This window comes from Streptomyces hydrogenans (genome assembly GCF_014656075.1).
Taxonomy (GTDB): domain Bacteria; phylum Actinomycetota; class Actinomycetes; order Streptomycetales; family Streptomycetaceae; genus Streptomyces; species Streptomyces hydrogenans.
Map to the genome: position 1 here is coordinate 1 of NZ_BNBS01000071.1, position 42,499 is coordinate 42,499.

Here is a 42,499-nt window from a genome sequence, read left to right on the forward strand (position 1 = left end):
GCGTTCGGCGCCGTCGCCGCGTGCCCCACGACCGTCCAGCCGATTCCCGAGTACACGAGGGATCGGCCCTCGCGCCGGCCGGACAGGCGGCCGGGAGTCCGTCCTCGCCCCTGTCGTACCGGGCGCGTGACATCGTGGGGGCGACGGTCAGGCGCCGTCACCGGCACCGCCCGGTGCCGGTGCGGAGCGGATGGAGGTTCGGCATGGACCATCGGACGTCGACGCCGCGTGGGCGGAGTGCCTGCGCGTCCTCGGCCCTCTGACGGACGAGGACCGGACCGTACGGGCCGGGTCCCTCACCTGGACGTGCGCGGAGCCGGCGGCCCACATCGGGCACGACCTCCTCGCCTACGCGGGCCGGCCGGCGGCCCGGCCCGCGGACGCGTACCTGCCCATGGACCTGAGCGTCCACCCCACCGCCACGCCCGCCGAGGTCCTCCGGGTCGTCACCGCCTGCGCCGGGCTGCTGGGCCACGCCCTGGCCGCGGCCGACCCGGGCGTGCGCGCCCGGCACTGGGGTCCCTGCGATCCCGGGGGATTCGCGGCCACGGGCGTGGCGGAGATCCTGCTGCACACGCACGACATCACGCGGGGACTGTCCGTGGATCGGCGCCCGCCGCCGACGGCGGGCGCGGCCGTGACCGGCCGGCTCTTCCCCGACGCCCCGCCCGGGGACGCCGTCGACGCCCTGCTCCGGTGCACCGGCCGCGGAGACCTCGACGGCTTCCCGCACCGGGACTCCTGGACCTGGGAGGCGGCGCGAGCGGACTGAACCCCGATGCGCCGCGTCGGCCGGGTCAGCGCGGACGGCCCGCGACGGCGGCGGGCATGCGCTCCACCACGTCGTCCCCGAGTCGTTCGAAGGCGTTCCTCAGGAACGGCGCCGCCAGCCTCGCCAGGCCCTTGAAGCGGAACGACGCCCGGTAGGTCAGCGCGGTCGCCTGCGCCCCCCGCGCCGCGAAGACCATCTCGTCCGTCGCGACCACGGTCCCGTTCTCTCCCACGAAGACCAGGCGCGCGGGCTCCCTGACGTCGAGACGGTAGACCAGCTCGGTGGTGCGCCCCCGGAAGCGCGAGGTGTTGTGCCAGGTGCTGCCCGGCCGGACGGCCCCCTCGTCCACCCGGGCGCAGCGCACCGTGCCGGGGTCCCATTCCTCGGTCCGCTCGAACTCCTCCAGGTAGGAGACCGCGTCGTCGAGGGGGACGGGGAGCAGGATGTTCCGTTCCACTGTGATCATTGCGGCCTCCTCGACCGGTTGCGGCGGTGCGCGTGTGTGTCCGCCTTCCCTTCGCCCGGAGGGCTGCGCGCGGATGCGGGCGCGCGGTGCGGATGCTCGGGGCCGAGACGTGGACGTCGCCCGGGACAGTCGCGGTCGAGAGGATCGATGCGCAAGCGATGCACCTTGAGAGCGGCTTCGCCCCGGCCGGATCCTAAGGGCGAAGCGCTCATCCGGTGGGCGACCCGGCGCCCTCGGCCGCACGGGCCCCCGCCTTCCGGACGGCGGGATCGGGCAGGTGGAGTCACCGTCGTCGCGGTGCTCTGCCTGACCTTTCGCAGCCGCGATCAGGGAGGCGCGGAAGACCTCGCAGCGGATCGTCGCACGTCCCTGGCCCGCGGACCAGTCCACGGGGGCGACCGCACCGAATCGTCAGAGCAGGAGGCCGGGGCCGCCGGCGGGTGCACGACCACTACACGAGGGGGCAGGCATGAACCGGCGCAGTGTCGCGGTGATCGGATCGGGGGTGGCGGGGCTGACCGCCGCGTACGTGCTCTCCCGCACCCGCGACGTGGTCCTGTACGAAGCCGACTCCCGGCTCGGGGGCCACGCGCACACCCACGAACTCCCGACCGCCTCGGGCGGCACCGTACGCGTGGACACCGGCTTCATCGTGCACAACGAGCGCACCTACCCGTACCTCCTGAGGCTCTTCCGCGAACTCGGGGTGGCCACCCAGGACTCCGAGATGAGCATGTCCGTACGGTGCGACGGCTGCGGCCTGGAGTACGCCGGCGCCCGCGGCCCCCGCGGACTGCTGAGCGGCGGGAACCTGCGCCGCCCCCGGCATCTGCGGATGCTCGCCGACGTACCCCGCTTCCACCGGGCCGCGCGACGGCTGCTCGCCTCCGGCGACGACACCGAGACGCTCGGGACGTTCCTGCGGCGCGGAGGGTTCTCCCCGTACTTCACCGGCCACTTCGCCGTCCCGCTCGTCTCCTCCGTCTGGTCCTGCGCACCGGACACGGCCCTGCTGTACCCGGCGGCCTACCTCTTCCGCTTCCTCGACCACCACGGACTGCTCTCCGTCACCGGATCGCCCCGGTGGAAGACCGTGACCGGCGGATCGTCGGCCTACGTGGACAAGGTGGCCAAGCACCTCGCCTCCGTCCGCACCGCCACGCCCGTCCGGGCGGTCGAGCGCGGCCCCGACCACGCGCGGGTGACCACCGAGGACGGCCGCTCCGAGGCGCACGCCGCCGTCGTCGTGGCCGTCCACCCCGACCAGGCCCTGCGGATGCTCACGGACGCCACACCCGACGAGCGGCGCGTCCTGGGAGCGTTCACCTACTCCCGCAACCCCACCGTGCTGCACCGGGACACCACCGTCCTGCCGCGCTCACCCCACGCCCGGGCCTCCTGGAACTACTGGCTCCCCTCCTGCGAGGCACGCCCCGGGGCCGTCCGGGTGAGCTACGACATGAACCGCCTCCAGCGCCTCGACGTGCCCGAGCCGCACCTCGTCACCCTCAACCCCGACGGGCGCGTCGACGACGACGCCGTACTCGCCCGCATGGTGTACGAGCACCCCGTCTACACCCCCCGCTCGGTCGCCGCCCAGCGCGAACTCCCCGGCCTCGCCACGTCCGTGACCGCGTTCGCCGGCGCCTACCACGGCTGGGGCTTCCACGAGGACGGCTGCCGCTCCGGCGTCGTCGCCGCCCGGGCCCTGGGGGTGGACTGGTGACGTACGCCGAAGCCGCTCCCGCGACACCCGCGCTGTACACCTGCGAGGTCGCCCACACACGTGTCCGGCCCGTCCACCACCGGCTGCGCCACCGCACCTACCTCTGGTTCGTCGACCTCGACGCCCTGCCCTCGCCGCCCCGCCTCCTGCGGCCCCTCGCCCGGTTCGACGCGCGCGACCACTTCGGCGGCCGCGCCCCCACCATCCGCGCCGGCCTCGACGCCTACCTGGCCTCCCACGGCGTCCGGGACGCCGACGGCCGCGTCCTGATGCTGACCCACGCCCGCGTCCTCGGCCACGTGTTCAACCCGCTCACGCTGTACTGGTGCCACGACCGCGCCGACCGCCCGGTCTGCGTCGTGGCCGAGGTGCACAACACGTACGGAGGCCGTCACTGCTACCTGCTCCGCCCCGACGCCGACGGACGCGCCGACGTCGCCAAGGAGTTCTACGTCTCCCCGTTCTTCGACGTCGAAGGCTCCTACCGGATGCGGCTGCCGCTCCCCGGAGAGCGCCTCGACCTCACCGTCCAACTGCGGCTCGGCGACGGGAGCCGGCCGTTCACCGCCACCGTGCGGGGCCGCCACCGTCCCGCCGGCACCCGCGGTCTGCTGACCGCGGCGCTCCGCCACCCCTGGTCCACCGCGGCCGTCAGCATCGGCATCCGCCTGCACGGAATCCGGCTGTACCTCAAGGGGCTTCCCGTCCGCCCGCGCCCCGCCGCGCCGACCCGCGAAGGCATGCTGTGACACTCTCCCTCCCGCCGGACACCACCGTCCGCACGACGGGTCCCCGCCTCCCCGCCGACCCGGAGCGCTGGCCCGACGTCGCGCGCCTGCCACGCGCCTCCGCCCTGCGCACGGCCGTCGCCCGACGCCTCGTCGAAAGCGCCCTGAACCGCCTGCCGCTGCGGATACGGCACGGAGACGGGCCCCGGTCCCTCCCCGCGCCCGGCACCCCCCGGGACGGCGTGCCCACCCTGACCCTGCACGACCCGGCCGCCTTCCACCGCCGGATCGGCGCCGACGGCCTCATCGGCTTCGGCGAGTCGTACATGGCCGGAGAGTGGGACAGCGACGACCTCGTCGGCCTGCTCACCGTGCTCGCCACCCACGTCGACGAGCTGGTACCCGCCCCGCTGCGCCGCCTCCGCGGACTCTGGGCCCACCGCAGGCCGTCCGGGGACCGCGGCACCGTCGAAGGCGCGCGCGACAACATCCACCGGCACTACGACCTCTCGAACGAGCTGTTCGCGCTCTTCCTGGACCCGAGCCTGATGTACTCCTCGGCCGTGTTCGACACGCTCCCCGCCACACCGGACGCGCTGACGGCGGCGCAGCACGCCAAGATCGACCGGCTGCTCGACCTCGCGGACGTCGGCCCCGGCACCCGGCTCCTGGAGATCGGCACCGGCTGGGGCGAACTCGCCGTCCGGGCCGCGGCCCGCGGCGCCGACGTCCTGACGATCACGCTCTCCGAGGAGCAGCGCGACCTCGCGCTGCGGCGGATCGCCGCGGCGGGCGCGTCCGGGCGGGTGACCGTCGAACTGCGCGACTACCGCGAGGTCGAGGGCCGGTACGACGCCGTCGTCAGCGTCGAGATGATCGAGGCGGTCGGCGCCGAGTTCTGGCCCGCGTACTTCACCGCCCTGCGCCGGCTCCTCGCGCCCGGCGGCCGGGTGGCCCTCCAGGCCATCACCATGCCGCACGACCGGATGCTCGCCACGGCCAGGACGCACACCTGGATCAGCAAGTACGTCTTCCCCGGCGGCCTCATCCCGTCACCGGACGCGATCTCGCGCGAGAGCGCCGCCGCCGGCCTGGACATCACTTATGACGAAGGGTTCGGCGACCACTACGCCGAAACGCTTCGCCTCTGGCGCGAACGCTTCCTCGGCGATCCGGACGCGGTCGACGCACTCGGCTTCGACGCGACCTTCCGCCGCATGTGGGAGCTCTACCTCGCCTACTCGGAAGCCGGGTTCCGGGCGCGCTACCTCGACGTCAGGCAGCTGCGGCTGGTCGCCGCCGGCCCGGACGGGGAGGACGCGCCGTGAACGGACCGGCCTTCGCCGTCAACCTGGCGGCCTCCGCGGGGGCCGCCCTCGCGGTCATGCTGGCCACCTTCGCCGTGGCCCTCGTGCGGGGCGTCCACCGGATCGTCGACGTCGCCTGGGGACTCGCCTTCACCGCGGTCGCCCTCGTCACCTGGACGCTCTCCGCCGGGTACGGGGACGACACCCGGCGCCTCGCCGTCGCCCTCGCGACCTGCCTCTGGGGCCTGCGGCTCGCGGTCCACATCGCCCGCAGGGGACGCGGACACGGCGAGGACCCCCGCTACGCGCGCATGCTCGCCCGGGCCCCGGGCCGCCCGGCCCTCTACGCGCTGCGCAAGGTGTACCTCCTCCAGGGCGCCCTGGTCTGGCTCGTCTCGCTCCCCGTCCAGGCCGCCGCCTACCTCCCCGAGGGCGTGGACGTCCTCCTGGTCGCGGGACTGGTCCTGTGGGCCGTCGGCCTGACCTTCGAGGCCGTCGGCGACCACCAGCTGGCCCGCTTCAAGGCCGACCCCGCCCACCGCGGACGCGTCATGGACCAGGGGCTCTGGAGCTGGACCCGGCACCCCAACTACTTCGGGGACTTCCTGGTCTGGTGGGGCCTCTACCTGACGGCGTGCGCCGACTGGACCGCAGCGGCGCTCACCCTCGTCTCCCCCCTGGTGATGAGCGGACTCCTCATCTGGGGGAGCGGCAAGCGGCTGCTGGACGCCCACATGGCCGACCGCCCCGGCTGGTCGGCCTACGCCGCCCGGACGAGCGGCTTCTTCCCCCGCCCGCCGCGCCGCGCGGCCGACCGGACGGAGCCGCTGTGACCTCCCCGTCCCGGCGTGTCCGCGCGCGTGAGGGGAGCCTGCTGGACGTCCGCAACGCCCCCGCCACCCCCGCCGCCGCGGTCCTCCTGCTGCACGGCGGGCGGTCCGAGGGCATGGAGCCGCCCCCGCCGGTCGACCTGGCCGCGCTGCGCATGCGCCCGTTCGCGGCCCGGCTCGTGCGGACGCTCGCCGGCCGGGACGTGCTCGTCGCGCTCCTCCGGTACCGCCACCGGGGCTGGAACGGCGCGCGCGCCGACGCCGCCCGGGACGCCGAGGCCGCGCTCGCCGAGGTGGTCCGGACGACGGGGGACGTCCCGGTGGTCCTCGTCGGCCATTCGATGGGCGCCAGGGCGGCGCTGCGCGCGGCGGGACACCCGGCGGTCCTCGGGGTGGTCGGCCTGGCCCCCTGGTGCCCGCCGCACGAGCCCGTCGCGCACCTCGCGGGACGCCGGATCCACCTGCTGCACGACGAGGCCGACCGGGTCACCTCCGCGCGGGAGACCTGGGCGTTCGTCCGCCGGGCGGGCGCGGCCGGCGCCCACGCCGAGGGGATCGCCATGCGTCGCGGAGGGCACGCGATGCTCCGCGGCGCCGCCGACTGGCAGCGCCGCACCACCGAACTCGTCGCCGCCCTGCTCTCCGCCCCGCCCCCGGACGGGGAACCCCGAGAGGACGGACGGGGGCCGCACCGATGACACGGCGCGCCGAGCACGGTTCGGCCCCTCGGGACGCGTCACTCCCCGGTGCGAGGGCGCGCGGACTCGATCCGTACGGTCCGGTCGCGTCTCCCTGTGACGATCCGGTCACCCGGCGTAACGTGACCGTCGGGCAGCAGCGGGCGGGACGGACCGAGGAGCGATGACGGCGATGCGCGGAACGGTCGGAGGAGGCGCGGACGTGGACGTGAACATGGACCTGGACGTGGTGGTCGTCGGAGCGGGAGCGTCCGGCCTCGCGTGCACCGCGGACCTGCTCGCCGCGGGACTGAGGGTGCGCCTGCTGGAGGCCGGCGACGCCGTGGGCGGGCGGATGCGGACCGACCGGATCGGCGGCTTCACCCTCGACCGGGGATTCCAGGTGTTCAACACCTCCTACCCCCAGGTCAAGCGGCGCCTCGACCTCAAGGCGCTCAGGCTGCGGCCGTTCACCGCGGGCCTGCTGGTGCACACCTCCGACGGGCCACGGCGCTTCACCGACCCCACCCGCCGCTCCGGTGGGCACGGCGGCGGGCCGCTCGCGGTCGGCGGCCTGTCGGCGCGCGACGTGGCGGCCCTGGGCCTGCTGTCCGCACGGGACGTGCTGGCGCCCGCCGCGTGGCTGCGTCGCCGGTCGGAGGCGACCACGGCGACCGCGCTGGCCGACGCCGGGCTCTCCGCCGACCTCGTCGAGAACGTGCTCCGGCCCTTCCTCTCCGGGGTCTTCCTCGAAGACGACCTGGAGACCTCGGCGCGCTTCTTCCACCTGGTCTGGCGCAGCATGCTGCGCGGCACCCTGTGTCTGCCGGCCGACGGCATCGGCGCGGTCCCGGCCCAGCTCGCCGCGCGCCTCCCCGACGGCGTCCTGCGCACCGGCGCGCGGGTCGCCTCCCTGACCTCCGGCGGAGTGGCCCTCGCCGACGGCGGCGAGCTGTCCGCCCGTACCGTCGTCGTCGCCACCGGTCAGAGCGCGGCGGCCGGACTGGTCCCGGGCCTCGACGTGCCGCGCGGTCGGACGGTGACCACCCTCTACCACGCGGCCGCGCGCTCCCCTCTGGCCGAACCCACGCTCGTGGTCGACGAGCGGCGCCGCTTCCTCAACTCCTGTGTACTCACCGAGGTCCACCCCGGCTTCGCCGACGACGGCCGGGCGCTCGTCTCGACGTCCGTCCTCGGCGCCCCGGGACCCGCCGAGGTGGCGGCCGTCGAGACGGCGCTCGGCGAGGCGTACGGCACGGACGTGTCCTCCTGGGAGGCGGTGCACCGCGTCACGGTGCGCGACGCCCTGCCGGCGATGCCCCCGCCGCTGGCCCTGAGCCGCACCACCCGCTTCGGTCCGGGTCGCTACGTGTGCGGCGACCACCGGGCGACGGGCTCGCTCCAGGGCGCCCTCGCCTCCGGGACCCGCGCCGCCCGGGAGGTCCTCGCCGATCTGAGGGCCGACGCCGGGTGAGCCTCCGCGGCCGTCACCGCCGGGACGGTCCGCCCTTTCGACGCAGGAACGACGCGGGAGGTGAGAGGGCCCGGTACGGGGGAGCGTGGAGGGGAACGGTGTTCACGGCATCGAGACCCGGGAGGCGTCATGCCCGACACGCCCGCATCCGCATCGGTACCGGGCCCGGTACGGCCCGGGGAGACACCCCCGGCCGAGGGTTCCACCTCATCGGCGCATCCGGAGCGACCTGACGGGGGCATCTGGGAGCACCCGAAGCTGTGGCTCTCCTTGATCGTCCTCGGTTCCGTGATGGTGGCGCTGCTGTTCGCCTTCCGCGTCGGCGGACTGTGACCCACCCGAGGTCCGGGGAAGCCCCGTCACGGACGCGACCGCGTCCGTGACGGGGCTACGGAGAATCGGCCAGGGGCTACGGAGACTCAATGAGGAAGAGTTCGTCCTCGAAACACCAGCCCCAGCCCTCCCGGGGATCCAGCGACAGCGCGACCGGGTGCCCCGACGCCGCGTGGTGGGCGTAGGCGTGGCGTCCCCGGGAGCTGTCGCAGCAGCCGACGTGTCCGCACGTCGCGCACCAGCGCAGCCTCGACCACGTCCAGCCCCGGGCGAGACACTCCTCGCAGCCGTCGCCCGGCGGTCGGAGGGGCCGCGCCACCTCCGGGAGATGCGAACAGGCACGGCCGTCGGGCCGCCCGGGGTCGGGAGCCACCTCCCACGACACCTCGGCGCTCCCTCGGTCCTCACCCACCGGCTCCGTGTCCACGGCCCCGTCACCTCGTCCCGCCGGACTCTTCCGGACACCTCTCCTTCCGGCGGGCGGACGCGCGCGGATGCGGCGCGAACCCGCCGTCGTCGAGGCCGTCCCCGCCACGGCGGAAGTCGAGCCGAGCCCCGCACAGCACGGCCGGAATCAGACCGCGACGAGCTCCTTCTCGCGGTCCGGCGTCGTGACCTTGGGCTTCTTGTTCGGCAGCGAGAGCCGGAAGACCTTGCGCCACGCGGAGAACACCTGCTTGGGCAGCGGCCCGGTGACGTACTCCAGCTCGTACTTCTCGAACAGCGCGCGCACCTTCACCGCGACCTCGGCGTACCGGTTGCTCGGCAGGTCCGGGAACAGGTGGTGCTCGATCTGGTGCGACAGGTTGCCGGTCATGAAGTGCATGGCCCTGCTGCCGCTGATGTTCGCCGAGCCCATCATCTGGCGCAGGTACCACTGGCCGCGCGTCTCGCCCTTGATCGACCGGCGCTCGAAGACCCGCACGCCCTCGGGGAAGTGCCCGCACATGATCACCGAGTGGGACCAGAGGTTGCGGACCAGGTTCGCGGTGAACGTGGCGGCGAGCGTGGTCAGGAACGACGGGCCCGACAGCAGCGGGTGGATCACGTAGTCCTTGAGCACCTGCTTGCGGATCTTGCGGCCCACGGCCCTGGCCCGCGCGCGGAACTCCGGGTTGTTGCGGCGGCGCTTGTGCAGGTTCTTGCCGAGCTCCAGGTCGTACGCCGCGATGCCGTACTCGAAGAAGCAGGCGTTGATGAAGTTCCACAGCGGCTGGCCGAGGTGGAAGGGGTGCCACTTCTGGTCCTCGTCGACGCGCATGATGCCGTAGCCGAGGTCGTTGTCCTTGCCGATCACGTTGGTGTACGTGTGGTGCAGCTCGTTGTGCGAGTGCTTCCACTGGTCGGACGGCGAGACGTGGTCCCACTCCCAGGTGGTGGAGTGGATCTTCGGGTCCCGCATCCAGTCCCACTGGCCGTGCAGGATGTTGTGGCCGATCTCCATGTTGTCCATGATCTTCGCCACGGACAGCCCGGCGGTGCCGATCAGCCACGCGGGCGGGAAGAAGGAGAACAGCAGCACGCCCCTGCTGACCAGTTCGAGCCTGCGCTGCGCCGAGATGACCTTGCGGATGTAGGCGGCGTCCTTCTCGCCGAGGTCGGCGATCACCTCATCGCGGATCGCGTCCAGCTCGCGGCCGAGCTCCTCGATCTGCTCCGCGGTCAGGTGGGCGGTGGGGTCGATGGCGGTCAAGGTGCTCCTACCGTTCGATGTCGCAGGGGCCCGCGGCGGCGGACACGCAGGTCTGGACGAGGACGCCCGGCGCGGCCTCGGTGATCTCGCCGGTGCGCAGGTCGCGGACGGCGCCCGCCTTGAGCGGCGTGACGCAGCCGAAGCAGATGCCCATCCGGCACCCGGAGGGCATGAGCACGCCGGCCTCCTCGCCGACGTCCAGCAGCGGCGTGGCGCCGTCCGCGTCGACGGTCCTGCCGGTGGCGCTGAACGTGACCTCGCCGCCGTCACCGGCGACGACGACTGCGGGGCGGAAGCGTTCGGTGTGCAGGCGCTCCCGGACGCCGTGTCCGCTCCAGAGCTCTTCGGCGGCGTCGAGCAGGCCCGCCGGCCCGCAGGCCCAGGTCTCGCGCTCGGCCCAGTCGGGCACCAGTTCGTCGAGACGGGCGAGGTCCAGCACGCCGTCCGTGTCGGTGTGGACCTCGGTGAGCCGCAGCTTCTCGCGCGCGACCAGGTCGTGCAGCTCCTCGCGGAAGATCACGTCCTGCGGCCGTGGCGCGCAGTGGACCATGACGGCGTCGTCGAACTCGCTGTCACGCAGCATGCCCATCACCGGCGTGATCCCGCTGCCGGCCGTCAGGTAGAGAACCTTGGCGGGCCTGGCCTCCGGCAGCACGAAGTCGCCGGTCGCCTGGTCGAGCTGGACCAGCGTGCCCGGCTTCACCCCGCGGACCAGGTGGTTGCTGACCTTGCCGCCCGGGATCGCCTTCACCGTGATCGTGACGCGGCCGTCCCGGCGGTTCGTCGGAGAGGTGAGGGAGTAGGCGCGCCACAGGCGCCGCCCGTCGACGTCGACCCCGATCCGCACGTACTGACCGGCGGTGTGACCGCGCCAGCCCCGTCCCGGCCTGATCACGACCGTCGCGGCGTCACCCGTCTCGGGGTGCACGGCCTCGACGCGCCCCCGCAGGTCGGCGCCCGCCCGCAGCGGGCTGACCAGGTCGAGGTAATCCGACGGCAGCAGCGGCGTCGTGACCATCTCCAGCAGTTTCCACGCCCCACTGCGGAGGGCTGCACTCGTCATGACTACAGCTTGATGCGCCGCACCGCGTAAAGTCCTGACCGAAGGACGTAAATCTGGCCGGCTGAATTGTTCGCAGGGAATAGAAAATGAGTCATCCCCTCCGAAGGGTCACCGATCTGTCCCTGGACGCGACGACGGTCACCGCACTGCGGTCCGCGCTGAGAGCCACCGCCGACGAGGTCGTCCAGGCGATCATCGACGAGGTCCCGCCCTACGCCAACGCGCTCTCGGGCCGCATGGGCGGCACCATCCGCCGCGCCGTCCGCACCGCCCTGGGGCACTACCTGGACCTCGCGAGCGGGAACGCCACGGGCGGCGACGGCGGTGACGCGGCCTACGAGCTGGGCCGCGGCGAGGTGCGCGCCGGCCGTTCGATGGACGCCCTGCTCGGCGCCTACCGCGTCGGTGCCCGCGTGGCCTGGCGATGCCTGGCCGCGGGTGCCGTACCCGCGGGTCTGCCCGCCACCGAGGTCGCCAAGTTCGCCGAGCTGACCTTCGCCTACATCGACGAGCTCTCCGCCGCGAGCGCCGCGGGCCACGCCGACGAACTGGCCGCCCGCGGCCGGGACCAGGAGCGCCACCTGGAACACCTGGCCCGCGACCTCCTCGCCGGCGCGACCCCGGACGTGCTGCTGGCCTCCGTTCAACGGGCCGGATGGCAGCCTCCCCATACGCTGACCGCCGTCCTGCTGCCCGCCGCCCAGGCCCGGCCCGCCTACCGCGCGCTCGACCCGGGCACCCTCGTCCTCGACGACCTGCCGGACGGGGTCGGAGTGCTGCTCGTCCCCGACGCCGACCGGCCCCGTCTCCTGCGGCAGCTGACCGACCGCACCGCCGTGGTCGGCCCGCCCCGGCCGTGGAAACGGGCCTCCGCCTCGTACGCGCGAGCCGTACGCGCGCGCTCCCTCTCCGCCGACATCCGCGACACCGAGGAACACCTGCCCGAGCTGGTGCTGAGCGCCGACGTGGACGCGTTCGCGGACCTGTGCGCGCGAGCCCTCGCGCCGTTGCGGACCCTGCCCGCCGCGACCGCACGGCGGCTGGAGGAGACGCTGCGGGCGTGGCTGCTGCACCAGGGCAGGCGGGACGAGGTGGCGGCGGCGTTGTTCGTCCACCCCCAGACCGTCCGGTACCGGATGTCGCAGCTGCGGGAGCTGTTCCCGGATCTCGCGTCGCCGCACCGGGTCCTGGAGCTGACGCTGGCGGTCGGCCTCCGGGCCGGCTGACGTCCACGTCGACCGTCCGCGACGGCGTCCGCGAGACGGCTGCCCGCCGTGCCCGCCCGCGTACGCGATGACGACCGCGCCGCCGCACGCGCGCGGATGTGACCGGGCCGCTGTCTTGCTCGCCCGATCCGTTCGCGCGGTCCGCGCGTGGTCCTTCGGCGCCCGGCCCGTCAGGTGATCCTCCGGGGAGGCAGCCCACCTCTGGCGCGCCAGTGGTCGGCGTCGTGCGGATCGGCCAGCCAGCCGGTCAGACGTTCGGCGCCGGCACGGAACGCGTCGGGCAGGGAAGCCTCCTCGCCGACCACGAGACCGAGGGCGTCGACGTCATGGGTGGCGTGATCGGTCGCGCACCAGCAGGCCACGTTCACCGCGGCGTCGACCACGAGCCGGCCCGAGGCGGTTCTCGTCACCAGAAGCTGAAACTCCAGTCGGTCGCCTTCCGCGGCGTGCTCGACGGCATCCAGTCCCAGGACCGTCCCCGGCCGTGTGCCCGCGAGGACGGCATGTCCCGGGAACCACTCCCAATCGGCCGTGGTTCCGTCCGTACGAACCGCGTCGACCATGCCGGCCGTGCGCTTCAAGGAGTTCACATCCGCAGGCGACAGGAAAGGAAAGAGCGTCGGCAGAGGGACGCGGTGGAAGGGACCTCGCATCATGGAGTGATCATCCATGTCGCCCGCCCGCCCCACGAGCCCTTTTCGCTCTCCCGCTCCGAAGGCCCACGGCCGAGTGGGCGACCAGCTGGACGCGGTGATCCGGTCCCTCAGCCCGAACCGGCCACCAACGCCTCGCCGAGCGGAGTGCGCCGGTAGAGCACCGACCGTCCGGACCGGGCGCGGACGAGCAGCCCCGCGCTTCTCAGGATGGCGAGGTGGTCCCCCACCGCTCCGGGTGCCATGGCGAGGCTTCGGGCGAGGTGGCTGGTACTGGCCGGGGCGTCCAGGGCCAGCAGCAGCCGGGCCCGGGCCCGGCCGACCAGGGCGGTCAGCGCGTCCGGGTGGGGGACGGTCTCCTGTTCGCCCCACAGGGCGGCGGTGCCGCGGGCGGGATAGACCAGGGTCCTGGGCCAGGGGTCTTCCAGGTGGGCGGCGACATGCCCGACGAAGACCGAGGGGATCAGCAGGAGCCCGTCGCCGACGAGGGGGACCGTTCCGCCCCGGAAGAAGCCGATCTCGATACCGCCGGCGCGCCAGGCGATGCCGGGGTGCAGGCTCTCGATGGTCGTGGCCCAGCCGTGTTCGCCGATCACACCGACCCGGTGGACGACATCGCGCTCGCAGATCGCGCGCAGTTGCGGCCAGTCCGGGGCGAGGAGCTCGTGCCACGCCTGGTCCATGGCCTCGGCGATCCTGGAGACGGCGTCCGGCGAGTCCAGTACCGCGCGTACCCGGGGGTCTCGGGCGGACGGGCCGGTCGCGGTGGCGACGCACTCGCGGCGGGCCGCGTCCAGGGGCGTGGCCCGGATCGTGGCCAGGTCCTGTGCCCAGGTCTGGGTGAGACCCCGTGGCGGCGGGGCGACGAAGTCCGGTCCGCCGTGCGAGGTCTGGAGAGCGAGCACGGCGTCCAGTTCGGTCTCGCGGCGAAGCCGTTCGAAGGCCGGCAGGAGCCGGGTGGCCCAGGCTCGCGGCAGCGGCCGACCCCGCCCGGTGAGCGTACGCAGCAGCAGGCAGAGGTCCAGCGCGGGCGACAGTGCGAAGCGGCTGCGCAGCAGGTCCTCGACGGAGACTTCGAAGCGCAGCATCCGGCCATGCTAGGGCCTGTCTGACCATTCCCGTCGGGTCCGGCCTGCCCGGCACGCACGCTCGCCGCACGGCCGAAACGCCCGAGTAGCTCCTTCCCCGAGCTCTCGGCTTCGCTCGAGCAGGGGAGACCCCGTCCGAGGGCGCCCCGGCCGCACGCCGATCGCACGCACCGGACGACCCGGCCTGATCCGCCGCCCATGGTCAGACAGGCCCCAGCGCGGGACGCCTGGTCGATTCGTCCAGCGACGAATCATTGGTGAGTGGCGCGGGCACACGGGGAGGCTGCGGGTCATGACCCCGACCGCCGAACCCGCGCAGGGCGACCACCGCGCCACCTACCGGGACGTGCTGGCCGAGCCGCGATTCCGGCTGCTCCTCTCGACCCGCACCGTCGCGATCACCGCGGACTCGCTGCGGATCACCACGTTCTCGGTCCTGGTCTTCACGGCCACCGGCTCCCCGCTGCTGAGCGCGCTGGCCTTCGGGATCGGCTTTCTCCCGCAGCTGTTCGGCTCCCTGCTCCTGGGTTCACTGGCCGACCGACTGCCGCCCCGAGCGCTGATCGCCGGCGGCTACGCCGTGGAGTGCGCCGCCGCCCTGCTGCTCGCCCTGGTGCGGTTGCCGATCGCGGCAAGCCTCGTCGTCGTGGCGCTGGTCGCCCTCGCCACACCGGTGTTCAGCGGCGCGTCGAGTCGGCTGGTCGCTCGCTGTCTGGACGGCGACGCCTACGTGCTGGGCCGTTCACTGAACAACATCGCCGCCTCGGGCGCGCAGCTGTTCGGTCTGGCGCTGGGAGGCGCGGTCGTCGCGGTACTCGGCCCGCACCGAGCGCTCGCGGTGAGCGCCGCGCTCTACCTCGGCTGCGCGCTCGCCCTCCGCATCCGGCTGCCCCGCCTGGAACCGGACGAGTGCCACGGCACGCCCGGCAGCCCTCGCGGCGACGGCGGGGCGGTCCGGGCGAGCCTGCGCGGTGCCTGCCTGCTGCTGCGCGGACGCACGGTGCGACGACTGACGCTGGCCCAGTGGCTACCGCCCGCGTTCGTGGCGGGCGCGGAGGGCCTGATCGTCGCCTACGCGGGAGGACGCCACTTCGCGCCCGGCTGGTACGCGGTGCTGATGGGCTGTCTGCCGGTCGGCATGCTCGTCGGTGACCTGCTGGTCGGCCGGCTGCTGCCGCCACCCGCCCGGGAGCGGCTGGTAGTCCCGTTGGCCGGGCTGATGGGAGTGCCGCTGGTCGGCTTCGCCGCCGAGCCCGGAGTGGGCGCCTCGTCCTGTCTGCTGCTGCTCTGCGGCTTCGGATTCGCCTACGGCCTCGGCCTGCAACGGCCTTTCCTGGACGCCCTTCCGCGGGACGGTCAGGGCCAGGCGTTCGGCCTGCTCGGCGCCGGCGCCATGACGCTGCAGGGCGTCGGACCGGTCTGCTTCGGCTCGCTCGCCGCAGGCATCGGAACGGGCGGCGCCATCGCCCTGGCAGGCGGCGCGGCGGTGCTCACCGCCGTCTGGATCCTCGCCTGGCGCCCACCCGCCTCCCCGGTCCCCGTCCCGAACCGCACCAGGGGAGCGGAGAACGGCGCCGAACAGACCTCTCGGACCGAGAGTCGATCCCGGCCGTCCCCGAGCCTCGGCTCTGCCGGCCGAGGCGGATCATGTACGGGATCTTGAGACCACGAACACCCCCTTGAGACCACGAACAACCCATGGAAGAAGGTTCATGTCACATGATCGATGAGTTCGCGAAGGACACCCTGCACGGCAGGCTGCGGCGGGACCGCGAGGCGCTGCTCTGGAAGCTCGACGGCCTGTCCGAGTACGACGCCCGCCGGCCTCTGACGGCGACCGGGACCAACCTCCTCGGCCTGGTCAAACACGTGGCCACCGTCGAGGCGAGGTACTTCGGCGAGGTCTTCGGCCGCCCTTCCCCGGAGCCGCTGCCCCGGTGGCAGGACTCCGACGGCAGCGACCAGTGGGCGGCCGAGGACGAGACCCGCGACCAGATCATCGGGTTCTACCGGCGCACGTGGGAACACGCGGACGCGACGATCGAGGAGCTACCCCTCGACGCCCCCGGCCACGTGCCGTGGTGGCCGGAACCCTTCTCCCGCACGAACCTGTTCGCCGTCCTGGTCCACGTCCTCGGCGAATCCATCCGGCACACCGGGCACGCCGACATCCTGCGCGAGGGCCTCGACGGCCGGACCGGGCTGCGCGCCGAACACGAGAAGCGGATCGACGAGGAGGCCCGCGCCGCCCACTGCGCGAAGATCGAGCAGGCCGCCAGGTCGGCCGCACGAGCCATGCCTCAGGGGTCCTGACGGTGGGCGGGCCGGGGCCACGACGTCGGCGAGTACCGCCGCCCGCCGCGGAAGCGAGGCACCAGGGCGTCGATCGCCCGGCGCGGCGTCGCCCACGTTTCCGGGCGGGGCGAGGTGCGCGGGGTGGTCGAGCGCACCTCCGCCCGGCCGCACCGGCTCGAACGGCTCCGCACCGGACTTCCACGGTCCGGCCACGGCGTGCCGTCGCAGGTCACGCGCGTCCCACCGGGCCGCGTTCGTGGGGGATCCTCTCGCCGGCCGTGATCGCGACGGGCAGCCGGTTCTCGGCGGGCGGCAGCGGGCAGGTCGCGAAGTCGGTGTAGGCGCAGGGGAGATTGGTGGCGCGGTTGAAGTCGAGCCGCACCGTGCCGTCGGGTCCGGGCGCGGCCAGGCCGAGGTGGCGGTTGGCCGCGTAGGTGGTGACGCCCGAGGTCTCGTCGGTGAACAGCACCGTGAGGGCACCGGGCTCCTGCCCGTTGAACGCGGTCAGGCTCAGCTCCTGCCCGTCCAGGTGGAAGACGACGCGGCCGGGTGCGTCGTACACGTGCCGGAGGCCCTCGACGGAGGCGCCGACCGTGGTCGGCCGCGGCTCGGGGAAGGCTTCGTAGCGGCCCGTGACCACCCAGCGCGGATCGGGCGCGTACGCGGGCGTGCCGGTGAACGCGACCCGCAGGGGGTGGTCGGGGCGCCGCGGCCGGACGATGTCGTGGCCGCCGCGCCTGGCGACCTCGATCACCGTGTCGCCCCAGACGGCTTCGACGCCGCCACGCTCCGGGATGACGCCGAAGAGGTGCCGGGCGCGTACGGCGACGCCGTCGACGAAGAACTCCGTCCCCTCGTCGAGCTCCACGACGACGCCGTCGGGTCCCGTCGACCAGGTCCCCGGAACGCCAGGGAGGACCTGGGGGTCCGCGGAGAGCCAGTGCAGGCCGGTGACCGCGAGGAATCCGTGCTCCGAGGCGAGCCGGGCGTCCTTGTCCCGGTGCCACTCCTCCCACTCCGAGGCGAAGACCTTCGCCTCGGGAACGTCGGCGGTGCCGGTGCGGGCGTGGGGGATGTCATGGACGCTCATGCGTCTCCTTCTGATGCGGTGGGTGGTGGGGTCGTGCGGGGTCCGTCTCCCGTGCGGACGGAACGGGCCACGGGTCCGGAACGAGGTCGGGGGAGAGGCGCGCGGGAGCCCTTCGGGGCGGGCGCATCGATGTCCCGACGCCGGGGCCCGTCGTCGGCGCGGGCCTCGTCCTGGGCGGCGAGCGGCGGGGGACGTCCGGGGCGGCGGCCTGTGACGTCTCCGCCGACGGATGTCTAACAGCCGCGGCAGGACGTACAGAGACCCCCGGCGTGCCGCCGGAGTTCGACGTGCGGTCGCGTGCTGGAGTTCGCTGTCCGGCTCACGCCGACGAGGCTGGCATCGGGAATCCGCCACGTCAACGCGTGAAACGGGCCCGTCGCACGATCCGCGTTCCTCGACATGCGCCCGAAGCGTGCCGTTCATCATCCGCGTCGCACGGTCGCCCTGTCCGACCGGGCCCGGAGACCGGCCAACTGCTTCCCCAGCCGTTGCAGGGGGGTGGGCGGCAGTGCGCGGGCGGAGCCTCGCGCGTAGTGGCGTTCGACGTAGAACTGCCCGGCACTGAGCACGGTGGTGACGGCGACGTACCAGAGGGTGGCGACCATCAGCAGCGGGATGACCTGGTAGGTCTGGTTGTAGACCAGCTGCACCGAGTACAGGAGGTCGTGCACCGCGAGGACGCTGACGATGCTGGTGCCCTTCAGGGTGCCGATCAGCATGTTCCCGGCCGTCGGGACGATGGAGCGCATCGCCTGCGGGATGACGATGCGGCGCAGGGCCCGCGGCCTGCCGATGCCGAGGGCCTGGGCGGCCTCCGTCTGGCCGGCGTCCACCGAGAGGATGCCGCCGCGCACCACCTCGGCGGCGTAGGCGGCTTCGTGCAGGGTCAGGCCGATGACGGCGGTGAGGGCCGGGCCGAGCAGGTTGACCGTCTTGACGGTGACGAACTCCGGACCGAAGGGGATGCCGAGTCCGAGCGTGGGGTAGAGCGCGCCGATGTTGAACCAGAACAGCAGCTGCACCAGCAGCGGCGTGGATCGGAAGATCCAGACATAGCCCCAGCTCAGGGCGCGCAGCACCGGGTTGGCGGACAGGCGCATCACGGCCAGGGGAGTGCCCAGCAGGAAGCCGAGCACCATCACCACACCGGTCAGCCAGAGCGTGAGCAGCAGGCCGTCGAGCACGGCGGCGGTGGTGAAGTAGCGGCCGACCACGTCCCACTGGAAGGCGCTGTTGCGGACGACGGAGCTGACCACCATCGCGAGGACCAGAAGCGCGGCGGCGGCCGTCAGCCGGCGGCCGGTGTGCCGGCGCGGCACGATCCGCGGCTGATCGGCCTCGGGACCTCGGCCGTCGGAGGCGCTCGGGCGCGGTGCGGGCGGGACGGACGCGGAGACGCGGGCGGGACCGTAGGTGTCGGACGGCGAAGCCATCAGAAGGCTCTCCAGGTGAGGGAGGCACGCGGGCGGAGGCGGCCATTCGGCGCGTGCGCGTTCGTGGACTCCGGGCACCCGCGGCGCGGGGCACGGGGGTGGCCGGTCACCGGCGTCGTCACACTCGCCGCGTCCCTCAACGCGGCCGGTACGGCTGCCGCGCGTGGCGGAGCCGGTCCGGCCCCGATCGTACGGGCGCACCGCGCGTGGGTGTCAACCACGCCCCGCTCACCGGCCGTTCGACACCGGTCCGGTATCCGGGCCGTGGTTGACGAGCGGCGCGATGTCATGCTGAATGGGCGCATGAATGCCGAGCAGCGCCTGGTCACGCGTGACCACATCGACTTCGGTCGGGTGTGGTCCGCGGCGTGTTGCGCCTGACGCGGCAGCGGGCCGTCTGACCGGCCCTTCCCTCCCTCGGTGACCCCGTCGCGGGCCGAGTTCCCTCCTGCGTCGCACCGTCTCGCGTATCGCGCGCTCGGCACTGGCCGAGCCCGGGCGCGGGCGGGCGCGCGAGAGACCTGACGCGCGCTGCCGCCGCCCTTTCCCGTCCGAGGCCCCCGCACCTTCCCCCGCCCCGGCGTCGTCCCCCGCTCCCACCCCGGATTCCCCGCCCCGCAAGCGCCGTCGCGACGGCCGCGCCGAGGGCTGCCCCGCTCCGCCGTGCCCCGCCCGTGCCACCGCACCGCGGCACGGAACGAAGACTTGAGGAAAGGCCATCTCCCATGCCCGTGGAGTTCCTTGGCATCGCCGCCACCAACGACGGTTCCGAAACCACCCCGCGCTCCGGCGCCGCCTTCGACAAGGGGTACACGCTCCGGCTCGCCCGGGCGCACGAGGAACACGGCTGGGACCGGGTGCTGTTCGCCTACGGCTCCGGGGCGCCCGACCCCGCCCCGGCCGCGGCCTACGTCGCGAGCCGGCTGGAGAAGCTCCAGATCCTTCTCGCCCACCGGCCCAACGTCTCGTACCCCACCTTCGCCGCGAAGACCTTCGCCACCCTCGACCAGATCAGCGAGGGCCGTCTGACGGTGCACTTCATCACCGGCGGCAACGACCACGAGCAGGGCCGCGAGGGCGACACCCTCACCAAGGACGAACGCTACGCGCGGACCCGCGAGTACATCGACGTCGTCAAGAAGATCTGGACCACCCACGAGCCCTTCGACCACGAGGGCGACCACTACCGCTTCCACGACTTCGTCAGCGACGTCTTCCCGGTCCAGCAACCCCGCCCGGGCGTGTCGTTCGGTGGATCCTCTCCCGCCGCGTACGCCGCCGGCGGAGCCGAGGCGGACATCTACTGCCTGTGGGGCGAACCGCTGGCCGAAACCGCCGAGCAGATCGGGGCCGTGGAGGCCGCCGCGAAGGCGGCGGGCCGCACCGAGACGCCCCGCATCCAGGTGGCGTTCCGGCCGATCATCGCCCCCACCGAGGAGCTGGCCTGGGAGAAGGCCCACCGCACCGTCGGCGCGATCCGGCAGCGGCGCGAGGAGGGTCTCGTACGGCAGCCTCGCAGGGGCTCCCGGGGGAACCCGGAGAACACGGGCTCGCAGCGGCTGCTCGCCATCGCCGAGGCGGGGGAGCGCTACGACCGCGCCCTGTGGACCCCGACCGCGGCCGCCACCGGCGGGGCTGGCAACTCCAACGCCCTCGTCGGCACCCCGGAGACGGTCGCCCAGGCGCTGCTCGACTACTACGACCTCGGCGTCGACATCCTCTCCGCCCGCGGCTACGACCTCCTGGACGACGCCATCGACTTCGGCCGGTACGTGATCCCGATCGTCCGTGAAGAGGTCGCCAAGCGCGACGCCGAACGGGTGGCGCGCGGAGCCCTCGCGGGGGTGAACGGATGACCTCCGCAGTGGAACTGACGGTCGTTCACGTACCCGTCTCCGATCCCCGGGTGCGGCCCCTGCTGCGGGAACTCGAGGACGAGTACTCCCGGCGCTACGGCAGGGCCGCGCACGGCGAGATCTCCCGCTACCCCGACGAGGAGTTCACCGCCCCGCACGGCGGCCTCCTGCTGCTGCTCCTCGAACACGGCGAGGCGGTCGCGGGCGGCGCCTTCCGCCGGTACGACGCGACCACGGCCGAGCTGAAACGGATCTGGACGCACTCCGCCCACCGGCGGCGGGGCCTCGCCCGCCGGGTCGTCGCCGAACTGGAGCACGAGGCCGGCGTGCGTGGCTACCGGCGGATCCACCTGACCACCGGCCCGCGCCAGCCCGAGGCCCGCGGCCTGTACCTGGCCACCGGCTACGCCCCGCTCTTCGACACGGAGGCCGACCCGGAGACCATCGGCCCGCTGCCCTTCGAGAAGCACCTGCCGGCAACCGCGACACACCCGGGAAAGGCGGCACGCCTGTGAGTGCCCGACACGTCGGAACACGTCCGCGCCGCCTGCGCATGGCCGCCGTCGCCGCGCTGTTGCCCGTACTGGCACTGACCGCCTGCGGCTCCGGCGACACCCCCGGCACCACGCCGGCGGGCGCTCAGGCACCCCCGGCGCCGACCGACGACCCGGTCGCCGCCGTCCGGAAGGTGGACTCGGCCGCCGCCCTGCTGCCCGCCGACGTACGCCGTGCCGGCACGCTGCGGATCGGCAGCTCGATCGGGTTCCCGCCCGGCGCGTACTACCCGAACGGGCAGGACAAGCCGCCCGCCGGACAGGACATCGACATCGCCGAGGCGGTGGCCAAGGTCCTCGGGGTCGGGCTGGAGCGGGAGGACGCCTCCTTCGAGACCATCCTCCCCGCCCTCGGCAGCGGCAAGTACGACGTCGGCACCGGCAACTTCGGCGTCACCACCGCACGCCTGAAGACCGTCGACTTCGTCACCTACATCAACGACGGCCAGGGCTTCGCGGTGAAGAAGGGCGGCACCGGCCTCACGACGAAGGTCACCGACCTCACCCAGCTGTGCGGGCTGACCATCGGCACCGGCGCCGGCACCACCTTCGAGGCGACCCTGAACTCGAAGAAGGAGGTGTGCGCCGAGGCCGGCAAGGAACCGTACGACGTCAAGGTCTACTCCGAGAACGGGGCGACCCTCACCGCGCTCCAGCAGGGCCGGATCGACGTCGTCATGTCGACCATCAACGGCCTGCGCCACCAGGCGGCACAGCCCGCCGCGCAGACCGCCTTCCTCGGTGAGTACCACCGTCTCGACGTCGGCTTCGCCTTCAAGAAGGGCTCCCCGCTCACCGAGGCGTTCCGGGCCGCCGTCGACGAGCTGATCAAGGACGGCACGTACGCCCGGATCCTCGCGAAATGGGGCACCTCCGCCTCCGCGATCGACGCGTCCCGGATCAACCCGCCCGAGCACACGTGACGACCGCACAGGAAGACGCCGATGGCCCTCACCGCAGACTCCGCCGCCGCGCCACCGGGCGCGACCTCCGCGGGCACCGACCCCGCCTCCCGGACCGCCCAGGACGACCCGGCCTCGCTCCAGGTCGTCCCCGCCCGCCACTACGCCCGCTGGGCGGCGGCCGTCGCCGTGATCGTGCTGGTCGCCCAGTTCGCGCACGGGCTGGCCACCAACCCGGTCTGGGAGTGGAGCGTCTTCCGCGACTACTTCCTGTCGGAGACGATCGTCCAGGCGGTGTGGGTGACCCTGCAGCTCACCGCCTACGCCACCGTCCTCGGCTTTCTCCTCGGCACCGTCCTGGCCTTCATGAGGCTGTCGCGCAGCCCCGTGCTGCGGACCGTCGCCTGGTCCTACATCTGGATCTTCCGGTCGATCCCGATGATCGTCCAGCTCGTGTTCTGGTTCAATCTGAGTGCCCTGTATGAGCGGTTGGGCGTCGGCATCCCCTTCGGTCCGGTGTTCTGGTCCGTCGACAGCAACAGCCTCATCGGGACCATCGGCGCCGCCGTCATCGGACTGACGCTCCATCAAGCGGCTTACGCCGCCGAGATCGTGCGCGGCGGCGTCATCGCGGTCGACCACGGGCAGCTGGAGGCCGCCGCCGCGCTCGGCATCCCCCGGCTGCGGCAGATCCGCCGGATCGTGCTGCCGCAGGCCATGCGCGCCATCCTGCCCACGGCCGGCAACGAGATCATCGGCCTCCTCAAGGGCACCTCGGTCGTCTACGTGATGGCCATCGGCGAGCTCTTCTACCAGGTACAGGTGATCTACGGCCGCAACGGCCGGGTGATCCCCCTGCTCCTGGTCGCCACCGCCTGGTACGTGCTGCTCACCTCCCTGCTGTCGGTCGCGCAGTACTACGTGGAGCGCCGCTTCGCCCGAGGCGCCGACCGCACCCCGCCGCCCACCCCGCTCGCACGGGCCCGCCGCTTCCTGGCGGCGCAGCGACTCGCCGCCACCCGCCCCCTGACGGAGAAGACATGAACGACGTCATGGTCGACGTCCACGACGTCCACAAGAGCTTCGGCCCGCTGGAGGTGCTGCGCGGCGTCGACCTGAAGGTCCGCGCCGGCGAGGTGACCGTCATCCTCGGCCCGTCCGGCTCCGGGAAGTCCACCCTGCTGCGCACCATCAACCACCTGGAGAAGGTCGACCGCGGCTGGATCAGCGTCGACGGCGAGCTCATCGGCTACCGCCGATCCGGCGACAAGCTCCACGAGCTCAAGGAGAAGGACGTCCTGAAGCAGCGAACCGACATCGGCTTCGTCTTCCAGAACTTCAACCTCTTCCCGCACCTGACCGTGCTCGACAACCTCGTCGAGGCACCGGTCTCCGCACTGCGCCGGCCGCGCGGGGCCGCCGAGGAGAACGCCCGTCGGCTCCTCGACCGGGTCGGCCTCGCCGACAAGGCGGACGCGTATCCGCGCCAGCTGTCCGGAGGCCAGCAGCAGCGGGTGGCCATCGCCCGCGCACTCGCCCTCGAACCCAAGGTCCTGCTCTTCGACGAGCCCACCTCGGCGCTCGACCCGGAACTCGTCGGCGAAGTCCTCGACGTCATCAAGGCCCTGGCCCGCACCGGTACCACCATGATCGTCGTGACGCACGAGATCGGCTTCGCCCGCGAGGTCGCCGACACCGTCGTGTTCATGGACAGCGGTGTCGTGGTGGAACAGGGCCCGCCCGCGGCCGTCCTCGACGACCCGGGGCACGCGCGCACCCGAGCCTTCCTCTCCAAGGTCCTCTGACCACCCCCTGACCACCCCCTCCTCCCCTCACCCCCGACTCCCGAAGGCAAGGAGCACGACCATGGCCACCACCCCGATCGCCCGCCGCACCACCGCCGCCGCGCTGGTACTGACCGCCGGCCTCGCCCTCACCGCGTGCGGCAACCCTTCCGACAGCGCCACGACCGAGGTCGCGGCCGCCTCGGGCGACACGGTGACGCTCAACCTGAGCCCCGACCAGAACCGCGTCACCACCACGAAGGTCGACTCCATAGCCGCGCGGGTCCCGGAGGAGATCCGCAAGAGAGGCACCCTGGAGATCGCCGACTCCTCCGGTTCCGCGGCGCCCCTGACCTTCCACGCCACCGACAACAAGACCGTCATCGGCGTGGAGCCCGACCTCGCCCACCTGGTCGCCGACGTACTCGGCCTCGAACCGCGCATCAACACGGTGTCCTGGGAGAACGTCTTCGTCGGCCTGGACAGCGCCAAGTACGACGTCGGCTTCAGCAACATCACCGTCACCGAGGAGCGCAAGGAGAAGTACGACTTCGCCACCTACCGCGAGGACAACCTGGGCTTCGAGGCCAAGAAGGGCAGCGGCCTGAGGATCGACGGACCCGAGGACGTCGCGGGCAGGACCGTCGCCGTGGGCAGCGGCACCAACCAGGAGAAGCTGCTCGTCGAGTGGAGCAAGGAGAACGAGAAGGCCGGCCGCGAGCCGGTGGACATCAAGTACTACCAGAACGACAGCGACACCTACCTCGCCCTCCAGTCCGGCCGCATCGACCTCTACCTCGGCCCCAACCCGACCGCCGCCTACCACGCGGCCACCACCGGGAAGACGGAGGTCGTCGGTACGTACTCCGGCGCCGGCGCCACCCTCCAGGGCCTCATCGCGGCCACCACCAAGAAGGACAGCGGCCTGGCCGAGCCGCTCGCCGACGCGCTCGACGAGGTCATCAGGAACGGGACGTACGCCAAGGTGCTCCAGCGCTGGGGCCTGTCCGACGAGGCCGTGACCACGTCCCGGATCAACCCGCCCGGCCTGCCCAGGACCAACAAGTAGCCGCCCCGGGGAACGGGGCCGCGACACCCCGCGGCTCGCGGCCCCGCACCCGCCCCACGTCACTTCCCACGCTCCCGAAGGGTCCGCCATGGCCACCGTCCTGTCCGTCTCCGGAAGCCCCTCCGCCACCTCTCGCACCGCCCGGCTGCTGCGCCACCTGGACCGGCGGCTCACCGCCCGGGGACACGAGGTGATCCCCCTGGACGTCCGCACCCTTCCCGCCGAGGCCCTGCTCGGCGCCGACTTCCGTCACCCGGCGATCGTCGAGGCGACCGAGCTGTTCGCCCGCGTCGACGGTGTCGTGATCGGCACGCCCGTCTACAAGGCCGCCTACTCCGGACTGTTGAAGTCGCTGCTCGACCTGCTGCCGCAGTACGCGCTGGCCGGCAAGACGGTCCTCCCGCTGGCCACCGGCGGAACCACCGCGCACGTCCTGGCGATCGACTACGCCCTGCGCCCGGTCCTCAGCTCCATGGGGGCCGCGCACATCGTCCAGGGCTGGTTCACGCTCGACAAGGACATCGAGGTGGGCGCCGACGGCGCCCTGACCGTCGCACCCGGCCCGGCCGGGGCCCTCGCCCAGGTCGTCGACCGGTTCTCCGACGCCCTCGGCGGACGAACGGCCCTGCCTGCCGCCGCCGGACGAGCTGCCTGACGACGCCCCTCCTCCGGAATCCGCGGGTGCGGCCGTACGGATCCCCGTCCGTGCGGAGCACCTTGCGGACGAGGCCGCCGTACGGCACCGCCCACCCCCGCACGGAGCGCCCGGACGGCTTCATGGAGCCGCAACACGCTCTCCACCTTCGTCCGCCCGACTCCTCCTAGGCTGCCAGGAGATGGGCACCCGCCGTGCCGGAGCGCGCGACAGGACCCGGCCCGAGCACCGGCGCCCTCTGTCGCCGCTGACCCTGCTCCCGCCATCGGGTCCTCCGCTCGAGACGCCGATGACCCACACGGTCGACCAGGAAGGCCCCCTTCTCATGTCCGCACCTTCCCCTCTTCATCTCGCCGTGGCGCTGGACGGCACCGGCTGGCACCCGGCCGCGTGGCGCGCGCCGGACGCCCGGCCCCGTGACCTGCTCACCGCCGGCTACTGGGCCGACCTCGTGGCCGAGGCCGAACGCGGCCTGCTCGACTTCGTGACGTTCGAGGACGGCCTGGGGCTGCAGTCCTCGCACCCCACGGAGCCGGACGGGCGCACCGACCAGGTGCGCGGTCGCCTGGACGCCGTGCTCGTCGCCGCCCGGATCGCACCGTCGACCCGGCACATCGGGCTCGTGCCGACCGTGGTGGCCACGCACACCGAGCCGTTCCACCTCTCCAAGGCGATCGCCACCCTGGACTACGTCAGCGGCGGCCGCGCGGGCCTGCGCGTCCAGGTGACGGCGCGCCCGAACGAGGCCGCGCACTTCGGCCGCCGAGCCTTCCCGCCCCTCCGCGTCGAGGACCTGGACACCCCGGCCGGCCGTGACCTGGTCACCGACCTCTTCGACGAGGCCGCCGATCACGTCGAGGTGGTGCGCCGCCTGTGGGACAGCTGGGAGGACGACGCCGAGATCCGCGACGCCGCCACCGGACGCTTCATCGACCGCGACAAGCTGCACCACATCGACTTCGAGGGCCCGCACTTCAAGGTCAGGGGCCCCTCGATCACCCCTCGGCCGCCGCAGGGCCAGCCCCTCGTCACCGCGCTCGCGCACGACACCGTGCCGTACCGACTGGTGGGCCGTTCCGCCGACATCGGCTACGTCACCCCGCACGACACCGACCAGGCCCGGGCCGTCGTCGCCGCGATCCGGGCCGCCCAGGCCGAAGCGGGACGGTCGGGGGAGCTGCTGCACGTCTTCGCCGACCTCGTGGTGTTCCTGGACGACGACCCCGCGGCGGCGCGGGACCACAAGGCTCGCCTCGACGACCTGGCGGGCCACCCCTACAGCAGCGACGCCAAGGTGTTCACGGGGACGCCCGGGCAACTGGCGGATCTACTGCTCGAGTTCCGGGAGGCGGGCCTGACCGGCTTCCGGCTGCGGCCGGGAGCGATCGGCCACGACCTGGAACAGATCACCCGGGGCCTGGTGCCCGAACTCCAACGCCGAGGCGCCTTCCGGCACGCCTACGAGGCGCACACCCTCCGGGGGCTGCTCGGACTCTCCCGCCCCGCGAACCGCTACGCCGCCGTCTGAAGCAGGAGCCGTACCACCATGACCGAACCGACCACCGGCAAGCCCCTGAAGCAGATCCGTCTCGCGGCCCACTTCCCCGGCGTCAACAACACCACCGTGTGGAGCGATCCGCGGGCCGGCAGCCACATCGAGTTCAGCTCGTTCGCGCACTTCGCACGGACCGCCGAGCGCGCCAAGTTCGACTTCCTGTTCCTCGCCGAAGGGCTGAGACTGCGGGAACAGGGCGGCCGGCTCTACGACCTGGACGTGGTGGGCCGGCCCGACACCTTCACCGTCCTGTCCGCGCTCGCCGCCGTCACCGAACGCATCGGCCTGACCGGCACCATCAACTCCACCTTCAACGAGCCCTACGAAGTGGCCCGGCAGTTCGCCAGTCTGGACCACCTGTCGGGCGGACGCGCCGCGTGGAACGTCGTGACCTCCTGGGACGCCTTCACCGGCGAGAACTTCCGGCGCGGCGGCTTCCTCCCGGAGGACCAGCGCTACGCGCGAGCCCAGGAGTTCCTGTCCACCGCCGTCGAACTCTTCGACTCCTGGAAGGGCGACGAGATCGTCGCCGACCGGGAGTCCGGCGTCTTCCTCACGGACCCGAAGGCCGGGGCCTTCGTCCACCAGGGGCAGCACTTCGACATATCCGGCCTGTTCAACGTCCCCCGAAGCCCCCAGGGCCGCCCCGTGATCTTCCAGGCGGGCGACTCGCACGAGGGCCGCGAGTTCGCCGCCGCCGAGGCCGACGCCATCTTCAGCCGCCACAGCACCCTGGAAGCCGGCCGGGCCTTCTACGCCGACGTCAAGGGACGGCTGGCCCGCCACGGCCGGACCCACGACCAGCTGCTCATCCTCCCCGCGGCGACCTTCGTCCTCGGCGACACCGACGCCGAGGCACAGGAGCTGGCCCGAGAGGTACGGCACCGGCAGGTCAGCGGCGCGACCGCGATCGCGTACCTCGAACACGTCTGGAACCGGGACCTGTCCGCGTACGACCCGGACGGCCCGCTGCCGGACATCGACCCCGACCCCGGCGAGCACACCGTCGCCCGCGGCCGGGCCAGTGTCCGGCAGTTCCGCGACCCGCTCGCCGTCGCCCGGGAATGGCGCGAACGCGCCGCGGCCGACAACCTGTCGATCCGGGAGCTGGTCATCGAGACGACCGGCCGCCAGTCCTTCGTCGGCTCCCCGGCCACCGTCGCCGACGCCATCGACCACTTCGTCCAGACGGACGCCGCCGACGGCTTCATCCTGGTCCCCCACCTCACCCCCGGCGGCCTCGACGGGTTCGCCGACACCGTCGTCCCGCTGCTCCAGGAGCGCGGAGCGTTCCGCCACGACTACACGGGCACCACGCTCCGGGAGCACCTCGGCCTGGCACACCCCGACGCCGGCACCCGGACGGCGGACACCCGGCGGGCGGCGTCGTGAGGTTCCTGGCGATCACCCTGATCGTGCACGCCCCGGACCCGGTCACCGGCGTACGGAAGTCCACCCGGGACCGCTTCCGCGAGGTGATCGACAACGCGCTCCTCGCCGAGGAACTCGGCTTCGACGGCTTCGGCGTCGGCGAGCACCACGAGCGGCCGTTCCTCTCCTCCTCGCCACCCGTCGTGCTCAGCCACATCGCCGCGCTCACCTCGCGCATCCGGCTCTTCACCGCCGTCACCACCCTCAGCCTGCTCGACCCGGTGCGCGCGTACGAGGACTACGCGACCCTGGACCATCTCTCCGAGGGCCGCCTCGACCTGATCATCGGCAAGGGCAACGGCACCGCCCAGCGCGAGCTGTTCCACGTCACCCCCGAGGACCAGTGGGACCGCAACGCCGAGGGCTACGAACTGTTCCGCCGCATCTGGCGGCAGGACAAGGTCACCGCCTCCCCGCGCTTCCGCCCCGGCCTGACCGACGCCGAGGTCTGGCCGCGACCGCTCCAGCGGCCCGTCCGGGTCTGGCACGGCAGCGCGACCAGCCGGGAGTCGGTCGACCTCGCCGCCCGCTACGGCGACCCGCTCTTCTCCGCCAACGTCACCCACCCGATCGAGCCGTACGCCGCCCTCATCCGCCACTACCGGGAACGCTGGGAGCACTACGGCCACGACCCGGCCCGGGCCGTCGTCGGCGCGGGAACGGCCGGCTACCACGCGGCCCGCACGTCACAGGAGGCCGTCGCCGCGTACCGACCGGTGTTCGAGGGCCACCTCGCGTTCCAGAGGAGCCTCGGCCTGGAGCCGGTGTTCGCCACCCTGGAGGACTTCGTCGAACGCAGCTCGGCGCTGATCGGCAGCCCGCAGCAGATCGTCGACAAGGTGCACCGCTACCACGAGCGGTTCGGCCACAGCGTGCTCCACCTGCAGGCCGACGCGAGCGGACTCCTCCCCGACCGGCACCGCGCGTCCCTCGAACTCTTCCAGTCCGAGATCGCCCCGGTGCTGCGACGCGAGATCCCCGACCCCCCGTTCCCCTGGGCGCCCGTCACCACGGCGCCCGAGCCCGCTCCCGCACCCGCGCCCACCGACCACTGAGGAGCACCGTCCGACCATGCCCGGCATCCCTCTCGGAGTCCTCGACCTCGTCCCGATCCCGTCCGGGGCCACCGCCGCCGAAGCGCTGCGCAACACCATCGACCTGGCCCGGCAGACCGAGCGGTTCGGCTACGCCCGCTACTGGTTCGCCGAGCACCACCTCAATCCGGGGGTGGCCGGGGCCTCTCCCGCCGTCGTGCTGGCCCTGACCGCCGCCGCCACCTCCACCCTCCGGATCGGCTCCGGCGCCGTGCAGCTCGGCCACCGCACCGCGCTGTCCACCGTCGAGGAGTTCGGCCTGATCGACGCCCTGCACCCCGGGCGGCTCGATCTCGGTCTCGGCCGCTCCGGCGGACGCCCGTCCGGGCAGCCGGTGCCCGCGCCCCCGACCACGACCCCCGTCGTCGACGGGCGCACGCCCAACGGCCTGAGGATCCCGCCCCGGTTCTCCTTCGAGCACCTGATCGGCACCCCCCGCTTCCGGCTCCAGCAGCAGTTGCTGCACCAGCCCGGCGCCCGTCCCCAGGACTACGGCGAACAGGTCGACGACATCCTCGCCCTCCTGCGCGGCGACTACCGCGCGGCGGACGGGACCGAGGCGCACGCCGTCCCCGGCGAGGGCGCGGACCTAGAGGTCTGGATCCTCGGCAGCAGCGGCGGAGAGAGCGCCGACGTCGCCGGCCGCAACGGCCTGCGCTTCGCCGCCAACTACCACGTCAGCCCGGCCACCGTACTGGAGGCGGCCGAGGGCTACCGCGCCGCGTTCCAGCCCTCCGACCACCTCGACAAGCCCTACGTCAGCGTCTCCGCCGACGTCGTCGTCGCCGAGGACGCCGAGACCGCCCGCGAACTCGCCACCGGCTACGGCCCCTGGGTCCGCAGCATCCGAACCGCCGAGGGCGCCATCCCCTTCCCGACCCCGGACGAGGCCCGCGCCCACGTGCGCACCTGGACCGAGGAGGACCACGCCCTCGTCTCCGACCGTGTCGACACCCAGTTCGTCGGCACACCCGGGCAGGTAGCGGACCAGCTCGAACAACTCCAGCAGGCCACCGTCGCCGACGAACTGATCGTCACCACCCTCACCCACGACCATGCCGACCGGGTCCGCTCCTACCGCCTTCTGGCGGAGGAGTGGAGCCGGCGATGAACGCTTCGCGGTCCGAGGCGACAGCATCCGGTTGACCGTCGCCCTCCTCACGGGAGGGCCGAGCGCCCGCGGAAGGCGCCTGACCCGGGGGAAGACCCGGGTCAGGCGCCTTCCCGCGTGCCGCCGGAAGAACCCGAGGCCGGGGGCGGGCTCCCGGAACCCGACTCCGACCCGCACTGTCAGACCCATCCCGTAGAACGGGGCTCATCACAGTCGAGTCGTGAACCAGGACTCCTTTCCGTGCCGCCGGGTAGACGACGGCAGGACCGAAGTCCCCGGACGACCTGACGACGCCGTCCTCCGCCGACCCCAGGAGACCGCCCGCCATGAGCACGACTCTCACGCCGCGCCGCGCGCCGTCCTGCGGAGACCGGATCGCCGACGCGGTCCTGGACGCCGCATACGAGACGCAGCGGCTGTACGGGCACGGCGCGTTCGGTGTTCCCTGCCCCACGTGCGGTGTGCCGGCCGGGACGCTGTGCCTGGCCCGCCGCAGCGTGCACGCCGAGCGGCGGGGGGCGTACCGGAGGGCCCTGGAGGGCCGCACGCTCGTCCCGCTGCTCGTCGCGGGCGGCCGCTGACACCGTGCGGCACGGCGGTGGTACGGCCCCGACCGGGAGGGATGTCAGGACGTCGATGACACGCCTCGGGGGAGTACCCCGCAAGCCGCGCGTCCGCCCGCGCCGTGCGGCGGCGGTCCGGACCGGGCCGAGCGCGCTGCGGTCGCGACGGCGGGGAAGGATGATGGGGGCATGGAAGGGCTACCGTTCGTTCCTCCCACCGGGGTGGACGAAGGCGAACGCCTCGGCCCGCCCCCGGCCGGCTTCGCCCTGCTGGCCGCGGACGGAGTGCTCGTCGGCTGGAGCCGCGAGGCCGAGACCCTACTGGGGTATGCGGCGTCGGAGGTACTGGGACGCCGGGCGGTGGACCTGATCGCACCCTCGCACGCCGATCGCGACGGACCGGAGGAGCCGGGGCCGGACGAGTGGCTCCGGCTCGGTGGGACGCACAGCGGCGTCGTGGACGTGCGCCACCGTGGCGGAGACACCGTACGGGTGGCAGTGACCCTGCATCCCCTCACCCCCGCCCCCGACGGGGTCCCTTCCGGTCGGGCTCCCTCCGCCGTCCTCATGGCGTCCGAGCTGGAGGGGCTTCGCTGGTGGGAGACCCGACAGGCGATGCTGCAGGGGCTCGTGACCCAGTCGCCGGTGACACTGACCATCTACGGTCCCGGCGCGCGCCTCCTGTGGGCCAACGCGTCCAGTGTCCGGGAACTCGGTGGCGACCTCACGGCGTCGCTCGGCCGCACCATGACCGAACTCTTTCCCGGTGACGTCCTCACCACCCAGCACCTGGTGCCCGCGGAGGAATTCGTCCGACAGATCCTCGAGACCGGTGAGCCGGTCATCGACGTGCGTTTCCGAGGGCGTTCCCCGGCCGACCCGCGGCGCGAGCACGTCTGGTCCTCGTCCTACTTCCGACTGGTGGACGGCCGGGGAGAACCGGTGGGCGTGTGCGAACAGTCCATCGACGTGACCGACCACTACCGTGCGCAGCAGCGCCTTGCGCTCCTGGCCGAGGCCGGCACGAGGATCGGGTCGACGCTCGACCCGTCCGGAACGGCGGCGGAGCTCGCCGAGGTCGCCGTGCCGCGGTACGCCGACGCCGTGCTCGTCGACGTGGCGGCGGACGTGCTGGAGGGAGAGGAACCGAAGCCCGTCACGGCATGGGACCTCGTCCGCGTGGCGGATTCCGGCGAGGGGCCTTCCCAGGTGGGTGCGGGCGTCGCGTACGCAGCCGGATCATCGCAGGCCGAGAGCCTGGCCCGGGGCCTGTCGACCTCGGACGCCGTGGTCGCGCCGACACGGTTGTACGTCCCGCTGATCGTGCGGGGGACGCCCCTGGGCCTCGTCACCTTCCGGCGGGGGGAGGGCTCGGAGCCCTTCGACGACGGCGATCGCGCCATGGCCGAGGAACTGGCGTCGCGGACCGCCGTATGCATCGACAACGCCCGGCGGTACCTCCGGGAGCACAGCGCCGCGTTCGTGCTCCAGCGCAGCCTGCTGCCACGGTCGCTGCCCGAGCTGAGCGCGGTCGAGGCGGCGAGCCGCTACCTGCCGGCCGACAGCCACCTCGGCGCCGGCGGCGACTGGTTCGACGTCATCCCGCTTTCGGGGGCACGCGTCGGACTCGTCGTGGGGGACGTCGTCGGCCACGGGCTCGGGGCCGCCGCCACCATGGGGCGATTGCGCGCGATGGTGCGTACGCTGGCCGAGCTGGACCTCGCGCCCGACGAACTCCTGGCCCGACTGAACGATCAGGTCGGCAAGGACGCGTCGGAACAGAACGGGAAGGGCGCGGACGGCGGTGGCGCCGTCGGAGCGACGTGCGTCTACGGGATCTACGATCCCGCTTCCCGGACGAGCACCTGGGCGGCGGCGGGACACCTGCCGCCGGCAGTGGTGCAGCCGCACGGCCCCGTCGGCTTCCTTCGTCTGCCGCCGGGACCTCCCCTGGGCGTGGGACGGCTTCCGTACGAGGGCGCGGAAGTGGAGCTCGCCGAGGGAAGCCTGGTCGTCCTGTTCACCGACGGCCTCGTGGAGGCCCGGGGGAAGGGCGCCGACGTGGGGTTGGAACGGCTGGCGGCCGTGCTCGGCGAGCAGCGGGGATCGTCGTCCGATCGCCTGTGCGCCCAGATCGTCGCGGAGCTGGCATCGGGCCAGGTACAGGACGACGCGACGCTCCTCGTCGTGCGCACCCGTGCGCTGGGGGCACGTCAGGTGGCGACCTGGGAACTGCCCTCGGACCCCGCCCTCGTCGCACGCGCACGTGCGTCGGCCGCCGAACAGCTCGGGCGGTGGGGACTGGACGATCTGGTCTTCACGACGGAACTCGTGGTCAGCGAACTGGTCACCAACGCGATCCGCCATGCCTCCGGCCCGATCGGCCTGCGCTTGATCCGGGACCGCTCTCTCATCTGCGAGGTCTCCGACTCCCAGCACACCTCACCGCACGCCCGGTACGCCGGCAGCGACGAGGAGGGCGGACGGGGACTGTTCATGGTCGCCCAGCTCACCGAGCACTGGGGGACGCGCTACATGCCGGCAGGAAAGACGATCTGGGCGGAGCAGGCCCTGCCGGTGGCCTGACGGCCGCCCGCCCCTGCCCGGACCCGGGGCGGTGCCGCGTGAGGCGCCCGCGCACGGCTCATGACGTGTGCAGGCGCACGGCCAGGGCGGCGACGTCGTCGTCGAGGCTGCCCCCGCCGTAACGGAGGAGGTCGTGGTGCAGGGCCGAGAGCAGTTCACGGGGAGGTGTGGCGGGCTGTCGGCGCATCCACTTCGCCAAGGGGAAGAACTCGCCGTCCCGGTCGCGGGTTTCGGCGATCCCGTCCGTGTAGAGGAGGAGAAGCTCGCCGGGGGCGAAGTCGAAGGCGTCCGCGCGGTACCGGTCACCGAGCAACTCCGCCAGGCTGAGCAGGGGAGAGGGGACGGACGGCTTGAGGACGCGTACGGTCTTCGGACTCCGGACCAGCGGTGGGGGGTGTCCGCAGTTGACGATGGTGATGCGGTTGCTCCGGTGCGGGATCTCGACGAGCAGCGCGGTGGCGAAGCGTTCCATCGACGCCTCGGGCGGGTGGGCGGCGTTGTGCCGGGCGCAGCTGGCGTCCAGCCTGCGGGCGACCTCGGTCATGGAGGCCTCGCCGTGTGCCGTCTCCCGGAAGGCGTTGACGATCGCCGAGGCCGCCCCCACCGCCGGCAGGCCCTTGCCCCGCACGTCGCCTATGAGCAGCCGTACCCCGTACGGCGTGTCGACCACCTCGTAGAAGTCCCCACCGATGCGGGCCTCCGCGGCGGCCGCGAGGTACAGCGATTCGATCTCGACGTTCCGGAAGCGGCGCGGCAGGGGCCGCAGCACCACCTGCTGGGCCGCGTCGGCGACGAGCCGCACCTGGAAGAGAGTGCGCTCCCGCTGGAGCCGGACGTGGCTTCCGTACGCGGCGGCCACGGTGACCGCGACGATCCCGCCGCAGGTCCACCACGTCCCCAGATCGGGGAAGACGAGGCTGAGGCCGATCATCAGGAGGACGCAGACGGTCCCGAGCAGGACGGTCGGCAGGACCGGCCACATGGCGGCGGCCAGAGCCGGTGCCGCGGGCAGGAGGCGGCTGAAGGCCATCTCCGGCGGGGTCGCGTAGGCCGAGCAGGCGATCACGACGGTCAGAATCACCGGCGACAGCCGCACGAGCCTGCCGTAGCCGTGGCTTCGACGAAGCCGCGGCCGTCCGGGCTCGATCATGAATCCCAGAGTATCCGCGAGGGCCCCGCTCAGCGACGTGACGAGCGGGGCCCCCGTGTGACGGGGCGTGCCCGCCGCCAGGTGGGGGCGCGACCGCGCGATGCGCCAGTGACGCGTAGGGCCAGCAAGCGTCACGGAGGGTGAAAATCGGCCCTCACCCCTGGATCCGAGGTTCCGGCGAGGGGCGCCGCCCTCGGGCGTAGCGGCGGCCGATGGGCTCGGCGCTCAGGCCGTGCAGCACGATGCTGACCATGACGGTGATCACCATCACCCGCGTGATGAAGTCGCCGCCGCCGGAGCCGCGGAGCTCGATGGCGGCGAGGAGCCCGAAGACGACCGAGGCCACTCCTCTGGGCCCCATCCACCCCAGGAACAGCCGGTCGGACCAGGACAGGTCCGTGCCGATGAGGGCGACCGTCACGGGCACCAGGCGCACCAGGGTGCAGGCGAGGACGGCGTAGAGGACGACGGACAGGTGGAAGCCGTCCCAGAACTCGTCGCTGACCATCTGGCCGAAGAGGAACCACAGGGCGAGGGTCGACAGGGTGACCAGGTCGTCCGTCATCCGCACGGTGTCCTCGGGGAGGTGTCGCATCGCCGGGGCGACGCAGACGCCGGCGACGAACGAGGCGACGAAGCCGTTGCCGCCCAGGAAGACCGACAGGGAGTACGCGGCGAGGGGCACGCTCAGCACCGCGAGTCTCGCCGCGGTGGGCAGGGTCCAGCCCTTCGCCCAGGACCGGCGGAGCAGCCATCCGGCCAGGTATCCGACGAGCGATCCGGATCCGACGGCCCAGCCCGCCGCTCCGACCGCGTCGAGGAGCGCTTCGGCGTAGTCGGAGCCCACCGTGCGGTACTCGGCCGCGGCGGCGACGCAGACCAGGAACACCGGCGAGACGATTCCGTCGCTGAGGCCGCCCTCGACGTTGAGCACCTCCCGGAGACGCGCCGGGACGCGTTCGTCCCGCACGAGGGCCGCGGCGGGCGCCAGGTCGAGGGGGACGACGACCGTCGCGAGGGTCGCGAGCACCCATCCGGGCCGGTCGGGGAAGAGCGCGAGCGCGGACAGGAAGGCGGCGCCCAGGGCCAGCGGCAACGCGGCGCCCAGGAGACGGGCGACGACGCTCCTCTCCCGTCGGATGCCTCCCGCCGGAACCTCGGTCGCGTCGACGAAGAGCAGCAGGGCGAGGACGACCTCGACCGCGCTCTCGAAGCCGGCCAGGTCGCCGAAGTCGAACACGAGCGGCGGGTCCGAGCCGCTGGTGAGGGCGATGCCCGCCACCATCATGGCGATCGGCGCGGTGATGCTCCACAGCGCGAGCCTGCGCGACAGGACGCACCAGGTGAACAGAACGCCCGCGATGACGGTGACGGCAAGCAAGACGACCGCGCTTTCGGGGAGGCTCGGTCCCGGCTGGTTCCTCCCGGCGTTGCAGCGTAAGGCGCGGGCCCGGCCGTGCCGTGGCAGCACGCCGACGGTGTCCCTCCCGGGGCGCTGTCCGCCGGGGAACCGGCGGTGCCCACCCGGGGGCCGTCACACGGACGGCTCCGTCTCCCGTCCGCGTCCGCCCTCCGGGGCGGACCCGGCCGAATGCGCTCGTCGCGCGGGCCGGAGCGTCGGGGCCCCGGTCCGTGACCGGTGCGGCCGACGGGCCGGCCGGCGAGGAGAGCGGTGCGGCCGACGCCCTGGGTGGGCGTCGGCCGCTTCTCCTGCCTGTCGGGCTACTGCCAGGCGCAGTGGACGTGGTTGCCCTCGTCCAGGGCTTCCGTCGCGCCGTACGCGCGGCAGGCGCTGACGAAGGTGGCGTTGCTGACGGACATGTTGTCCGCGTCGAACGCGATGCCCTTGTAGTGGTTCGAGTTCGACGAGTGGTCGCCGCCCGCGATCTCGGTGACCAGGAAGGTGTAGCCCCGCTCCGTGGCCAGCTTCAGCATGCCGTTGAGCATGGCCGTGGAGAGCCAGACCTCGCGCTCGCCGACGTCGCTGTAGTTGCTGGTCTCGGCGGTGGTGCCGTTCTTCGTGTCGGTGATGTTCGCCTGGGCCGTGGAGTCGGCGTCGACGACCCCGCTCACGTGGTAGGTGAGCAGGGAGATGCGGGAGCTGGCGTCGATCGACGCCGCGAGCTGGGCGCGGCTGGTGCCGCCCCCGCCGCTGCCGGAGCCGCCGACCAGGGCGTTCCAGGTGTTCGGGCCCACGATGCCGTCCGCCGTCAGGCCGTGCTTGGACTGGAAGTCCTTGGCGGCGTTGGTCGACGCGGTGCCGAAGTCACCGTCGACGACGAGGCCGTACCCGTACCGGTTCAGCTGGGTCTGGGCCGCCTTGGCCGCGTTGCCGGTGCTGCCGCTCTGTACCGTGGCGACCAGCTTGGGCCAGGTCAGCGGGCCCACCGAGCCGTCGGCCGTGAGCCCGTTGGCGCTCTGGAACGCCGAGACCTTCGCCTCGGTCGCGGGACCGAACCGGCCGTCGGCCGTGGTCGCGTACCCGCGGTGGTTGAGCAGGTGCTGGACCGTCGTCACCTGGGCCCCGCTGTCGCCGTTGGCGATCACGGGCCAGGTGGCGGCCGAGGCGGTGTTCGGCCCGATCAGGACGGCCACCATCGCGGCGATGACCGCGGCGACCAGCGCCGGGAAGCGTCTGCGCATGTCTCTCCTTCGCGTGCTGCGCCGGCCGGCGTCAGCGGTAGCGGACGTGCAGGTGGTTGTCGTGGTTCGGGTACTGCGTGGTCAGGCCCTCGGAGATCAGCGTCGGGTCGTTGAAGTAGATGACATCGATGTGCCCGGGGGCCGCCGCGCGGATCGCCTGCACGAGCTGACGGGTCGCCGCCCGGTCGTAGGTGCCGGACTGCCAGGTGATCCGGCCCGCCGAGCACTGCGCGGAATCGGTGCGGATCGGCCAGATGTCGATGTCGAGCCCGACCTCGTGGCTGGCGTGGCCCGGGATGTCGCCGCCGTGCTCGAAGCCCGCGTCGCCCATCGGCACCTTGCCCTGGCCGGTCGAGGCGAACGACGCGGCCGCGGCCTCCAGCTGGCCGACGGCCGCGGCGGTGGCCCAGTTCGCGGTCGCGTTGCCGTCCGGGTTCTGGTCGCAGATGTGGGTGAAGTTCACCAGCTCGTAGTGCCAGACCAGGTTGCGCCAGGTGTCGGGGCCGACGACTCCGTCGGCGGACAGGCCCGCGTGGCTCTGGAAGGTCTTCACCGCGGTGGCGGTCGCCGGGCCGAAGTCGCCGTCGACCGTCAGGCCCGCCGAACGCTTGGCGTTGAGCAGGTACTGCACGGCCTTCACGGCCGATCCGTCGTCGCCCTGGCGCACCGTGGCGACGAGCTTGCCCCAGGTGTTCGGGCCGACGATGCCGTCCGCCGTCAGGCCCTGGGAGCTCTGGAAGGCCTTGACGGCGGTCGCCGTGCCGGAGCCGAAGACCCCGTCGGCGGTCACGGACTGGCCGCGAGCGCCCAGCAGGTACTGGAGGGCGACGACGTCGCTGCCTCGGTTGCCCGAGCTCTGCAGGTGGTACGCCGCTCCCGCGAAGGCCTGGGCCGGGGTGCCCGTCTGGACGAACAGGGCCGTGGTCAGGGCGAGGAACAGGGCGATCCGGGCGCTCTGCTTGCGCAGACCGGACGATCGGAGCATGGTGCGATCCCTCTCGTGTCGAATCATGTCGGGTTCGGTTGCGATGGGTTACGGGGACGGCGGGGGCGGGTCGCGGGTCGGGCGCGCGGGGTGTGCCTGGCGCGTACCCGTGGACGTCCTCGTCACGCCGCTCAGGGGACCGGGTGCCCGAAGGCCAGGCCGTGCCGGTGCTCCAGTTCCCGGATGCGCGGCAGCAGGCCGCGTTCCAGCGCGCGGAGTTCGTCGCGGTGCGCCGCCTCGAAGGCCGTGCGGCGGGCGGTGCGCAGGGGTTCCCGGACCGCTTCCACCGGGGCCATGCAGGCGGCGTAGGCCGCCCCCAGGCCCCGGTCGGCGCGGGTGGCCTCCGCCCCGTCCTCGATGCCCTGGACGGTGCGGTCGACGAGGGCGAAGAAGGCGTCCTCGTCCTCGACCTCGACGCCGTACCGCGCGAGGCAGCCGGGCAGCGTCCGCAGGGCCTCGCGGGCCCGCGGGTCGTCCCGGACCGCCGAGACCTCCGGCCACCACAGCGACTGGAGCGGCGAGTACAGGTCCTTGAACTCCTTGGCCGCGGTGCGGCCCTCCGTCTCGCAGCGCTGCTGCGCGGCCCGGTCCGTCCGGCCCGCCGCCCGACCGCTCGGGGAGGCCGACGGCAGGGCGGGCACGCTCATAGTGAGGCCGTGCCGCCCGATGAAGCCCAGGTCGGGCAGGTCGGACCAGCCGATGTACGCCGGCGGCGGCACCTCGGGGAGCCGCACGCCCGCCTGCTCCGCGCACTCCTGGAGCCGTGCGTGGCCCACCAGTTGGGCGAAGCCGTCGAGCCCCTGGGTCAGCCTGCTGTCCCGACCGGTCGCCGGCAGCACCATCGCCGTCAGGTCCCGCTCCGCCGGCAGGCCCCGCGCGACCGTCGGCGGCCGTACGGGGCCCGACGCCGTGGGGAGGGGCGCCGCGGAGAGGCCGGGCGCGGCGCCCCCGCAGCCCGTCAGGGCGGCCGCCGCGATGACGGAGCCCAGGACCGCCGCGGTGATCGGCCTCTTCTTCACAGCGTCTCGTGCCTCTCGGTTGTCCGGGCGCCGCGGGGCCGTCATGCCGGTGGCCCCGCGGCGTACTGCCGATCCGCCGGGGGAGCGGGTCAGTGGGTGATCACGACCGTGTCGCCGCCGTCGTACAGGCTGGCGACGCTGAACTGGGTGCCGGCGGAGAGGCCGGTGACGAGCCAGTACTTCGAGTCGTTGACGCTGTGGGAGCCGTCGTACGCCAGGACGTACCGCTTCGAGCCGGTCACCCAGCCGGACGACTTCTTGTAACGGCCGGCGTACTCGTCGTAGGTGCGGCTGCCGGCGTTGTACGAGTAGGTCAGGTTCAGGTCACCGCAGCCACTGGATGCCTTGGTGGCGATGGTGCCCTGCGACTCGTACGCACCGGTGGTGAGGGTGGTGGACGTGCACGCCTGGGCCGAGGCGGACGCCGCCGGGGCGAGCGCCACGCAGGTGGCGGCGACGCCGGCGAGGGCGAGGGCACCTGCGGTGAGGGTGGTGCTGCGGATGCGACGCATGGGGTGACTCCTGTGGTCGGACGGTTGGTGGGGATGGGCGGTGCGCGAGGGGGCCTGTTCCGGCCGCCGCCGTTTTCGGCCCAGCGGAATCCTGACCGTGTCGACCGGCGAATGCGTAGGTCCCGTCACCCACTCGGGACACTCCCGGGACGTGCCCCCGCCGGGACGCACGGGAGGGGACGCGAGGGGACGGGACGGGAAGGGGAGGGGCGGGCAGCGGGAGGCCAGGGGCCCGGGGTACGGGAGAGGGGGGTGAGGCGGTCTCCCGCCTCACCCCCCTCTCCCGTACCGGGACACCGGCCACTCAGGCCAGCAGTCGGCTCCAGGTGCGGGCATCCGCCACGCCGTCGGCCGGCAGGCTCGCCGAGGTCTGGAACGCCCGCACCCCCGCCTCGGTGCCCGACCCGAAGCTGCCGTCGACGACCAGCGTCTGACCGCGCGCGTTGAGCTGGCCCTGCAGCGCCTTCACCGCGTCGCCCTGCGCTCCGCGCGCGAGCGGGTGGGCGAGCTGGTGCCAGGTCTGGTTTCCGGCCACCCCGTCGACCCCGGCCCGGTTGGTCGTCTGGAAGGCCCGCACCGCGCTCTCGGTCGCCGGCCCGAAGGAGCCGTCGGCCACGATCGTGGCGCCCCGGGAGGCGAGCAGGTACTGCAACGACCTGACCCGCTCGCCCGAGTCGCCGAGCCGTGCCACCGGCCAGCCGCCCCACGCCGGGCTGCCGCCGATCCGGGCGGCGACGTCGGCCCTGAGCTGCGGCAGCAGCGCGTACAGCCGGTCACCGGGGCACTCGGTGTTGTTGAAGTCCCGGTGGCCGAAGATCTGATAGGCGCGCAGCCCGTACTGGGAGCAGATGGACGCGCAGAGGTCGACCAGCTTCGCGTACTGCGCCGACCGCAGGTCCACCGACGTGTACGTGCCCTCGTTCTCGATGCCGACGGCGACGGTGTTCTGGCCGGTGCAGTGCGCCGACTCGACCTGCTGGGTACCGGCGGCCAGCGCGGCGACGCTGGAGTGCCGGCCCTCGGTGATCCAGCCGCCGCGGCTGATCGTGAAGTGCTGGCCCGAGTCGATCCAGCCCCGCGCGTCCATGTGGTCGGCCTGGATCGACCGGGACAGCGCGAAGGCGTGCGCCTGCGAGTAGTCGGTGCTGTTCGGGGTCGCGGTGTGATGGACGATGATCTTCTGGGGTCCGGTGGCCAGCAGCTTCACCGGGCTGCTCGGCTCGCGGGCGCCCCAGGCCGCGCACCCGGAGATCACCGGGCCGGCGAGCGCGGCCCCCGCGGCGGCGCGCGCGGTCCCCGGCAGCGCGGTCCCCAGGACCGCTCCGGCACCGAGGGCGAAGGCCCCGGACAGCAGCGCGCGCCGTCGCGGACGCGGTATCGGCAGATCGCTCATCGTCTCTCCCCATGTGTTCGGCAGCCGCCCCGCACGACGCGGAGCGGCGGCCGAATGCTATGAGCAACTCCCCTGTCCCATCAGCGAGTTACATACCTCAGACTTGGACGCGTCGGCTTCTCGGGACGGCCCGGGATCCCGCCGGGCGCCGCCGCCTCAGGGCTGCGGGGCGTCCTGCGGGGGGTCGCACTCCTGCTCCTTGACCTTCGGGATCACCCCGCAGATGGAGATGGTCGAAAGGGGGTACTCGGCCACCGACAGCATCCGCGTGTAGGTGTCGCGGTCCACCCGGATGGTGGAATCCTCCGTCCGGCTGCCCTTGTCGGTGATGATGACTCCGTCGCCGATCGCCCCGTTCTCCAGCCGCCCCCAGACCGCCTGGCAGGCGGCGCTGTGCCGGAGCTGGATCCGCAGCCCGCGCAGGTAGAGGAGCCGGACGGTCTTCGCGTCCCACTGGCAGTTCATCGTCTGCGGTTCGCGCCCGAGGCAGGACTCCCCGGAGCAGCCGGGCAGCGGGTGGTCGGACTCGGCGCCGGGCGTGCGCTCGGCCGCGCTCTGGGCCGTCACCCCCGAAGTCTCGCCGCTCGCCGCCGGCTTGCCCGCGTCCGACCGTGCTCCGTCCGGCGGGGACTTCACTCCGAGGACGGCGATCACGATCAGGGCGCCCACGACCGCGCCGATCGCCATGTGGACGAGCGGCCGCACCCGTCCGGCGGGGCGGGGCCAGGGCCCGGCGGCGCGGTCCGGATCCGGCGCGGCGACGGTGGCCGGGGCGGCGCCTCC

40 protein-coding genes are annotated in these 42,499 nt (G+C 73.1%); 24 read left to right on the top strand and 16 right to left on the bottom strand.

From position 1 onward, the window contains the following. Positions 1-190: 190 nt before the first annotated feature. Positions 191-772 carry a maleylpyruvate isomerase N-terminal domain-containing protein gene (locus IE321_RS26140; protein ID WP_190224741.1) on the top strand — a complete coding sequence of 194 codons (582 nt, stop codon included), beginning with the start codon at positions 191-193 and terminating at the stop codon, positions 770-772. A gap of 25 nt (positions 773-797) precedes the next feature. On the opposite strand, the gene IE321_RS26145 is transcribed toward IE321_RS26140, so the two are convergent. Then, positions 798-1,238 (bottom strand): SRPBCC family protein, encoded by a 441-nt coding sequence (locus IE321_RS26145; protein WP_043226084.1) that lies wholly within the window; start codon positions 1,236-1,238, stop codon positions 798-800. A 469-nt stretch (positions 1,239-1,707) separates the two neighbouring features. Here IE321_RS26145 and IE321_RS26150 point away from each other — a divergent pair, with 469 nt between their 5' ends. The 7 genes from IE321_RS26150 to IE321_RS26180 all read left to right on the top strand — a co-directional run bounded on the left by IE321_RS26150 (position 1,708) and on the right by IE321_RS26180 (position 8,313). Then, entirely contained in the window at positions 1,708-2,964 is a 1,257-nt protein-coding gene (locus IE321_RS26150; RefSeq protein ID WP_190224742.1) for an NAD(P)/FAD-dependent oxidoreductase, read from the top strand. Beyond that, positions 2,961-3,713 (top strand): DUF1365 domain-containing protein, encoded by a 753-nt coding sequence (locus IE321_RS26155; RefSeq protein WP_226652409.1) that lies wholly within the window; start codon positions 2,961-2,963, stop codon positions 3,711-3,713. The genes IE321_RS26150 and IE321_RS26155 overlap by 4 nt, the downstream gene beginning before the upstream one ends. Next, the gene (locus IE321_RS26160) at positions 3,710-5,020 is read left to right on the top strand and encodes an SAM-dependent methyltransferase (protein ID WP_190224743.1); all 1,311 of its coding nucleotides are present in this window, start codon (positions 3,710-3,712) and stop codon (positions 5,018-5,020) included. The genes IE321_RS26155 and IE321_RS26160 overlap by 4 nt, the downstream gene beginning before the upstream one ends. A 56-nt stretch (positions 5,021-5,076) precedes the next feature. After that, a complete protein-coding gene (locus IE321_RS26165) occupies positions 5,077-5,832 on the top strand; it encodes a DUF1295 domain-containing protein (RefSeq protein WP_190224772.1) in 756 nt (251 codons plus the stop codon). Further along, positions 5,829-6,527 (top strand): alpha/beta fold hydrolase, encoded by a 699-nt coding sequence (locus IE321_RS26170; protein WP_190224744.1) that lies wholly within the window; start codon positions 5,829-5,831, stop codon positions 6,525-6,527. Before IE321_RS26165 ends, IE321_RS26170 begins: the two co-directional genes overlap by 4 nt. A 172-nt stretch (positions 6,528-6,699) precedes the next feature. Then, a complete protein-coding gene (locus IE321_RS26175; RefSeq protein ID WP_226652408.1) occupies positions 6,700-7,980 on the top strand; it encodes an NAD(P)/FAD-dependent oxidoreductase in 1,281 nt (426 codons plus the stop codon). Between the two features lie 129 nt (positions 7,981-8,109). Next, positions 8,110-8,313 carry a DUF6480 family protein gene (locus tag IE321_RS26180; RefSeq protein ID WP_043226080.1) on the top strand — a complete coding sequence of 68 codons (204 nt, stop codon included), beginning with the start codon at positions 8,110-8,112 and terminating at the stop codon, positions 8,311-8,313. 76 nt (positions 8,314-8,389) lie between these two features. Here the strand turns inward: IE321_RS26180 and IE321_RS43230 are convergent, their stop codons facing one another. The 3 genes from IE321_RS43230 to IE321_RS26195 form a co-directional block, all read right to left on the bottom strand. Beyond that, on the bottom strand, positions 8,390-8,632 hold the full coding sequence (locus IE321_RS43230; protein ID WP_226652406.1) for a UBP-type zinc finger domain-containing protein: 243 nt from the start codon (positions 8,630-8,632) through the stop codon (positions 8,390-8,392). A gap of 255 nt (positions 8,633-8,887) precedes the next feature. Continuing rightward, positions 8,888-10,006, bottom strand: a complete 1,119-nt coding sequence (locus IE321_RS26190; protein WP_190224745.1) for a fatty acid desaturase family protein — start codon at positions 10,004-10,006, stop codon at positions 8,888-8,890. A 7-nt stretch (positions 10,007-10,013) separates the two neighbouring features. Beyond that, entirely contained in the window at positions 10,014-11,069 is a 1,056-nt protein-coding gene (locus tag IE321_RS26195; RefSeq protein WP_190224746.1) for a ferredoxin reductase, read from the bottom strand. An 86-nt stretch (positions 11,070-11,155) separates the two neighbouring features. On the opposite strand from IE321_RS26195, the gene IE321_RS26200 reads away from it, so the two are divergent. After that, positions 11,156-12,295 carry a PucR family transcriptional regulator gene (locus tag IE321_RS26200; RefSeq protein WP_043226077.1) on the top strand — a complete coding sequence of 380 codons (1,140 nt, stop codon included), beginning with the start codon at positions 11,156-11,158 and terminating at the stop codon, positions 12,293-12,295. A gap of 170 nt (positions 12,296-12,465) precedes the next feature. Here IE321_RS26200 and IE321_RS26205 read toward each other — a convergent pair whose 3' ends face one another. Beyond that, positions 12,466-12,966, bottom strand: coding sequence for a hypothetical protein (locus tag IE321_RS26205; protein ID WP_190224747.1), 501 nt, complete (start codon positions 12,964-12,966; stop codon positions 12,466-12,468). Positions 12,967-13,058: 92 nt separating this feature from the next. Next, entirely contained in the window at positions 13,059-14,036 is a 978-nt protein-coding gene (locus IE321_RS26210; RefSeq protein ID WP_190224748.1) for an ArsR/SmtB family transcription factor, read from the bottom strand. A 292-nt stretch (positions 14,037-14,328) separates the two neighbouring features. Here IE321_RS26210 and IE321_RS26215 point away from each other — a divergent pair, with 292 nt between their 5' ends. Further along, positions 14,329-15,699: an MFS transporter gene (locus IE321_RS26215; protein ID WP_190224749.1), complete on the top strand. Its 1,371-nt coding sequence runs from the start codon at positions 14,329-14,331 to the stop codon at positions 15,697-15,699. A gap of 56 nt (positions 15,700-15,755) precedes the next feature. After that, positions 15,756-16,349: a DinB family protein gene (locus tag IE321_RS26220; protein ID WP_190224750.1), complete on the top strand. Its 594-nt coding sequence runs from the start codon at positions 15,756-15,758 to the stop codon at positions 16,347-16,349. Positions 16,350-16,560: 211 nt separating this feature from the next. Here IE321_RS26220 and IE321_RS26225 read toward each other — a convergent pair whose 3' ends face one another. Together IE321_RS26225 and IE321_RS26230 are read right to left on the bottom strand one after the other, a co-directional pair. After that, positions 16,561-17,421 carry a DUF1684 domain-containing protein gene (locus IE321_RS26225; RefSeq protein WP_190224751.1) on the bottom strand — a complete coding sequence of 287 codons (861 nt, stop codon included), beginning with the start codon at positions 17,419-17,421 and terminating at the stop codon, positions 16,561-16,563. 422 nt (positions 17,422-17,843) lie between these two features. Beyond that, entirely contained in the window at positions 17,844-18,854 is a 1,011-nt protein-coding gene (locus IE321_RS26230) for an amino acid ABC transporter permease (protein WP_190224752.1), read from the bottom strand. 725 nt (positions 18,855-19,579) lie between these two features. Between IE321_RS26230 and IE321_RS26235 the strand changes: the two genes are divergently transcribed. From IE321_RS26235 to IE321_RS26295, 13 genes are all read left to right on the top strand, one after another. Then, a complete protein-coding gene (locus tag IE321_RS26235; protein ID WP_190224753.1) occupies positions 19,580-20,710 on the top strand; it encodes an LLM class flavin-dependent oxidoreductase in 1,131 nt (376 codons plus the stop codon). After that, a complete protein-coding gene (locus IE321_RS26240; protein ID WP_190224754.1) occupies positions 20,707-21,225 on the top strand; it encodes a GNAT family N-acetyltransferase in 519 nt (172 codons plus the stop codon). The genes IE321_RS26235 and IE321_RS26240 overlap by 4 nt, the downstream gene beginning before the upstream one ends. Before the next feature lie 38 nt (positions 21,226-21,263). Further along, positions 21,264-22,187 (top strand): ABC transporter substrate-binding protein, encoded by a 924-nt coding sequence (locus IE321_RS26245; protein WP_190224775.1) that lies wholly within the window; start codon positions 21,264-21,266, stop codon positions 22,185-22,187. A 21-nt stretch (positions 22,188-22,208) separates the two neighbouring features. Further along, positions 22,209-23,210 carry an amino acid ABC transporter permease gene (locus IE321_RS26250; RefSeq protein ID WP_190224755.1) on the top strand — a complete coding sequence of 334 codons (1,002 nt, stop codon included), beginning with the start codon at positions 22,209-22,211 and terminating at the stop codon, positions 23,208-23,210. Continuing rightward, a complete protein-coding gene (locus IE321_RS26255; RefSeq protein ID WP_043226064.1) occupies positions 23,207-23,971 on the top strand; it encodes an amino acid ABC transporter ATP-binding protein in 765 nt (254 codons plus the stop codon). Before IE321_RS26250 ends, IE321_RS26255 begins: the two co-directional genes overlap by 4 nt. Before the next feature lie 61 nt (positions 23,972-24,032). Then, positions 24,033-25,019 (top strand): ABC transporter substrate-binding protein, encoded by a 987-nt coding sequence (locus IE321_RS26260; protein ID WP_190224756.1) that lies wholly within the window; start codon positions 24,033-24,035, stop codon positions 25,017-25,019. An 88-nt stretch (positions 25,020-25,107) separates the two neighbouring features. Continuing rightward, entirely contained in the window at positions 25,108-25,674 is a 567-nt protein-coding gene (ssuE, locus tag IE321_RS26265) for an NADPH-dependent FMN reductase (RefSeq protein WP_043226060.1), read from the top strand. Positions 25,675-25,999: 325 nt separating this feature from the next. Beyond that, the gene (locus tag IE321_RS26270) at positions 26,000-27,202 is read left to right on the top strand and encodes an LLM class flavin-dependent oxidoreductase (RefSeq protein WP_190224757.1); all 1,203 of its coding nucleotides are present in this window, start codon (positions 26,000-26,002) and stop codon (positions 27,200-27,202) included. A gap of 18 nt (positions 27,203-27,220) precedes the next feature. Then, complete coding sequence (locus IE321_RS26275) at positions 27,221-28,621, top strand: NtaA/DmoA family FMN-dependent monooxygenase (protein ID WP_190224758.1); 1,401 nt, start codon at positions 27,221-27,223, stop codon at positions 28,619-28,621. Continuing rightward, entirely contained in the window at positions 28,618-29,715 is a 1,098-nt protein-coding gene (locus tag IE321_RS26280) for an LLM class flavin-dependent oxidoreductase (RefSeq protein WP_190224759.1), read from the top strand. The genes IE321_RS26275 and IE321_RS26280 overlap by 4 nt, the downstream gene beginning before the upstream one ends. A 16-nt stretch (positions 29,716-29,731) precedes the next feature. Further along, the gene (locus IE321_RS26285; RefSeq protein WP_190224760.1) at positions 29,732-30,865 is read left to right on the top strand and encodes an LLM class flavin-dependent oxidoreductase; all 1,134 of its coding nucleotides are present in this window, start codon (positions 29,732-29,734) and stop codon (positions 30,863-30,865) included. Between the two features lie 326 nt (positions 30,866-31,191). After that, complete coding sequence (locus tag IE321_RS26290; RefSeq protein ID WP_190224761.1) at positions 31,192-31,446, top strand: zinc finger domain-containing protein; 255 nt, start codon at positions 31,192-31,194, stop codon at positions 31,444-31,446. Between the two features lie 171 nt (positions 31,447-31,617). Continuing rightward, positions 31,618-34,014 (top strand): SpoIIE family protein phosphatase, encoded by a 2,397-nt coding sequence (locus IE321_RS26295; RefSeq protein WP_190224762.1) that lies wholly within the window; start codon positions 31,618-31,620, stop codon positions 34,012-34,014. 58 nt (positions 34,015-34,072) lie between these two features. Here the strand turns inward: IE321_RS26295 and IE321_RS26300 are convergent, their stop codons facing one another. The 8 genes from IE321_RS26300 to IE321_RS26335 all read right to left on the bottom strand — a co-directional run. Further along, positions 34,073-35,164 carry a PP2C family protein-serine/threonine phosphatase gene (locus tag IE321_RS26300; RefSeq protein ID WP_190224763.1) on the bottom strand — a complete coding sequence of 364 codons (1,092 nt, stop codon included), beginning with the start codon at positions 35,162-35,164 and terminating at the stop codon, positions 34,073-34,075. A gap of 154 nt (positions 35,165-35,318) precedes the next feature. Then, entirely contained in the window at positions 35,319-36,545 is a 1,227-nt protein-coding gene (locus IE321_RS26305) for a cation:proton antiporter (protein WP_190224764.1), read from the bottom strand. A gap of 341 nt (positions 36,546-36,886) precedes the next feature. Further along, complete coding sequence (locus IE321_RS26310) at positions 36,887-37,807, bottom strand: peptidoglycan-binding domain-containing protein (RefSeq protein ID WP_190224765.1); 921 nt, start codon at positions 37,805-37,807, stop codon at positions 36,887-36,889. Positions 37,808-37,838: 31 nt separating this feature from the next. Then, positions 37,839-38,792 carry a penicillin-insensitive murein endopeptidase gene (locus IE321_RS26315; RefSeq protein WP_190224766.1) on the bottom strand — a complete coding sequence of 318 codons (954 nt, stop codon included), beginning with the start codon at positions 38,790-38,792 and terminating at the stop codon, positions 37,839-37,841. Positions 38,793-38,923: 131 nt separating this feature from the next. After that, a complete protein-coding gene (locus IE321_RS26320; protein ID WP_190224767.1) occupies positions 38,924-39,811 on the bottom strand; it encodes a hypothetical protein in 888 nt (295 codons plus the stop codon). Between the two features lie 89 nt (positions 39,812-39,900). Beyond that, a complete protein-coding gene (locus tag IE321_RS26325; protein ID WP_190224768.1) occupies positions 39,901-40,323 on the bottom strand; it encodes a hypothetical protein in 423 nt (140 codons plus the stop codon). Between the two features lie 304 nt (positions 40,324-40,627). After that, entirely contained in the window at positions 40,628-41,716 is a 1,089-nt protein-coding gene (locus IE321_RS26330; RefSeq protein ID WP_190224769.1) for a peptidoglycan recognition protein family protein, read from the bottom strand. A 156-nt stretch (positions 41,717-41,872) separates the two neighbouring features. Then, the coding region (locus tag IE321_RS26335; RefSeq protein ID WP_190224770.1) for a DUF2690 domain-containing protein at positions 41,873-42,499 on the bottom strand (627 nt) is incomplete at its 5' end.

Coding starts and splice junctions, on each gene's coding strand:
- IE321_RS26275 (WP_190224758.1), top strand. CDS start 27,221: ATGACCGAACCGACCACCGGCAAGCCCCTGAAGCAGATCCGTCTCGCG.
- IE321_RS26315 (WP_190224766.1), bottom strand. CDS start 38,792: ATGCTCCGATCGTCCGGTCTGCGCAAGCAGAGCGCCCGGATCGCCCTG.
- IE321_RS26215 (WP_190224749.1), top strand. CDS start 14,329: ATGACCCCGACCGCCGAACCCGCGCAGGGCGACCACCGCGCCACCTAC.
- IE321_RS26330 (WP_190224769.1), bottom strand. CDS start 41,716: ATGAGCGATCTGCCGATACCGCGTCCGCGACGGCGCGCGCTGCTGTCC.
- IE321_RS26220 (WP_190224750.1), top strand. CDS start 15,756: ATGATCGATGAGTTCGCGAAGGACACCCTGCACGGCAGGCTGCGGCGG.
- IE321_RS26240 (WP_190224754.1), top strand. CDS start 20,707: ATGACCTCCGCAGTGGAACTGACGGTCGTTCACGTACCCGTCTCCGAT.
- IE321_RS26195 (WP_190224746.1), bottom strand. CDS start 11,069: ATGACGAGTGCAGCCCTCCGCAGTGGGGCGTGGAAACTGCTGGAGATG.
- IE321_RS26300 (WP_190224763.1), bottom strand. CDS start 35,164: ATGATCGAGCCCGGACGGCCGCGGCTTCGTCGAAGCCACGGCTACGGC.
- IE321_RS26150 (WP_190224742.1), top strand. CDS start 1,708: ATGAACCGGCGCAGTGTCGCGGTGATCGGATCGGGGGTGGCGGGGCTG.
- IE321_RS26325 (WP_190224768.1), bottom strand. CDS start 40,323: ATGCGTCGCATCCGCAGCACCACCCTCACCGCAGGTGCCCTCGCCCTC.
- IE321_RS26270 (WP_190224757.1), top strand. CDS start 26,000: ATGTCCGCACCTTCCCCTCTTCATCTCGCCGTGGCGCTGGACGGCACC.
- IE321_RS26295 (WP_190224762.1), top strand. CDS start 31,618: ATGGAAGGGCTACCGTTCGTTCCTCCCACCGGGGTGGACGAAGGCGAA.
- IE321_RS26225 (WP_190224751.1), bottom strand. CDS start 17,421: ATGAGCGTCCATGACATCCCCCACGCCCGCACCGGCACCGCCGACGTT.
- IE321_RS26180 (WP_043226080.1), top strand. CDS start 8,110: ATGCCCGACACGCCCGCATCCGCATCGGTACCGGGCCCGGTACGGCCC.
- IE321_RS26310 (WP_190224765.1), bottom strand. CDS start 37,807: ATGCGCAGACGCTTCCCGGCGCTGGTCGCCGCGGTCATCGCCGCGATG.
- IE321_RS26165 (WP_190224772.1), top strand. CDS start 5,077: ATGCTGGCCACCTTCGCCGTGGCCCTCGTGCGGGGCGTCCACCGGATC.
- IE321_RS26200 (WP_043226077.1), top strand. CDS start 11,156: ATGAGTCATCCCCTCCGAAGGGTCACCGATCTGTCCCTGGACGCGACG.
- IE321_RS26230 (WP_190224752.1), bottom strand. CDS start 18,854: ATGGCTTCGCCGTCCGACACCTACGGTCCCGCCCGCGTCTCCGCGTCC.
- IE321_RS26235 (WP_190224753.1), top strand. CDS start 19,580: ATGCCCGTGGAGTTCCTTGGCATCGCCGCCACCAACGACGGTTCCGAA.
- ssuE (WP_043226060.1), top strand. CDS start 25,108: ATGGCCACCGTCCTGTCCGTCTCCGGAAGCCCCTCCGCCACCTCTCGC.
- IE321_RS26255 (WP_043226064.1), top strand. CDS start 23,207: ATGAACGACGTCATGGTCGACGTCCACGACGTCCACAAGAGCTTCGGC.
- IE321_RS26140 (WP_190224741.1), top strand. CDS start 191: ATGGAGGTTCGGCATGGACCATCGGACGTCGACGCCGCGTGGGCGGAG.
- IE321_RS26290 (WP_190224761.1), top strand. CDS start 31,192: ATGAGCACGACTCTCACGCCGCGCCGCGCGCCGTCCTGCGGAGACCGG.
- IE321_RS26205 (WP_190224747.1), bottom strand. CDS start 12,966: ATGGATGATCACTCCATGATGCGAGGTCCCTTCCACCGCGTCCCTCTG.
- IE321_RS26245 (WP_190224775.1), top strand. CDS start 21,264: ATGGCCGCCGTCGCCGCGCTGTTGCCCGTACTGGCACTGACCGCCTGC.
- IE321_RS26260 (WP_190224756.1), top strand. CDS start 24,033: ATGGCCACCACCCCGATCGCCCGCCGCACCACCGCCGCCGCGCTGGTA.
- IE321_RS26285 (WP_190224760.1), top strand. CDS start 29,732: ATGCCCGGCATCCCTCTCGGAGTCCTCGACCTCGTCCCGATCCCGTCC.
- IE321_RS26210 (WP_190224748.1), bottom strand. CDS start 14,036: ATGCTGCGCTTCGAAGTCTCCGTCGAGGACCTGCTGCGCAGCCGCTTC.
- IE321_RS26175 (WP_226652408.1), top strand. CDS start 6,700: ATGCGCGGAACGGTCGGAGGAGGCGCGGACGTGGACGTGAACATGGAC.
- IE321_RS26145 (WP_043226084.1), bottom strand. CDS start 1,238: ATGATCACAGTGGAACGGAACATCCTGCTCCCCGTCCCCCTCGACGAC.
- IE321_RS26250 (WP_190224755.1), top strand. CDS start 22,209: ATGGCCCTCACCGCAGACTCCGCCGCCGCGCCACCGGGCGCGACCTCC.